Source organism: Glaesserella australis (assembly GCF_003260095.1).
Taxonomy (GTDB): Bacteria; Pseudomonadota; Gammaproteobacteria; order Enterobacterales; family Pasteurellaceae; genus Glaesserella; species Glaesserella australis.
Genome location: NZ_PTPX01000004.1, coordinates 1 through 55490, shown reverse-complemented (window position 1 = coordinate 55490; position 55490 = coordinate 1). Strand labels below are relative to the sequence as shown.

The 55490-nt window shown below is 41.8% G+C and carries 55 protein-coding genes, 5 tRNA genes and 1 rRNA gene; 40 read left to right on the top strand and 21 right to left on the bottom strand.

From position 1 onward, the window contains the following. Positions 1 to 122: 122 nt before the first annotated feature. The 5 genes from rrf (at position 123) to C5N92_RS02450 (ending at position 1761) form a co-directional block, all read left to right on the top strand. Positions 123 to 238 (top strand): 5S ribosomal RNA (rrf, locus tag C5N92_RS02470). An 11-nt stretch (positions 239 to 249) separates the two neighbouring features. Beyond that, positions 250 to 326, top strand: a tRNA-Asp gene (locus C5N92_RS02465). A gap of 52 nt (positions 327 to 378) precedes the next feature. Next, a tRNA-Trp gene (locus tag C5N92_RS02460) sits at positions 379 to 454 on the top strand. A gap of 118 nt (positions 455 to 572) precedes the next feature. Further along, the gene (gene xerD, locus C5N92_RS02455; protein ID WP_111749294.1) at positions 573 to 1466 is read left to right on the top strand and encodes a site-specific tyrosine recombinase XerD; all 894 of its coding nucleotides are present in this window, start codon (positions 573 to 575) and stop codon (positions 1464 to 1466) included. A gap of 1 nt (position 1467) precedes the next feature. Then, positions 1468 to 1761: a DUF5389 family protein gene (locus C5N92_RS02450; RefSeq protein ID WP_111749293.1), complete on the top strand. Its 294-nt coding sequence runs from the start codon at positions 1468 to 1470 to the stop codon at positions 1759 to 1761. Positions 1762 to 1783: 22 nt separating this feature from the next. Here C5N92_RS02450 and tilS read toward each other — a convergent pair whose 3' ends face one another. Genes tilS through C5N92_RS02435 form a run of 3 tightly spaced genes read right to left on the bottom strand, consistent with a single transcriptional unit; the run spans position 1784 to position 4331 of the window. Beyond that, positions 1784 to 3052 carry a tRNA lysidine(34) synthetase TilS gene (gene tilS / locus C5N92_RS02445; RefSeq protein ID WP_111749292.1) on the bottom strand — a complete coding sequence of 423 codons (1269 nt, stop codon included), beginning with the start codon at positions 3050 to 3052 and terminating at the stop codon, positions 1784 to 1786. 2 nt (positions 3053 to 3054) lie between these two features. Further along, positions 3055 to 3489, bottom strand: a complete 435-nt coding sequence (gene dtd, locus C5N92_RS02440) for a D-aminoacyl-tRNA deacylase (RefSeq protein ID WP_111749291.1) — start codon at positions 3487 to 3489, stop codon at positions 3055 to 3057. Next, positions 3486 to 4331, bottom strand: a complete 846-nt coding sequence (locus tag C5N92_RS02435) for a virulence factor BrkB family protein (protein WP_111749290.1) — start codon at positions 4329 to 4331, stop codon at positions 3486 to 3488. The genes dtd and C5N92_RS02435 overlap by 4 nt, the downstream gene beginning before the upstream one ends. A 134-nt stretch (positions 4332 to 4465) precedes the next feature. Here C5N92_RS02435 and vapB point away from each other — a divergent pair, with 134 nt between their 5' ends. Beyond that, positions 4466 to 4696 (top strand): type II toxin-antitoxin system VapB family antitoxin, encoded by a 231-nt coding sequence (gene vapB / locus C5N92_RS02430; RefSeq protein WP_111749289.1) that lies wholly within the window; start codon positions 4466 to 4468, stop codon positions 4694 to 4696. Next, positions 4696 to 5094: a type II toxin-antitoxin system tRNA(fMet)-specific endonuclease VapC gene (vapC, locus tag C5N92_RS02425; RefSeq protein WP_111749288.1), complete on the top strand. Its 399-nt coding sequence runs from the start codon at positions 4696 to 4698 to the stop codon at positions 5092 to 5094. Before vapB ends, vapC begins: the two co-directional genes overlap by 1 nt. 67 nt (positions 5095 to 5161) lie before the next feature. On the opposite strand, the gene C5N92_RS02420 is transcribed toward vapC, so the two are convergent. The 3 genes from C5N92_RS02420 to proA all read right to left on the bottom strand — a co-directional run bounded on the left by C5N92_RS02420 (position 5162) and on the right by proA (position 7422). Next, positions 5162 to 5518: a hypothetical protein gene (locus C5N92_RS02420; protein ID WP_111749287.1), complete on the bottom strand. Its 357-nt coding sequence runs from the start codon at positions 5516 to 5518 to the stop codon at positions 5162 to 5164. 18 nt (positions 5519 to 5536) lie between these two features. After that, on the bottom strand, positions 5537 to 6025 hold the full coding sequence (locus C5N92_RS02415; protein WP_111749286.1) for a tetratricopeptide repeat protein: 489 nt from the start codon (positions 6023 to 6025) through the stop codon (positions 5537 to 5539). A 146-nt stretch (positions 6026 to 6171) separates the two neighbouring features. Next, on the bottom strand, positions 6172 to 7422 hold the full coding sequence (gene proA, locus C5N92_RS02410; RefSeq protein WP_111749285.1) for a glutamate-5-semialdehyde dehydrogenase: 1251 nt from the start codon (positions 7420 to 7422) through the stop codon (positions 6172 to 6174). Between the two features lie 107 nt (positions 7423 to 7529). On the opposite strand from proA, the gene mutL reads away from it, so the two are divergent. The 3 genes from mutL to glnA all read left to right on the top strand — a co-directional run bounded on the left by mutL (position 7530) and on the right by glnA (position 11906). Then, positions 7530 to 9368: a DNA mismatch repair endonuclease MutL gene (gene mutL / locus C5N92_RS02405; RefSeq protein ID WP_111749284.1), complete on the top strand. Its 1839-nt coding sequence runs from the start codon at positions 7530 to 7532 to the stop codon at positions 9366 to 9368. Positions 9369 to 9508: 140 nt separating this feature from the next. After that, the gene (gene cpdA / locus C5N92_RS02400) at positions 9509 to 10336 is read left to right on the top strand and encodes a 3',5'-cyclic-AMP phosphodiesterase (protein ID WP_111749296.1); all 828 of its coding nucleotides are present in this window, start codon (positions 9509 to 9511) and stop codon (positions 10334 to 10336) included. A gap of 142 nt (positions 10337 to 10478) precedes the next feature. Next, on the top strand, positions 10479 to 11906 hold the full coding sequence (gene glnA, locus C5N92_RS02395) for a type I glutamate--ammonia ligase (RefSeq protein ID WP_111749283.1): 1428 nt from the start codon (positions 10479 to 10481) through the stop codon (positions 11904 to 11906). Between the two features lie 39 nt (positions 11907 to 11945). On the opposite strand, the gene C5N92_RS02390 is transcribed toward glnA, so the two are convergent. Next, positions 11946 to 12239, bottom strand: coding sequence for a YfcZ/YiiS family protein (locus tag C5N92_RS02390; protein WP_111749282.1), 294 nt, complete (start codon positions 12237 to 12239; stop codon positions 11946 to 11948). Between the two features lie 77 nt (positions 12240 to 12316). On the opposite strand from C5N92_RS02390, the gene C5N92_RS02385 reads away from it, so the two are divergent. The 8 genes from C5N92_RS02385 (at position 12317) to corA (ending at position 18020) form a co-directional block, all read left to right on the top strand. Continuing rightward, a complete protein-coding gene (locus C5N92_RS02385) occupies positions 12317 to 12976 on the top strand; it encodes an NAD(P)H-dependent oxidoreductase (protein ID WP_111749281.1) in 660 nt (219 codons plus the stop codon). A gap of 39 nt (positions 12977 to 13015) precedes the next feature. Beyond that, entirely contained in the window at positions 13016 to 14599 is a 1584-nt protein-coding gene (gene thiP, locus C5N92_RS02380) for a thiamine/thiamine pyrophosphate ABC transporter permease ThiP (protein WP_111749295.1), read from the top strand. Then, the gene (gene thiQ, locus C5N92_RS02375) at positions 14596 to 15225 is read left to right on the top strand and encodes a thiamine ABC transporter ATP-binding protein (RefSeq protein WP_111749280.1); all 630 of its coding nucleotides are present in this window, start codon (positions 14596 to 14598) and stop codon (positions 15223 to 15225) included. The genes thiP and thiQ overlap by 4 nt, the downstream gene beginning before the upstream one ends. A 65-nt stretch (positions 15226 to 15290) precedes the next feature. After that, positions 15291 to 16145, top strand: a complete 855-nt coding sequence (ftsN, locus tag C5N92_RS02370) for a cell division protein FtsN (RefSeq protein ID WP_111749279.1) — start codon at positions 15291 to 15293, stop codon at positions 16143 to 16145. A gap of 10 nt (positions 16146 to 16155) precedes the next feature. Then, positions 16156 to 16473, top strand: coding sequence for a DUF2322 family protein (locus C5N92_RS02365; RefSeq protein ID WP_111749278.1), 318 nt, complete (start codon positions 16156 to 16158; stop codon positions 16471 to 16473). Positions 16474 to 16578: 105 nt separating this feature from the next. Next, positions 16579 to 16654, top strand: a tRNA-Gly gene (locus C5N92_RS02360). A gap of 17 nt (positions 16655 to 16671) precedes the next feature. Further along, positions 16672 to 16758: transfer RNA gene (locus tag C5N92_RS02355), tRNA-Leu, on the top strand. Positions 16759 to 17054: 296 nt separating this feature from the next. Beyond that, a complete protein-coding gene (gene corA, locus C5N92_RS02350; RefSeq protein WP_111749277.1) occupies positions 17055 to 18020 on the top strand; it encodes a magnesium/cobalt transporter CorA in 966 nt (321 codons plus the stop codon). 37 nt (positions 18021 to 18057) lie between these two features. Here the strand turns inward: corA and ftsX are convergent, their stop codons facing one another. The 3 genes from ftsX to ftsY are packed head-to-tail and all read right to left on the bottom strand — an operon-like array spanning position 18058 to position 21035. Beyond that, complete coding sequence (gene ftsX / locus C5N92_RS02345; protein WP_111749276.1) at positions 18058 to 18984, bottom strand: permease-like cell division protein FtsX; 927 nt, start codon at positions 18982 to 18984, stop codon at positions 18058 to 18060. A 9-nt stretch (positions 18985 to 18993) separates the two neighbouring features. Beyond that, entirely contained in the window at positions 18994 to 19647 is a 654-nt protein-coding gene (ftsE, locus tag C5N92_RS02340) for a cell division ATP-binding protein FtsE (RefSeq protein WP_111749275.1), read from the bottom strand. Then, complete coding sequence (ftsY, locus tag C5N92_RS02335; protein WP_111749274.1) at positions 19647 to 21035, bottom strand: signal recognition particle-docking protein FtsY; 1389 nt, start codon at positions 21033 to 21035, stop codon at positions 19647 to 19649. Before ftsY ends, ftsE begins: the two co-directional genes overlap by 1 nt. A gap of 251 nt (positions 21036 to 21286) precedes the next feature. Here ftsY and rsmD point away from each other — a divergent pair, with 251 nt between their 5' ends. The 8 genes from rsmD to cgtA all read left to right on the top strand — a co-directional run bounded on the left by rsmD (position 21287) and on the right by cgtA (position 28137). Continuing rightward, positions 21287 to 21877 carry a 16S rRNA (guanine(966)-N(2))-methyltransferase RsmD gene (gene rsmD, locus C5N92_RS02330; protein WP_111749273.1) on the top strand — a complete coding sequence of 197 codons (591 nt, stop codon included), beginning with the start codon at positions 21287 to 21289 and terminating at the stop codon, positions 21875 to 21877. Positions 21878 to 22206: 329 nt separating this feature from the next. After that, entirely contained in the window at positions 22207 to 23001 is a 795-nt protein-coding gene (gene nagB, locus C5N92_RS02325) for a glucosamine-6-phosphate deaminase (protein WP_111749272.1), read from the top strand. A gap of 8 nt (positions 23002 to 23009) precedes the next feature. Continuing rightward, positions 23010 to 24161 carry an N-acetylglucosamine-6-phosphate deacetylase gene (gene nagA, locus C5N92_RS02320; protein ID WP_111749271.1) on the top strand — a complete coding sequence of 384 codons (1152 nt, stop codon included), beginning with the start codon at positions 23010 to 23012 and terminating at the stop codon, positions 24159 to 24161. A gap of 212 nt (positions 24162 to 24373) precedes the next feature. Then, on the top strand, positions 24374 to 24685 hold the full coding sequence (gene rplU, locus C5N92_RS02315; RefSeq protein ID WP_005711422.1) for a 50S ribosomal protein L21: 312 nt from the start codon (positions 24374 to 24376) through the stop codon (positions 24683 to 24685). A 20-nt stretch (positions 24686 to 24705) separates the two neighbouring features. Beyond that, a complete protein-coding gene (gene rpmA, locus C5N92_RS02310) occupies positions 24706 to 24963 on the top strand; it encodes a 50S ribosomal protein L27 (RefSeq protein ID WP_111749270.1) in 258 nt (85 codons plus the stop codon). Positions 24964 to 25029: 66 nt separating this feature from the next. Next, positions 25030 to 25962, top strand: a complete 933-nt coding sequence (locus tag C5N92_RS02305; RefSeq protein ID WP_111749269.1) for a DMT family transporter — start codon at positions 25030 to 25032, stop codon at positions 25960 to 25962. 1 nt (position 25963) lies between these two features. Beyond that, on the top strand, positions 25964 to 26881 hold the full coding sequence (locus C5N92_RS02300) for a DMT family transporter (protein ID WP_111749268.1): 918 nt from the start codon (positions 25964 to 25966) through the stop codon (positions 26879 to 26881). An 80-nt stretch (positions 26882 to 26961) separates the two neighbouring features. Further along, on the top strand, positions 26962 to 28137 hold the full coding sequence (gene cgtA, locus C5N92_RS02295) for an Obg family GTPase CgtA (protein ID WP_111749267.1): 1176 nt from the start codon (positions 26962 to 26964) through the stop codon (positions 28135 to 28137). 68 nt (positions 28138 to 28205) lie between these two features. On the opposite strand, the gene gatZ is transcribed toward cgtA, so the two are convergent. Then, entirely contained in the window at positions 28206 to 29468 is a 1263-nt protein-coding gene (gene gatZ / locus C5N92_RS02290) for a tagatose-bisphosphate aldolase subunit GatZ (protein ID WP_111749266.1), read from the bottom strand. A gap of 263 nt (positions 29469 to 29731) precedes the next feature. On the opposite strand from gatZ, the gene ygiD reads away from it, so the two are divergent. Then, positions 29732 to 30517: a 4,5-DOPA-extradiol-dioxygenase gene (ygiD, locus tag C5N92_RS02285; RefSeq protein WP_111749265.1), complete on the top strand. Its 786-nt coding sequence runs from the start codon at positions 29732 to 29734 to the stop codon at positions 30515 to 30517. Between the two features lie 50 nt (positions 30518 to 30567). Here ygiD and mrcB read toward each other — a convergent pair whose 3' ends face one another. Beyond that, positions 30568 to 32967, bottom strand: a complete 2400-nt coding sequence (mrcB, locus tag C5N92_RS02280; protein WP_111749264.1) for a penicillin-binding protein 1B — start codon at positions 32965 to 32967, stop codon at positions 30568 to 30570. 246 nt (positions 32968 to 33213) lie between these two features. On the opposite strand from mrcB, the gene C5N92_RS02275 reads away from it, so the two are divergent. Further along, positions 33214 to 34416, top strand: coding sequence for an acetate kinase (locus tag C5N92_RS02275; protein ID WP_111749263.1), 1203 nt, complete (start codon positions 33214 to 33216; stop codon positions 34414 to 34416). Positions 34417 to 34464: 48 nt separating this feature from the next. Here the strand turns inward: C5N92_RS02275 and menB are convergent, their stop codons facing one another. Further along, positions 34465 to 35322 carry a 1,4-dihydroxy-2-naphthoyl-CoA synthase gene (gene menB, locus C5N92_RS02270; protein ID WP_111749262.1) on the bottom strand — a complete coding sequence of 286 codons (858 nt, stop codon included), beginning with the start codon at positions 35320 to 35322 and terminating at the stop codon, positions 34465 to 34467. A gap of 141 nt (positions 35323 to 35463) precedes the next feature. Between menB and bamJ the strand changes: the two genes are divergently transcribed. Together bamJ and C5N92_RS02260 are read left to right on the top strand one after the other, a co-directional pair. Further along, positions 35464 to 36093, top strand: a complete 630-nt coding sequence (bamJ, locus tag C5N92_RS02265; RefSeq protein ID WP_111749261.1) for a BamJ family beta-barrel-assembly machinery protein — start codon at positions 35464 to 35466, stop codon at positions 36091 to 36093. A gap of 179 nt (positions 36094 to 36272) precedes the next feature. Next, positions 36273 to 38045 (top strand): AMP-dependent synthetase/ligase, encoded by a 1773-nt coding sequence (locus C5N92_RS02260; RefSeq protein WP_111749260.1) that lies wholly within the window; start codon positions 36273 to 36275, stop codon positions 38043 to 38045. A gap of 65 nt (positions 38046 to 38110) precedes the next feature. On the opposite strand, the gene C5N92_RS02255 is transcribed toward C5N92_RS02260, so the two are convergent. Both C5N92_RS02255 and murJ read right to left on the bottom strand, forming a co-directional pair. Continuing rightward, positions 38111 to 39175 carry an MFS transporter gene (locus tag C5N92_RS02255; RefSeq protein WP_111749259.1) on the bottom strand — a complete coding sequence of 355 codons (1065 nt, stop codon included), beginning with the start codon at positions 39173 to 39175 and terminating at the stop codon, positions 38111 to 38113. Positions 39176 to 39236: 61 nt separating this feature from the next. Further along, positions 39237 to 40808, bottom strand: a complete 1572-nt coding sequence (gene murJ, locus C5N92_RS02250) for a murein biosynthesis integral membrane protein MurJ (RefSeq protein ID WP_111749258.1) — start codon at positions 40806 to 40808, stop codon at positions 39237 to 39239. 241 nt (positions 40809 to 41049) lie between these two features. Here murJ and rpsT point away from each other — a divergent pair, with 241 nt between their 5' ends. After that, positions 41050 to 41313, top strand: coding sequence for a 30S ribosomal protein S20 (gene rpsT / locus C5N92_RS02245; protein ID WP_005713402.1), 264 nt, complete (start codon positions 41050 to 41052; stop codon positions 41311 to 41313). 199 nt (positions 41314 to 41512) lie between these two features. Here rpsT and crp read toward each other — a convergent pair whose 3' ends face one another. The 6 genes from crp to coaBC form a co-directional block, all read right to left on the bottom strand. Beyond that, positions 41513 to 42187 carry a cAMP-activated global transcriptional regulator CRP gene (gene crp / locus C5N92_RS02240; protein ID WP_111749257.1) on the bottom strand — a complete coding sequence of 225 codons (675 nt, stop codon included), beginning with the start codon at positions 42185 to 42187 and terminating at the stop codon, positions 41513 to 41515. 67 nt (positions 42188 to 42254) lie between these two features. Next, the gene (locus C5N92_RS02235; RefSeq protein ID WP_111749256.1) at positions 42255 to 42479 is read right to left on the bottom strand and encodes a YheU family protein; all 225 of its coding nucleotides are present in this window, start codon (positions 42477 to 42479) and stop codon (positions 42255 to 42257) included. A gap of 7 nt (positions 42480 to 42486) precedes the next feature. Next, positions 42487 to 43092, bottom strand: a complete 606-nt coding sequence (gene slmA, locus C5N92_RS02230; RefSeq protein WP_111749255.1) for a nucleoid occlusion factor SlmA — start codon at positions 43090 to 43092, stop codon at positions 42487 to 42489. A gap of 8 nt (positions 43093 to 43100) precedes the next feature. Continuing rightward, positions 43101 to 43556 (bottom strand): dUTP diphosphatase, encoded by a 456-nt coding sequence (dut, locus tag C5N92_RS02225; protein WP_111749254.1) that lies wholly within the window; start codon positions 43554 to 43556, stop codon positions 43101 to 43103. Between the two features lie 23 nt (positions 43557 to 43579). Further along, positions 43580 to 44512, bottom strand: a complete 933-nt coding sequence (locus tag C5N92_RS02220; protein ID WP_111749253.1) for a DUF5672 family protein — start codon at positions 44510 to 44512, stop codon at positions 43580 to 43582. A 3-nt stretch (positions 44513 to 44515) separates the two neighbouring features. Beyond that, on the bottom strand, positions 44516 to 45730 hold the full coding sequence (gene coaBC / locus C5N92_RS02215; RefSeq protein WP_111749252.1) for a bifunctional phosphopantothenoylcysteine decarboxylase/phosphopantothenate--cysteine ligase CoaBC: 1215 nt from the start codon (positions 45728 to 45730) through the stop codon (positions 44516 to 44518). Positions 45731 to 45985: 255 nt separating this feature from the next. Here coaBC and radC point away from each other — a divergent pair, with 255 nt between their 5' ends. From radC to C5N92_RS02170, 9 genes are all read left to right on the top strand, one after another. Continuing rightward, entirely contained in the window at positions 45986 to 46702 is a 717-nt protein-coding gene (gene radC, locus C5N92_RS02210) for a RadC family protein (RefSeq protein WP_111749251.1), read from the top strand. A gap of 125 nt (positions 46703 to 46827) precedes the next feature. After that, complete coding sequence (gene rpmB, locus C5N92_RS02205; RefSeq protein ID WP_006251446.1) at positions 46828 to 47064, top strand: 50S ribosomal protein L28; 237 nt, start codon at positions 46828 to 46830, stop codon at positions 47062 to 47064. An 11-nt stretch (positions 47065 to 47075) separates the two neighbouring features. Then, positions 47076 to 47246: a 50S ribosomal protein L33 gene (gene rpmG, locus C5N92_RS02200; RefSeq protein WP_005624479.1), complete on the top strand. Its 171-nt coding sequence runs from the start codon at positions 47076 to 47078 to the stop codon at positions 47244 to 47246. A gap of 329 nt (positions 47247 to 47575) precedes the next feature. Next, complete coding sequence (locus tag C5N92_RS02195) at positions 47576 to 48940, top strand: diaminobutyrate--2-oxoglutarate transaminase (RefSeq protein ID WP_111749250.1); 1365 nt, start codon at positions 47576 to 47578, stop codon at positions 48938 to 48940. Positions 48941 to 49107: 167 nt separating this feature from the next. Further along, a complete protein-coding gene (locus tag C5N92_RS02190) occupies positions 49108 to 50640 on the top strand; it encodes a pyridoxal phosphate-dependent decarboxylase family protein (protein WP_111749249.1) in 1533 nt (510 codons plus the stop codon). Between the two features lie 255 nt (positions 50641 to 50895). Continuing rightward, on the top strand, positions 50896 to 53511 hold the full coding sequence (adhE, locus tag C5N92_RS02185; RefSeq protein ID WP_111749248.1) for a bifunctional acetaldehyde-CoA/alcohol dehydrogenase: 2616 nt from the start codon (positions 50896 to 50898) through the stop codon (positions 53509 to 53511). Positions 53512 to 53665: 154 nt separating this feature from the next. Next, complete coding sequence (locus C5N92_RS02180) at positions 53666 to 53995, top strand: MaoP family protein (RefSeq protein ID WP_111749247.1); 330 nt, start codon at positions 53666 to 53668, stop codon at positions 53993 to 53995. Positions 53996 to 54054: 59 nt separating this feature from the next. Then, a complete protein-coding gene (trmA, locus tag C5N92_RS02175) occupies positions 54055 to 55149 on the top strand; it encodes a tRNA (uridine(54)-C5)-methyltransferase TrmA (RefSeq protein ID WP_111749246.1) in 1095 nt (364 codons plus the stop codon). 90 nt (positions 55150 to 55239) lie between these two features. Continuing rightward, positions 55240 to 55329: transfer RNA gene (locus C5N92_RS02170), tRNA-Ser, on the top strand. Positions 55330 to 55490 lie beyond the last annotated feature (161 nt).

The window sequence follows — 55490 nt, the reverse complement described above, 5'->3', positions numbered from 1 at the left end:
TCAGAAGTGAAACGCAGTAACGCCGATGGTAGTGTGGGGTTTCCCCATGTGAGAGTAGGGCACCATCAGGGTTTTATTAACTTAGCTCATTACTATAGTGGGCTAACTTAATAAAAGAATTTCTTGGCAACCATAGTGCTGTGGTCCCACCTGATTCCATTCCGAACTCAGAAGTGAAACACAGTAACGCCGATGGTAGTGTGGGGTTTCCCCATGTGAGAGTAGGACATTGCCAAGTCCCTTATTCGCGGAGCGGTAGTTCAGCTGGTTAGAATACCTGCCTGTCACGCAGGGGGTCGCGGGTTCGAGTCCCGTCCGTTCCGCCACTTATTTACAAGCGAGTGAAATACTCGCTTTAGCTATATAAAATCATTATATAGGGGCGTAGTTCAATTGGTAGAGCACCGGTCTCCAAAACCGGGTGTTGGGAGTTCGAGCCTCTCCGCCCCTGCCATTAATATCATCGAAACCGATTAGTGCAAGCTAATCGGTTTTTTCGTTTTGATAAGCCAATAATTTTGTTGCCGTTATGTTAGAATTTTGCAAATTTTTATCAGAAACTAACCGCTTATATGAAACCGCTTGATCCTATTATCGAACAATTTCTTGATACACTATGGCAAGAACACGGCTTGTCAGAAAATACCGTTGCGTCTTATCGTTTAGATCTGGAGAGTTTTGTTCAATGGCTGCCTGAACCGAACGCTTTTCTTAAGGTGGATTATGCGGATTTACAAACCTTTCTCGGTGAGCGATTAGCACAAGGCTATAAGGCAACAAGCTCTGCCCGTATGTTGAGCTGTCTGCGGAAATTTTTCCGTTTTCTCTATTTGGAAAATTACCGTGATGATGACCCAACAGCTACGCTCACGTCTCCACGTAAACCTGCTCATTTGCCTAAATCATTAAGTGAAGAGCAAGTGCTGGATTTGCTAAACATTCCGAATACCCACGATCCTTTAGAATTGCGTGATAAAGCAATGTTAGAGCTACTTTACGCTACAGGCTTGCGTGTGACGGAGCTGGTTTCGCTGACGTTGGATAATTTGAGTTTAAGGCAAGGTTTAGTACGGATTATCGGTAAAGGTGATAAAGAGCGTCTTGTGCCTTTAGGGGAAGAAGCAAGTTATTGGATTCAGCAGTTTTTTGAATATGGGCGAAGTGCCTTGCTCAACGGCGTTCAGTCTGATGTCGTTTTTCCAAGTCGATTGGGCAACCAAATGACCCGCCAGACCTTTTGGCATCGCATTAAACACTATGCGTTATTGGCAGGCATTGACAGCGATAAGCTCTCCCCGCACGTTTTACGCCACGCATTTGCCACCCATTTAGTCAATCACGGGGCGGATTTACGTGTGGTGCAGATGTTATTAGGGCATAGCGACCTTTCTACCACACAAATTTATACCCAAGTGGCAAAAGCTCGTTTAAAATCACTTCATCAACAATTTCACCCGCGAGGATAATATGCAACAAGGTTTTTCAAAGTTTAGTTGGGCATTGGCGTTATTTTGTTTGCCAAGTGCATTATGGCCACTGGCGTTATTGGTTTCACCTGCGTTAAGCGAGAACCCAAATTTAACTCCAAGCCAAATCGATCTCTTTTCTACAGCCTTTTGGATTTACCCTTTTGTATTATTAACGCTTTCAGGCATCTTATACAGAATATATCGCTCTAAAAAAGGCATAGCATCAGTGCTATTGGCAATTAGTTTTGCCGCCTTTTATGGATTTTTATGCTATATGTTCAGCACAATATAATAAGAAAGCGGGGTAACCCGCTTTATATTTTTATCATTGTGACCAATGTTTGATTAAAGAAAACTAACGGCACATTCCCCCTTTGCCACACAGGTACTTGATTTTCCTGCCAAATTTTTTTCATATCTTCTCGCTGTGTTTTTCCGTAGCATTGCACCTTACTTGGATAGCGGTTGGTAAGCCGTAGAGGTGTGTCTGCAAGGCTTTCAGGTAAAGGGAAGCGGTAGGATTTGCCTGAAAGTTTGTAAATGATCTCGTTGTGAATCCGTCGCACCGTACCAAGCGGTTCAGGCAAATGAATTTCATCAGTTTGGGAGCAAAGTTCAAGCTCAAAATCAGCGATATCCGTTTGATTTGGAGTGATCCAAAGCTGTTGTTGATAACGGCGAATTGTCTGCTGTTCCAACGTTACTTGTGGATTTTTATCGGCTTTCGCCAAAATAAGATGATGAATAATCTGCTCCAGTTGAGCCACTGTCGGCATCGGCACTTGAGCGGTCGCCAGCCACATACGCACTAGCTGTTGTTGTTTTAAGGGGGAAAAGTGAGCGAAGCCGTGAATGTTGAGCTTGCCGTTTTCAAGACGATTTGCCAGTTCCGTTTGCAACAGTTCTTCAATCAGCTGTTGTTGTTCAGTACAATGTTGGCTTGAACGGGCGACCATTTGGCTGAACTGCGACCAACGTTGATTAAGCTGTGGCAACACGCTTTGACGCAGAAAATTGCGGTCAAAATCGGTATTGAGATTGCTCTCATCTTCAATCCAGTGAAGTTGATGTTGCTCGGCATAGCGAAGAATATCGCCCTTATTGAACGATAAAAGCGGTCGGAAAATCGTAAAATTTTGCCACGAACTCACCGCTTGCATTGCCCCAAGCCCCTTAATACCACTGCCTCGTTTTAACGCAAGGAAGAAAGTTTCGACTTGATCGTCAAGGTGATGAGCTGTTGCGAGCCATTCATTCGGCTGAATATGGGCTTGAATCGCCTGATAACGAGCCTTGCGAGCGTCCGCTTCCAGCCCCTGTTTGCCCTGCACTTGCACACGGCAAACGCTCAAAGGGATCTGCCACTGTTCACACAACTGCTCACAAAACTGTACCCAACTGTTTGCATTTGGGCTTAAACCGTGATGAATATGGATTGCCCGTAACGTCAACGACCGCCGTTGGCGAGTGTGGGCGAAAAGGTGCAACAAGACCACCGAATCAACTCCACCACTCAAACCAATCAAAAAAGCGGTCTGATTTGGGCAATGTTTTGCAAGTTGTTGTTCAAAGAGGGTTTGCATTTTTACACCTGCAACCAAAACGTCACAGGCCCGTCATTTTGCAAACTCACCTGCATATCGGCCGCAAATTTTCCTGTTTGCGTTGGGATTTTCGTTATGGCTTGTTGATGAAAATAGTTGTAAAGCTCTTCCGCTAAAGCAGGGCTTGCCCCACGAGAAAAACTTGGGCGTAAGCCTTTTTGCGTATCAGCGGCAAGGGTGAATTGCGACACCACTAACAAACTGCCGCCCACTTGTTGTACATTTAAATTCATCTTGCCTTGTTCATCGGCAAACACACGATAATTCAGCACTTTTTCCAACAATTTATCCGCTTTGGCTTGATCGTCCCCCTGTTCTACCCCAAGCAAAACCAACAACCCAGTGGCGATTTCCCCTACTGTTTGTTGCTCGACTTCGACCTTCGCCCATTTTACCCGTTGAATTAATCCGATCATTTTTTCTCTCCTAATGGGCTAATCAATTCCCCTATTTTAATCATTTCCATATCCTTTAGTACCGACGCACATTGCCCGCCGAGTAGCACAACTTTCCAGCTTAGATGTATCCACACAATCATAATCGGAATAGTGGCTAAGGCACCGTAAATGGTTTGGTAGGACGGAAAGGTGGTGATGTACCAAACAAAAACCTGTTTGCCGAGTGTGAAAAATCCCCCTGCAAATAAGGCTCCGAGTGCGGCGTGTTTGAATTTGACCTGCGTATTCGGCACGACCAAATAAACCAACGCAAACATCAGCCACGTCAGCAGAAAGGGGACAAATTTCAGCAGATGATGACTAAAGGACAGCAATCCTGTTTCGCTAAACATCTCTAACGAAAAAATGTAAGAGCTGATCGCAATGCTTGCTCCAGCAAAGATCGGGGCAAAAATCAGCACCGCCACATAAATCACAAAGGAAAGCACCACCGACCGTTTTTTCGTGTTATGCCAAATCTCGTTTAGGGCGTTGTCGATACTCGAAATCAGCATCACCGCTACCACCACAAGCCCGACGATACTGATGATCCCCATTTTCTTCGAGTTTTCCACGAACAGCTCAAGGTAGTGTTGCACCATATCACCAGCACTTGGGGCAAAGTTATCGTACACTAATTCCTTTAGTTGTGTGGTCGCCTGTTCAAACATCGGCAATAGGGTAAACACCGAAAATACTACCATAATCAACGGCACGATCGATAGTAGCGTGGTATAAGTCAAATAGCCCGAATAGACCGCAATTTTGTTTTGTTTAATGCGGTGGAGAAAGAGTTTTGAAAAGAAAAGAAGATTTTGCATTTGAGTCTCCTTAAGTGTTAGGGAAGTTTAACATAGCTTGGTAATTTAGGGGTATAGAGTCTTTTATTTGCAAGCTTGAGTTGTTATTTTTATGGGTGTATACTTATACTATATACCAATTAAAAGGAGCCAAAATGGAAGCATCAGTCTTTATTACCAACCGTACTCAAGCGGTGCGATTGCCTTCTGAAATGCGTTTTGCCAACGATGTAAAACGGGTTTCTGTGCGTATCGTGGGAAATGAACGTATTTTAACTCCCCTTAATCAACGTTGGGACAGCTTTTTCTTGAATTCAGATAACGTGAGTGATGATTTTATGGCTGAGAGAGAAGTGAGTATTCAACCTGAACGAGAGGAGTTGTAATGCTTACCTATATGCTTGATACCAACATAGTGATCTATGTGATTAAACGCAGACCCATTGAGATTCTTGAGAAGTTTAACCAAAATGCCAGTCGCCTTTGTGTGAGTAGCATCACCGTTGCCGAGCTGTATTATGGGGCTGAAAAAAGTCAATTTCCCGAAAAAAATCTCGCCGTTATTGAAGATTTTTTATCTCGCCTAACCATTCTCGATTACACTCACAAGGCTGCTGTTCATTTTGGCAATATCAAAGCCCATTTAGTTAAACAGGGTAAAATTATTGGCGAAAACGATATTCACATTGCGGCACACTCAAGAAGTGAGGGGCTGGTTCTCGTAACTAATAACTTGCGTGAATTTGAACGTGTAGAAGGTTTACGTTTAGATAATTGGGTTTAGGTTTAACAAGCGGTCACTTTCTTGCAAACTTCTGCAAGAAAGTGACCGCTTATATTTGGCTGAATGGTTATTCTTCTATCTCATTGTTTTCATAAATATCAACAAGATCTTGTAGTGTAGCGTGATTAGCTTGCAGTTTGTCAAACTGATCTCGCATCAATTCATACTTCTCTTTTTCTTGTTCATATTTTTCAATGTCATCAGCGTTTGGTTCTTGCCCTTCATCTTCTAGTTCATTGAGCTTACTATCACATTCGTCAATACAGCTTTGAATGTCATCAAGCAAGGCTTCAAATTCAGCTAAATCTTCTGCAGTTAAGATAATTTCATTATCATTGCAGTCTTCATCACGGCAATCGTCAAAAAGGATTTCCATTTTAGTGTGGATATCTTCTACTTGTCCTTCAAAGTGATACACTGGCATTGTCTATCTCCTTATTTATTAGCGGAACAGTTCTGACGCTTCTTGACACTTTGGGTGTCCTTCAGAACACATTTTTTCTACATCGCTTTTGCTTAATATTAGGTAACAGTTTCCAAGTTTGGGTTCTTCCTTACAGGCTTTTAATAGAAGATTGCCTGCTTTCATCAAATCTTCTTTTACATACTCTCCGTTCATATACATAGTTCCTAAGATATATCTTGCTTTTGTATCACCTTGTTTCTCTGCTTTGGAAGCCCATTTAAATGCCTGTTTATTATCTTTTTTAATACCTTTACTACCACTCCAATACAGACTCGCTAGAACTGATTGTGCATCTACACGCCCCTTTGTTGCCAATGCTTTTAATAAAGGCAATGCCTTTTTGCCATTTCCTTCTGCTAGATATTGGTTGATTTTATCTATCTTTTGCGAATCAGTTTCAGCATACACATTGCCTACTACAGCTAAAGAGAAAATAGAAAGTAATAACGCTTTTTTAAGTTTCATAAGAACTCCGATGGTTAGGTTGAAAAAACAGCGTTATTGTACAAAAAAAAAACAAAATACAATCAAGATATAAACGATTGCATTTTGTTTTAAAAAGTTTGATTGATGAAAAAGAGCAAATTTGCGAAATTTACTGCTTAAAATGGTTATTTTCGCACCAAATAATCCCCTTCACACACCCATTTATAAGTCGTCAATGCTTCTAACCCCATTGGTCCACGCGCGTGGAGTTTTTGGGTGCTGACGGCGACTTCTGCGCCTAAGCCAAATTGTGCGCCGTCAGTAAAACGAGTGCTGGCGTTGATGTAAACGGCTGCCGCATCGACTTGTTGTACAAACTGGCGAGCAAGGGCGTAGTTGCTAGTTAAAATCGCTTCGGAGTGCTGGCTGCCGTAGGTGCGGATATGTTCAATCGCTTGCTGAATACCGTCCACCACTACAACGCTTAAATCTAACGAAAGCCACTCTTGGTTGAGTTTAGCGTGATCAAGCGGTCGAATTTGTGGATCTTTTTGCAATTCTGCCGAGAAATCATCGCCGTGTAGGGTAACATTTAATTTGCAGAGATGATCGGCAAGTTTCAGCAGAAATTCATCGGCTATCGCTTTATCCACCAACAAGGTTTCAAGGGTGTTGCAGGTGCTTGGACGTTGGGTTTTGGCATTGGCAATCACACCTAAAGCACGATCTAAATCTGCTGTTGCTTCCACATATAAATGGCACACGCCAATACCGCCGACAATCACTGGAATGGTCGAATTTTCTTTGCAGAATTGATGTAAGCCCGCCCCACCACGTGGGATCACCATATCAATATAGTGATCGAGTTTGAGCAGTTCGAGCAACAAGGCACGATCAGGATCGGTAACGGCTTGCACCGCTAGCTTCGGTAATCCAGCTTGAGACAAGGCTTGTTGTACCACTTCGACCAAAATCGCATTGGTGAATTTGGTTTCCTTGCCGCCACGCAAAATTACGGCGTTCCCTGTTTTTAAACAGAGTGAAGCCACATCAATAGTGACATTCGGACGAGCTTCGTAAATAGTTAAAATCACCCCGAGTGGCACACGTTGGCGTTCGATTTTCAATCCGCTATCCAACACACCGCCGTCAATCACCTGCCCAACAGGATCCGCAAGGCTTGCCACGTTTCGTACATCGTTTGCGATACCACGAATACGTTCAGGGGTAAGCAACAAGCGGTCGATTATTGCTTCTGAAATCCCTTGCGACTTGGCATAATCAATATCTTTGGCATTGACCGCCAAAATTTCGTCAGTGCGTTGCTCCAACGCATCGGCTATCGCAAACAGGGCTTGGTTTTTTTGTAGGTTGCCAAATTGAGCCAGTTCAAAACTTGCTTGTTTGGCTTGTTTTGCAATTTCAATCATTGTCATCGTAAATTTCCAATAAAAAATAATGGCGATTGTAGCACAGCTTGAAATTTTTTTAGGCAATGAAATGTGCTAAAGTAAGGCTATTCAACATTTAACGAGTCAATACAATGAGCCAAGTTAAGCCCCTAATCCAAATCCTGCCCCCACAGCTTGCCAACCAAATTGCCGCAGGCGAAGTGGTGGAACGTCCTGCATCTGTGGTGAAAGAGCTGGTGGAAAACAGCTTAGACGCTGGGGCAACCCAAATTCAGATCGATATTGAAAAAGGTGGATCGCAGTTGATCCGTATTCGAGATAACGGCTGTGGGATAGGCAAGCAGGATTTGGCGTTGGCACTGGCTCGCCACGCCACCAGCAAAATTGCGACCCTTGAAGATCTCGAGAGCATTTTGAGTTTGGGCTTTCGGGGCGAAGCGTTGGCAAGTATCAGCTCGGTCTCTCGCCTAACGCTCACGTCTCGCCCTGAATATCAAACAGAAGCGTGGCAAGCCTATGCTCAGGGTCGTGAAATGGCGGTGGAAATCAAGCCTGCATCTCACCCTGTCGGTACAACGATTGAAGTGGCGAACCTGTTTTTTAACACCCCTGCCCGCCGTAAATTTTTGCGAACCGACAAGACCGAATTTGCTCACATTGATGAAGTAGTTCGGCGAATTGCGTTGGCGAAGCCGACCGTTTCCTTTACGCTCACCCATAACGAGAAAAAAATCCGCCACTACAAAGCGGTTTCGGCTCAAAATGTGGAACAACAGCAAAAGCGGGTGGCAAGTATTTGCGGTGAGGAATTTATTCAGCAGTCGGTGCATATCGATTGGCAACACGATGATCTGCACATTCACGGCTGGGTTGGTTCGCCGAGTTTAGCTCGGGTACAGAACGACCTTTGTTACAGCTATGTCAATGGGCGAATGATGCGAGATAAAACGATCAACCACGCCATTCGCCAAGCCTACGGCGAACGCCTACCGAAAGAGCATTACCCTGCCTTTGTGCTGTTTTTGGATCTCGATCCGAGCCACGTTGATGTCAATGTTCACCCTGCGAAACACGAAGTCCGTTTTCATCAGGGCAGACTGGTACACGATTTTATCTATCAAGGGGTGCTAAACGCACTGGAAGGGCAGAAAAGTCTAGCGTTGGTGAGCGATGATGTGGGCGAAGCCGTGCCGAGCTACGTTGCCGACACTAACCGAATGGCATCAGGGCAAAACATTTTTGCTCAACGCTACGCCGAGCCACGCCAAAACACATCGTGGGAACGCCCAAGTTACCCACGTTCAACAGGGGCAACGAAAAGCGAACAGAAGTGGTATGGCGAGCTGTTGGCAACCCCAACAACGCCACTACGCACCGAGTCTGCAGACAAGCGGTCTATTCCAACGGAAAATATGCAAAATAGCGTACAAATCGCACCGCTTACGCCCGTCCCTGAACCGACAACGCAATACGCCCAAGCCTTAGCGGTGGTGAAACAGCAAGCGTTGTTGATGAAACAGGGGGATGAGTTTTACCTACTTTCCCTTACTAAATTAGCACAATGCAAGTTGCACGCCGAATTGAACAAAGGCGAAAATCAAGGCTTGTTGATCCCCCTAAGTTTGACCCTAGATGACGCTCAAACGGCTCACTGGCACAAGGTGCAGACCGCATTGTTCGAGCTAGGCTTTGATATTCAAACAAAACAGTGGCAAGGGCAAACTCGCTTAACTATTCAGAAAGTCCCAAGTTGCTTACGAGAGCAAAATTTGCAACAGTTGCTGTTTGCTCTGCTTAATCAACAAGCAGTCGATTGTGCCGAGTTTTTTGCAAAAAATGCAACCTACCCAACCGCTTGCAGCCTAAGTGAAGCGGTGGCACTTTTGGCGGACGTGGAGCAGATGTCGAAAGGAAAGAATTTATTAGCTGAATTAAAAGTTGTAATTGATTTCGAGCCATACCTGAAATGAGCTTAAAAATCATCAATTAAACGTAAATTTTTGTGAAAAATGTGGGACACCCCGCATTTTTTTATTTTACTTGGTGACAAGGTGTGGGAAATCGGTAGAGTAGCGAGCATCTGAAAAATTTTATGAGAGTGTTTGATATTATGGATGATAGTTACACATTTCCCCTAAATACCCCAATAGTCCGTATTTTGCAGATCACAGATCCGCATTTATTCGCGTCGGATGAGATGGAGCTATTAGGGGTAAATACGACAAAAAGTTTTCAAGCGGTATTGGATGCAATTAAAAAGGATCCTTTCGATTATGATTTTATTCTTGCCACAGGTGATCTCGTTCAAGATCATAATCGAGAGGCGTATCATCGTTTTGCAAAAATGGTGAAACCTTTAGAAAAACCAATCTTTTGGGTAGAAGGTAATCATGATCTTCAGCCTCAGATGGGCAATGCTTTAGCACTCTACTCTCAAATACAGCCAGCAAAACATATTTTAGCAGGGGACTTTTGGCAGATTATTTTATTGGATAGTCATATTGAAGGTCTTCCTCGTGGGGAATTAAGTTCATCACAGTTAGATTTTCTTAGAATGAAACTAGATGCTCACCCAGAGCGTTATAGTTTGATTGTCTTACATCATAATATTTTGCCAACAAATTCAGCATGGCTCGATCAACATAGTTTGTCTAATGCAAACCAATTAGCTGAAGTTCTGAAACATTATCCAAAAGCGAAAGCGATTTTACATGGTCATATTCACCAAGAAATGGATAAGTTATGGCAAGGTTGCCGAGTATTAGCGACACCATCAACGTGTATTCAATTTAAACCAAATTGTCATAATTTTACGCTTGATATTTTGCCACAAGGGTGGCGTGAACTCTGTTTAAATTTAGATGGCTCTATTGATACAAGAGTCAAGCGGTTAGATTGTAATGATTTTTTACCTGATTTTAAATCGCTAGGCTACTAGTTTTGTCTGGAATTTAAACAGTTTCGCAAATTTATGTAAATTAAATCGTTTGCTATTTTTATACTTCCACAAATTTAGTATCTTCTTTCTTTCGCAAAATCCGTTGCGAAACTAGCCCATTTCTCACTCAAGGATTTTCACTATGTCAAATACCAATGCGATTGCGAATGTCGCAAAGCTTATCCGTGATAATGATATTAAATTTGTTCTCTTAAAATTTACCGATATCAAAGGTAAAGAACACGGTGTATCACTGCCTGTTTCTCTTGTTGCAGACGATCTCGAAGACCTTTTTGAAGAAGGTAAAATGTTCGATGGTTCTTCCGTTGAAGGTTGGCGAGCGATTAATAAAGCTGATATGTTATTAATGCCAATTCCTGAAACCGCCGTCGTTGACCCTTTCGCCCGCATCCCAACCCTTACTCTCCGCTGTAGTATCTTCGACCCAAATACCATGCAAAGCTATGATCGTGATCCACGTTCTATTGCGATTCGTGCAGAAAACTATTTGAAATCAACAGGTATTGCAGACAATGTGATGTTTGGTCCAGAGCCTGAATTTTTCTTATTTGATGATGTTCGTTTCAGCACAGAAATGAACAACGTTTCTTATCATATTGATGATATTGAAGCGGCATGGAACACCAACCGTAAATATGAAGATGGTAATAACGCTTATCGTCCACTCAAAAAAGGTGGTTACTGTGCCGTTGCACCAATCGATACAGCCCACGATATTCGTTCTGAAATGTGTCTCATTTTAGAAGAAATGGGTTTGGTGATTGAAGCGCACCATCATGAAGTTGCAACAGCAGGTCAAAATGAAATTGCAACCCGCTTTAACAGCTTAACCTTAAAAGCAGATGAAACCCAAATTTATAAATATGTGGTACAAAACGTCGCACTTGAACATGGTAAAACCGCTTGCTTTATGCCGAAGCCATTTGCAGGAGACAACGGTTCAGGTATGCACTGTAATATGTCATTAAGCAAAGATGGCAAAAACGTCTTTATGGGCGATAAATACGCAGGTTTATCTGAAACGGCGCTTTACTACATTGGCGGTATTATCAAACATGCTAAAGCATTAAATGCGTTTACTAACCCAAGTACCAACTCTTATAAACGTTTAGTACCAGGTTTTGAAGCACCTGTGTTATTAGCCTATTCAGCAAGTAACCGTTCTGCATCTATTCGTATTCCAGCGGTAACAAGCCCGAAAGCAACCCGTGTGGAAGCCCGTTTCCCAGATCCAATGGCGAACCCTTATCTTTGCTTTGCAGCCTTGTTAATGGCAGGCTTAGACGGCGTGATTAATAAAATCCACCCAGGCGATGCAATGGATAAAAACCTTTATGATTTACCGCCAGAAGAGCTTAAAGAGATTCCAGCGGTGGCAAGTTCATTAGGTGAAGCTCTTGATAGCCTTGAAAAAGATTATGAGTTCTTAACCCAAGGCGGCGTATTTACTAAAGAGTTTATTGATGCATTCGTTGCGATAAAACGCAAAGAAGTTGAGCGTTTGAACATGACACCACATCCAGTGGAATTTGAAATGTATTACGCATAATACACAATGGCTTAGAAGTGATTTCTAAGCCATTTTTATTTAACGTAATTTCATCTGAAAAATCACCGCTTCCGCTTGGCAGCTAAACAGGAATTTGGCTTGCAGTAAAAAGCCGTCATCGGTTTGGCTGATTTGACTGGTGATTTCGCACGGATCGCTTTCAACGGCTCTTGCCTTGTCAGTTAAGGCTTGTAGTCCTTGTTCAGCGTCTGCTTGGGTTGGGTAAACGAGGGCAAATTCAATGGTGCTGTCGGCGTTGTCGAACATTGATGTGCTACTTGGCTTGCAGATACCGCCACAGCAATCGGCTTGGTCGCTAAAGGTTTTTGACATATTTACTCCTTGATGTTTTGAAATTATTGCAAAGCGTATCATAATATGCCCAACAATTCATTGAGAGGAAACAAATTATGTCCATTTCTAAACAGGCTATCCTTGACGCTTTTCACTATCGTCACGCTTGCAAACAGTACGATCCTACAAAAAAAATCAGCGAGACGGATTTTCAATTTATCTTAGAAACTGCCCGCTTGTCGCCGAGTTCCTTTGGCTTTGAGCCATGGCGGTTTTTGGTGATTGAAAACCCGGCTATTCGTGAGCTGATCCGTGATAATGCGTGGGGGGCGAAAGATAAAGTAATGGATTGTAGCCATTTTGTCGTGATCCTTGTACGTCAGCCTGAAACGCTCCTTGCGGACGGCGATTATGTGCAACATATTATGCGAGATGTGCATCATATCCCTGATGAACCACGCCGTCTGCGTCAAGGTTTCTACCGTAATTTCAGCGAAAACGATTTTGGCTTAACGCAAGATCCTATAGCGTTTTATCACTGGGCTTGTCGTCAAAGTTATATTGCGTTGGCAAATATGCTGACGGCTTCAGCGATGATTGGCATTGATAGCACCGCCATTGAAGGCTTCCCACTGGAAAAAATGGATAAACTGTTTGTGGAACAAGGTTTGTACGATCCGAGCCAGTTCAAATTAAGCGTAATGGCTGCCTTTGGCTACCGTGCCGTTGAGCCGAAAGCGAAAACCCGTCAAGCAATGGAAGATGTGGTGGAGTGAGTGAGATAATTGCAGTTTTTTAACCTAAACTCACCGCTTGTGTTGCGAAAACTCACTAAATTTTCTGCTTGGGCAAGCTATCTTAGCTTGTTGGGGCTGTATGCCTTTAGTTTGTGGGCGTTGTTTGAACATCGTGCCGATGAAACCTTTTGGTCGTGGCAGGAGACGTGGCAGATTTTAACGCAAAGTAGCGTGCAAGCCACTGCTTCGGCAACACTGTCGTTGCTGTTTGGTTTGCTGTTGGCTCGGAGCTTTTTTTATCTGCAATTTCGGGGCAAAGCCTTGCTCTACAAGCTGATTTCATTTGCGTGGGCGTTGCCTGCGTTGGTGGTGATTTTTGCCTTGATCGGCGTGTGGGGCAATTCGGGTTGGTTCAGCCAGCTTTGGCAAGCGGTCGGATTGTCGTGGGATTTTTCCCTTTATGGTCTGCAAGGCATTGTTTTAGCTCATCTTTTTTTGAACATTCCCCTTGTTGCTAAGTATTGCCTTGAAGGGTTGCAACTGATCCCAAGCCAGAAACATCAACTGGCAAGCCAGCTAAACCTGTCGGCGTGGCACTATTTTCGCATTGTTGAACTGCCGATGTTAAAAGGCATTCTGCCTTACGCTTATGCAACGGTGTTTTTGCTCTGTTTTACTAGCTTCCCAATTGTGTTGATGTTGGGGGGCGGCCCGAAATACAGTACGTTGGAAGTGGCGATTTATCAAGCGGTGACATTTGAGTTTGATTTTGCCAAAGCGGTAATGCTGATTGGGGTGCAAATTTTAGTGGGCATTGGCTTACAACTGCTAATGGATTGGGTTTCTCGATTGAATTTTCAGCAGACAAAAGGCAAGGCGGTGAGCATTGAGCTTTGGACACCAATGCCGAAAGGCGTGCAAAAATGGCTGTTGCAAGCGGTGCTTTTCGGGGCGATTTTTATCATTCTGATCCCGATAGCCAACTTGATTTGGACAGCCTTGAGCGTCTCGCAGTTAGGTGAGCGGTTGGCTTCGCCTTTGCTTTGGCAAGCGGTCGGTTACTCGTTGCTGTTGAGCGTAATTGCCTCTCTGTTTGTGATCGCCCTTGCTTATCTGATTGCCCTTGAAACTCGCCAGCTGGCGTATCGTCAGCAGAAGATAAAACAGAGCATTTTGGCTGGATTGAGTACCTATCCGCTGATTTTGCCGATTTTTATGCTGGCGGTGGGGCTGTTTTTGTTGCTGATGAATGTTGAGCTGAAAACGTGGCAACTGATGCTGCTTGTCGGCGTTTGTAATGGCTTGGTGCTGCTGCCTTATGTGTATCGCTTGCTTTTTTCGGCGATGTGGGAAGCGTTGATTTCTCACGACAAACTGGCTCGTAGTCTCGGGCTAACGGGGCTACGCCGTTGGTGGATTGTGGAAAAAAACTACTTAATCCGACTGCTTGTCAATGCCTTTGCCCTGTCGATGTCGGCAAGTTTGGGGAATTTTTCGGTGATCGCCTTTTTCGGTAATCCCGATTTTAGCACCCTGCCTTATCTACTTTATCAACAGCTGGGCAGTTACCGCACTGAAGATGCGTCTGTGACAGCGTTGATGTTGATGTTATTGACGTTTTTGCCGTTTTTATGGATTGAACAAAAAGAGAACCGCCGATGATTAATGTGAATGTTGAATTTGATTACCCTGAAATGCCAATGCGGTTTGAGCTGAATGTAAAACAAGGCGAACGCATTGCGATTGTGGGCGAGAGCGGAGCAGGCAAAAGCACTTTGCTCAATTTGATTGCAGGCTTTGAGCGGGCAAGTCGTGGCGAAATATGGCTGAACGGCGAAAATCATTTTGTCACTGAGCCTGCTGAACGCCCAGTATCAATGTTGTTTCAAGACAACAACCTTTTTCCCCATTTAACTGTGGAGCAAAATATCGGCTTGGGGTTGGTCTCAAGCCTACGCTTCACCCCAACGCAAACGGCCCAAATCCAAACTATTGCCGAACAAATGGGCATTGCCGCCCTGCTCAATCGCCGAGCAGATCAGCTGTCCGGCGGACAAAAACAGCGAGTGGCATTAGCCCGAACCTTGCTCCGATATAGACCGATTTTGCTACTTGATGAACCTTTCTCCGCCCTTGATCCCCAAAGACGCTTAGAACTACAACAGTTAGTAATGTCGTTGTGCCAACAAAAACAGCTAACGCTGTTAATGGTGACACATCAAGTGGACGAAGTGAAAAATTGGTGTAATAGAGTGGTTGAAGTGAGACAAGGCGTGTTGATTTACTAGTCAAAACCTTATTTTTTCAGTAAGATTAGGGATTATTTTAAACATTTATTTTAATCGAGGTTTTTGTGCCAAATCGTGATTATGCCGCCCGTTCTAGATCAAAGAAAAGCGGAAATAAAGTACTTATTTTAGCGATTATCGTTTTATTACTCATGGGAAGCGGATTAACTTTATGGTTTTTAAAAGAGAGTAGCCCTACTACGTTGCCTACTCAAACTGTACAAACTCAGCAACCGAAAAGTAGCCTACCAACTCCACCAGAAGAAGTATATAGCTATATTCGAGATTTAGAAACACGGGAAGTCCCTGTTGATAAGAATTCGAAACTTGCACAATTAACAAAAGAGCAAGAAAAGGCGATACAAAAGCAAAAAGAAGAGCAGCTACGTTTAGAGCAACAAGCAGCTCAGAAGACAGATGTCAGTACAACGTCACTAGCTGTTGGTAATAGTGAAACAGCGACTAAGGTTGAAACATCTCCAACAGTGGATAGCCAGTCTCAAGTTGTGGCATTAACGCCAGAAGAATTGGCAGAAAAGAAAGCTAAAGAGCAAAAATTAGCAGAAGAAAAACGTAAACAAGCTGAATTGAAGAAACAGCAAGAAGCTGCGAAAAAAGCAGAGCAAGCAACAGTATCTACGGTTAAGCAGGAACCAGCTAAAATTGTTGCAACTGCAAAACCTGCATCAGAAGCACCAAAATCAGCTGGTAAGTTTGGTTTACAATGCGGTGCATTTAAGAATAAAGCACAAGCAGAAAATATGCAGGCTCGTTTAGCCATGGCAGGGTATAATGCGCGCATTAGTAGTAACGGTGAATGGAATCGTGTTTTTGTCGGTCCCGTTGGTGATAGAGCTGCAGCGTCGTCAGCCCAATCAAATGCACGTAGCGTAGCGGAATGTTTAATTATTGGAATGTAGAGAGAATATAATGCAGTTTAAAGATTATTTAGCCACGTTTCCGAGTATTGATCATTTATCAGGCTTGGATGTATTAAATGTGCAAGGGGAAGTTGTCCACCATATTCCTGCAGTAGAGGGCAAACTAGGTTCGCTCAAACTTTATTATGCGTTAGCAACATTATTTAATCAGCAGTTGAATGCTGTTTCTGCAGAACAAGGAATTACATGGTTTGCTGAACATGTTGATGATGCAAAGCAAAATGTAGGGAAACATCCTAATATTGATCTTCTTTTGAATGTTATTGAACAAAAATTAGAATTTATATTAAAACCTATTGAAAAATAGACTGAAATTTAGGCGTATGAAAATAAATTAGCGATTTTCATTTGACACATTCTCTAAATTTATTAGAATACGCCTCATTGAAACACTGTATGACACTGTTTTAGTGCGGGAATAGCTCAGTTGGTAGAGCACGACCTTGCCAAGGTCGGGGTCGCGAGTTCGAGCCTCGTTTCCCGCTCCATTTTTTATAGCGTTTATGCCCGAGTGGCGGAATCGGTAGACGCAAGGGATTTAAAATCCCTCGCCTTTCGGGGCGTGCCAGTTCAAGTCTGGCCTCGGGCACCATTTCAATATCAGTAAGATAGCACCTAAAGGTGCTTTTTTTATTTCTTTTGCCTATATTTCCTAAGCTAGATCATAAAAATTCTTCCTTTTTCTTGACGATTCTTTTTTTAATCTGTACCATTCGCCCGTTTTTTTCACTTGAGGATACGCATTTTGGACAGTCACAGTCGATACTTATCAGTTTTTTAACCTCTCTCGTCCAAATTCTATTTGCCGACGAGTGTCGGTAATTCTTTTCAGTATCTTATTTTGTTCCTTTTTGTTCATCGCCTCATACCATTTGTTAGGAGTATGAAATGATCCGAGCTTTTTCGTTAAATAACGATCGCTTAATCAGTGTTGATGAAACTATTCAAGACCAATTAAATCAAGCTATTTGGATTGACCTTGTTGATCCAACAGATGAAGAACGTAGTGTTCTAGAACATCGTTTAGATCAGACACTCGCAGAAGAACATGAGTTAGAAGATTTAGAAGCTTCAGCACGTTTTTTTGAAGATGAAGATGGTTTACATCTGCACTCTTTTTTCTACTGTTTGGATGATGAGGATTATGCAGATATTGCGACGGTTGGTTTTACCATCCGTGATGGACGCTTATTTACATTACGTGAACGGGATCTACCCGCTTTCCGTCTCTATCGTATGCGCTCTCGCCGTGCAAAATTGATTGATGGTAATGCTTATGAGCTTCTCCTTGATCTTTTTGAAACGAAAATTGAGCAGCTTGCAGATGTTATTGAAAATATTTATGCGGATTTAGAAAAACTAAGTCGAGTTGTACTTAATACTCATGAAGGTGAGGATAAAGGTGAGCATAATTTTGATGATGCATTAGCAGAATTAACAGAGCTTGAAGATGCGAGTTCGAAGGTTCGCCTTTGTTTGATGGATACGCAGCGAGCATTAAGCTTTTTATTACGTAAGACCCGTTTACCAAATAATCAGCTTGAGCAAGCTCGTGATATTATGCGAGATATTGAATCTCTGCAACCACACAATGAGTCTTTATTCCAAAAAGTTAACTTCTTAATGCAAGCCGCAATGGGTTTTATTAATATCGAACAGAACCGTATTATGAAATTCTTCTCTGTGGTATCAGTAATGTTTTTACCTGCAACATTAGTCGCATCGACCTATGGAATGAACTTTGAATTTATGCCAGAACTCGGATTTAAATATGGTTATCCAATGGCTATTGGATTGATGATTTGTGCGGCTGCAACACCTTATATTTATTTTAAAAGAAAAGGTTGGCTATAAAGAAAAGAGGAAGTCTTCAAACTTCCTCTTTTTTTTCTTAATATCGAGATCCTATCTTTTGTATATAGCGATTCGTGGCTATTTTGGCAGAAAGCCAGCCCAAAAAGACGCTTAAAACAATAATAAAAATCCCTTCACTAATATCAAAACCGTGTAGTTCAAATTTTACCGTAAACATATCAGATACATAGCGAACTACGCCTGTAAAATAGCTGATCGTCATAAGACTGAAGAGCATCGCAAGTAAGCTTCCTAATAAACCATAAATCATACCGATATAGAGAAATGGTCTTGAAATAAAGTGGTCCGTGGCGCCTAATAATTGCATGATATCAATAGAAGCTTTACTGTTAGAGACATCAGATCGCACACTATTGCCAATTACAAGGAAGACCGCAATTAACATAAGAACGGTACAAGTCACTGCAATTCGAGCAATAAGTTGGCTTAGTGCTGTCAGTTTTTCTATCCAACCGTTATCTAATCGAACTTCTTGAACACCTTTGATATTTTGTAAGCCATTACGTAGTTCTAACATATTATCTGGAGTACTAAACTCTTTTTTAGGTTTGAGTACGACAACAGCAGGTAAAGGATTATCATCTAAAATATCTAATGCCTCACCAAATCCAGACCAAGTACGAAATTCATCTAAGCTTTGTTGACGGGAAATATAATTTAGCGATTCAATTTTATCGGTATCAAATTGGCGAATGCGTTCTACGACCGCATTTACATCGTGTTCCGCAAGATTCTTATGCAAGTAAACCGTGAGTTCAGGCTCAGGATAAAATTCAGCCGCCGCTTGACTTGTATTCTTCCAAAGTAAGTAGCTGACGGTTGGAATCGTGAGAGAAACTGCGATAACAAGCACCGTTAAGAAGGTACCAAATTTACGTTTAAGTAAGTCCTGCCATACTGAACGCAAAATAAAACGAGTTTGAGCACTAAGTGAGTTAAGCATGATTGATCCTTACTTTAAATGACCTTCTTCCAAGACCAAACAAGGTTTTGGGCGTTGAGCAATAATATTTGTGTCGTGAGTGGCAATCAGCACCGTTGTACCTGCTTTGTTAAACTCTTCAAACAAGCGGAAAATCTCAAAGGAGAGTTTGTCGTCTAAATTTCCTGTAGGTTCATCTGCAAGAAGAAGCTGTGGGCGATGCACAATGGCTCTAGCAATATCAACACGTTGTTGTTCACCGCCTGACAGGTGAAGCGGTCTGAAATTCACTTTATTTTCCAAACCAACACGCGCAAGGGCAAGTCTTGCTTCACGTTCAGCGACAGTTTGGTTCACACCCATAATAATTAATGGTAAAGCAACATTATCAAGAATAGAGCGATCGCTCAGTAGGCTGTAATTTTGGTGAACCATACCAATTTGACGACGTAAGAACGGCAATTCATGCTCTGCAAGGCGAGTGATGTCGTGTCCATTAAAAACGACTTGTCCACCATTTGCACGCTCAATCCCCATAATCAGTTTGAGCAGTGTTGTTTTTCCTGCCCCTGAATGCCCTGTAATATATTTCATTTCGCCTTGAGCTAAATGAAAGCTAATGCCTTGTAGAGCAGGTCGTCCGCCGCCCTTATAGGCTTTGCTCACATTGGTAAATTTGATCATTATTTCTCGTCCTCGTGAGTAAATAAAGCTTCGATAAATTCTTCCGCATTGAATGGGCGCAAGTCATCAATTTTTTCGCCTACGCCAATAAATCGAATTGGAATGTTAAATTGATCAGCAATGGCAAAGATCACACCGCCTTTCGCTGTGCCGTCCAATTTGGTGAGAGTAATCCCCGTTAAACCGACCGCTTCATTAAACAATTTCGCCTGACTGATCGCATTTTGCCCCGTACCAGCGTCAAGGGTGAGCATAATTTCGTGCGGTGCAGTTTCATCATATTTTTTCATCACTCGCACGATTTTTTTCAACTCGTCCATTAGATTATTTTTGTTCTGCAAACGCCCTGCGGTATCGGCAATCAACACATCAATTCCTTTTGCTGCTGCCGACTGCATTGCATCAAAAATCACCGATGCCGAGTCCGCCCCTGTGCTTTGAGCCACCACAGGAATATGGTTGCGTTCGCCCCACACTTGCAACTGCTCCACCGCAGCCGCACGGAAAGTATCCCCAGCCGCCAACATCACTGATTTGCCTTCTACTTGGAACTTGCGAGCCAGTTTACCAATCGTGGTGGTTTTTCCTACGCCGTTTACGCCAACCATTAATATCACATACGGTTTTTTATCCGTTAAAACCAACGGCTGAGCCACAGGGCGTAACACGTCCGCCAGTTCTACTTTGAGCTGTTGATAGAGCAATTCCGCATCACGCAACTGCTGTTTGGTAGCGTGTTCTGTTAAGTTTTTGATGATTTTGGTGGTGGTTGGCATACCCAAATCCGCCACAAGCAACTGTTCTTCAAGCTCTTCAAACAGTTCATCATCAATCTTCTTGCCACTAAAGAAATTACGGAACCCCGAGCCAATACTTTGCTTGGTTTTGATTAAGCCTTTGATTAAACGGCTAAAAAAACCGCCCTCACTGGCAGGTTTTTCTTGATATTCATCAGCTTGAACAGTGTCTTCAAGATGGTTTTCTTCTTCAACGACTTCAGGTTCTTGTTCTATTTCTTGAAGTTCTTCCACTGTTTCATTTTCTACAAGCGGTAGGTTTTGCTCAGAAATTTGCAAATCGTCGTTTTGTTCATTGGCAGTTTCTACAATCTCTTCAATTTGTTCAACGGGCTCAACAATTTGCTCCACTACTTCAGCAGGTGTTTCTACAACGTTTTCGATCTCTTCAATCTGTTCTTCGACAGGAGCTTCATCTTTTGCAAAATCTTGTTCAAAACTGACCGCTTGTTCTGTCGGTTCAGCCACTTGTTCTTCCGCTTTCTCTTCGATATTTTCTTCAACTTTTTCTTCAGTCGTCTCTGTGGCTTCTTCCTTTTTACCAAAGCCTAACCACGACCAAAAACCTTTCTTCTTATTTTCTTCTGCCATTTTTTACTCTCTTAAAATTAAAAAATCCATTTTGGACGAAAATGGAATAAACTTATACATATTGGTTTCGGATTATTAACAAAGTCATTTGTAGGGTGGGTCTTGACCCACCATTTATCATAACGTCTTGATTTTATTGGTGGGTCAAGACCCACCCTACGATGTTTGCCACGTCAAATTAAAATTTGTCAGCAATCTGAAACTGATGTGTATTAGTCTATCATTTTTAAGCAAAATTTTTACGGTTTAGTATGAAAAAAACTCGAAATTCTACACAAAGCAGACCCACAGGCGAAGTCCGTGTCATTGCAGGTTTATGGCGTGGGCGGAAATTGCCCGTGTTAAATGCCGAAGGGCTACGCCCGACAACAGATCGGGTCAAAGAAACTCTGTTTAACTGGTTGATGATGGATATTGCAGGTTCTCGTTGTTTGGATTGCTTTGCAGGCAGTGGCTCACTTGGGATTGAAGCCCTATCTCGCCAAGCACAAGCGGTGACTTTTCTTGAAAAATTTGCAGATGCTGCAAATCAGCTTAAAAAGAATCTAGTGAGCTTAAAAACGGAAAACGGCAAGGTGATCCACACCGACAGCTTGCAGTTTCTTGCCCAACAAAACAGTGCAGAACCTTTTGACATCGTGTTTGTCGATCCCCCTTTTCATCAAGGCTTTGTTCCGCAAGTGCTTGCTTATCTTGCACAAAACGGCTGGTTAGCAGAGAACGCTTTAATCTATGTGGAAACCGAAAAAAATCACCCACCGTTAGACTTGCCTAAACATTGGCAGATCGTCAAAGAAAAAACCGCAGGGCAGGTGGTGAGTAGGTTGGTGAGAGTGGGGTGATTTAGAAAAAGTGTAATTTTTCTCTAAAAATTTTCAGAAAAAATGTAATTTTTCTTTTAAAAAGTTCAGAAAAAGTGTGTTTTCAAAAAGTAATGGCTTGTATTCCCCCCTTCCGCCTTCGGCACCTTCCCCCGTAAACGGGGGAAGGGAATGGAATACTGAGCGATACAATGACCACGCAATAACAAAAATATAAATTATCCACAGACCATAACCTAAATTGTGATCTTGTTCAAATTTTAGATAGATTTTCCACAAATGAAGTAAATTATTCTTTATAATTATAATTAGTGAAGTTTTATTTCAGATTTAATTTTATAGGAGAATTTATGCGTTTAGTGCCTTTGGATACCGCAGAACAGGTGAGCAAATGGGCTGCTCGTTATATTGCGGATAAAATTAATGCGTTTGGGCCAACGGCGGAGAAGCCGTTTGTGTTGGGTTTACCTACGGGAGGGACGCCACTGCAAACTTACAAGGAGTTGATCAAGCTCTATCAAGCGGGGGAAGTGAGTTTTAAAAATGTGGTGACCTTCAATATGGACGAATATGTAGGGCTTCCGCCTGAACATAAGGAGAGCTACCACTATTTTATGTTCCACAATTTCTTCAATCATATTGATATTCCTGTTGAAAATGTGAATATCCTAAATGGTATGGTGGACGATGTGGATGCGGAGTGTGAACGTTATGAGGCGAAAATCCGTTCTTATGGCAAAATTCATCTCTTTATAGGTGGTGTCGGGGTTGATGGGCATATTGCGTTTAATGAGCCAGCATCGTCCTTGAGTTCTCGTACACGCATTAAGACTTTAACGGAAGATACTTTGATCGCTAATTCTCGCTTCTTTGATAATGATGTGAATAAAGTGCCGAAATTTGCCTTGACCGTTGGAGTTGGGACCTTGATGGACGCAGAAGAAGTGTTGGTTTTGGTGACGGGATACAATAAAGCTCTCGCATTGCAAGCTTGTGTCGAAGGTCCAGTAAATCATCTTTGGACAATCAGTGCGTTACAATTACATCGTCGTGCTGTAGTGGTTTGCGATGAACCTGCCACACAGGAATTAAAAGTGAAAACAGTGAAGTATTTCAAACAGCTAGAACAAAATGTAGCACGTTAGGAGGAAAAATGAGTCGATATGCTTTAATGAATGGCGTGATTTATACAGGTAGTGAAGTGTTGTATCAACACGCAGTAATTATTAATAATGAAAAAATTGAGAAAATTGTTCATCAAAAAGATTTAACTGAAGATCTTTTTCAAATTGATTTAGAAGGGGCAAACCTTTCTGCTGGTTTTATTGATTTGCAGCTTAATGGTTGTGGCGGTGTGATGTTTAATGAAGAAACTACCGTTCAAACCCTAGAAATTATGCAAGAAACCAACCTGAAATCAGGTACAACAAGCTATTTGCCAACGTTTATTACTGATTCAGATGAAGGTATGAAAGAAGCAGTGCAAGTAATGCGTGATTATTTGGCGAAGCATAAAAATCAGGCATTGGGTTTACATTTAGAAGGACCTTATTTAAGCGTGGCGAAAAAAGGCGTTCACCGTCCTGAATATATCCGTGAAATTAATCCAGAGATGTTAGATTTTCTGTGCAAAAACGGTGATGTGATCACAAAATTAACCCTTGCAGCAGAAAACCCAACGGCAGATCATATTCAAAAATTTGTGGATGCAGGAATTATTGTCTCTATCGGACACTCAAATGCGACCTTTGCTCAAGCCAAACAGCGCATTCAAGAAGGTATTGGCTTTGCAACTCATCTACACAATGCGATGTCGCCGATTAGCTCGGGGCGTGATGGCGGTGTAGTTGGGGCTGTGTTGGACAGCGATATTTACACGGGTATTATCGTGGACGGCTTGCACGTGGATTGGAGTAATGTTCGGATTGCGAAGAAAGTTAAAGGCGACAAGTTAGTGATTGTTACTGATGCTGTTGCTCCAGCAGGCACAAAAGATATGGAGTACTTTATCTTTGTTGGTAAAAAAGTGCTGTATAAAGATGGCAAATGTGTTGATGAGTTCGGTAGCCTTGGCGGCGCAGCAATTACAATGATCGAATCTATTCGTAATATGATGCAAAACACCGATCTGACGTTAGATGAAGTGATCCGTATGTGTACCCTTTATCCAGCGCGAGCGATCCACGTTGAAGATACTCTAGGATCAATTGAATCTGGTAAGATCGCGAATTTAACCGCATTTAACAATCAGTTTGAAGTGATTGGCACATCGGTAAATGGTCATTGGAAGTGGTCTCAATTATAATTTGAGTGATTGTCTACCAAATTTGAACTAATAAAAGATCGTTTCAAGATCTCATTTTGAACGGTCTTTTTTATTTGTTTTTGAATAATTTCTTATTTTTATCAATTTCTCGCTTGCTCTCATTTGAGTTTTTGCGTAGAATTGTCCACCTATTTTATATGAATTTGAGAGTGCCAAACGCAAAGCGATAGGCACAAATTAGCGGAGTAAATATGTACGCAGTTTTCCAAAGTGGCGGCAAACAACACCGAGTAAGCGAAGGTCAAGTTGTTCGTTTAGAAAAACTTGAAGTAGCAACTGGTGAAAAAGTTGAGTTCGACTCAGTGTTAATGGTCGTTAATGGTGAAGATGTTAAAATCGGTACCCCAGTTGTTGCTGGCGGTAAAGTAGTGGCAGAAGTGGTTGCACACGGTCGTGGCGAAAAAGTTCGCATCGTTAAATTCCGTCGTCGTAAACACAGCCGTAAACAACAAGGTCATCGTCAGTGGTTCACAGAAGTGAAAATCACTGGGATTCAAGCATAATTTCAGAGGAGATCAAGTAGATGGCAACTAAAAAAGCTGGTGGTTCAACTCGTAACGGTCGTGACTCTGAAGCTAAACGCCTTGGTGTTAAACGTTTCGGTGGCGAATCTGTATTAGCAGGTAGCATCATCGTTCGTCAACGTGGTACAAAATTCCACGCAGGTACAAATGTAGGTATGGGTAAAGACCACACTTTATTTGCAACTGCAGACGGTAAAGTAAAATTTGAAGTAAAAGGCGAGAAAAGCCGTAAATATGTCAGCATCGTTGCTGAATAATCTTCAAAAGAAATGATTAAAATGCCCCGCTAATTTTTAGCGGGGTTTTTTATTAAGCGATAAATAATGTCAAAATCACAACCTTTATTGGGCTTTTTCTTTGCATTGACCGCAGTAATGATGTGGGGAATGTTGCCGATAGCGTTACAACAGGTGCTGAAAGTAATGAACGCCGAAACAATCGTTTGGTTTCGTTTTATCAGTGCGATGGCTGGGCTGTTTGTGATTTTGCTTTTTGCAAAAAAATTGCCGAAACTGACCGCTTTAACCCGCCGCCACTACGCTTTACTGCTGTTGGGTGTGTTTGGCTTATCTTGCAATTTTTATCTGTTCAACCTTGCCTTAAACCATATTCCGCCTGCGGCAAGTCAAGTGATTAGCCCGTTTTCTTCCTTGATTATGGCATTTATCGGCGTTTATCTGTTTAAAGAGAGTTTCGGCTTACATCAGAAAATCGGCTTTGTGATTGTCCTAATTGGCTTGGTGCTGTTTTTTAACGACCGTTTTGACGATCTCGCCCAAATGAATGAGTATGCGTGGGGAATGATCTGTGCCGTCAGTGCGAGTTTAATTTGGATCTGTTACAGCATTGCGCAAAAGATGATGTTAGATCGCTTTAATTCGCAACAAGTTCTGCTGTTTATCTATTGTGGTTGTAGCTTAGTGTTTACGCCTTTGGCGGATCTTTCGCAAACAGAAAACCTGTCTGGCTTTGTGTTAGCCTGCTTGATTTTTTGCTGCTTGAACACGGTGGTTGCTTATGGAAGCTATGCGGAAGCGTTAAATCGTTGGGAAGTGACGAAAGTGAGCGTGATGATGCCACTAATCCCGATTTGCACCATTTTATTTTCTCAGTTGGCGTTTTATCTTAGCCCTGAACATTTTAACGAGCCTGATTTCAACCACATCACCCATTTCGGTGCGGTTGTGGTAGTGTGCGGTGCGATGTTATCGGCGGCAGGGCATAAACTGTTTTCTCGACCACATAAAAGGATTTGATATGCAACAACGCCCTTTACTCGGCTTTTCGCTCGCCTTGCTTGCGGCAATGACGTGGGGAGCCTTGCCAATCGCAGCCCAAAAAGTGTTGAGCATTATGAACGCTCAAACGCTAGTTTGGATTCGCTTTGTCGTGGCAGGCATTGGGCTATTGCTGATTTTAGGCTTGACAAAAAAATTGCCAAAACCGACCGCTTTCACCCCACGTTTTCTTTGGCTAATCGGGCTTGGCGTGCTAGGCTTATCGCTGAATTTTTTCTTATTTAGCTACGGCTTAAATTTTATTTCGCCGACCACCAGCCAAGTGTTGTGGCAACTTGCTCCGTTTACGATGATTTTATGTGGCATTGTGATTTTCAAAGAGAAGTTCGGCTTACACCAAAAGATCGGCTTGGGCTTACTCGTAATTGGGTTGATCGCCTTTTTTAATGATCGCTTCGGGGAAATTTTCCAGTTTGGCACTTATGCCTTTGGGATCTTAGTCGGCTCAGGAGCGGCGATTGTTTGGGTCGCTTACGGCATCGCCCAAAAATTGATGCTGGCAAAATTCAGTTCGCAGCAGATTTTATTGATCATCTATATCGGCTGTGCGGTACTGTTAGCCCCCTTTGCCAGCCCAACGGAAATCGGCGAATTTGATGGTTTCTTACTTGGCTGTTTTATCTTTTGTTGCTTAAATACCCTAATTGGCTATGGTGCTTATGCCGAAGCCTTAAACCATTGGGACGCATCGAAAGTGAGCGTAGTCACCATTTTGTTGCCGATTTTTACTATGATTTTTTCAAGTATCGGACATTGGCTGTTCCCTGATACTTTTGCCAGCCCCGATATGAATTTACTCAGTTATATTGGTGCATTAATTGTGGTGTCCGGCACGATTTTATCGGCGGTTGGGCATAAGTTATTTAAAAGAAAATGATGTGTAGGGTGGGCATCTTGCCTACCATTCAAAATTGATACTAAAAAGGTGGGCCAGATGCCCATCCTACAGGAGAATATATGAAATTTATCGATGAAGCTTTGATCCGTGTCGAAGCAGGTGATGGCGGTAACGGCTGTGTGAGCTTCCGCCGTGAAAAATTTATTCCAAAAGGCGGCCCTGACGGGGGAGACGGCGGTGATGGTGGCGATGTGTATTTAATTGCCGATGAAAACTTAAACACACTGATCGACTACCGCTTTGAAAAACGCTTTGCTGCAGGGCGTGGCGAAAACGGACGCAGTGCAGGCTGTACAGGGCATCGTGGTAGTGACATCACCTTGCGAGTGCCAGTCGGAACCCGTGCCATTGACCACGACACCCAAGAAGTGATCGGCGATTTAACCAAACACGGAATGAAAATGTTGGTGGCAAAAGGCGGTTATCACGGATTGGGTAACACCCGCTTCAAATCGTCCGTCAATCGTGCCCCACGCCAAAAAACCAACGGCACACCGGGTGAAAAACGTGATTTACAATTAGAGCTAATGTTGCTTGCCGATGTGGGTATGCTTGGCTTGCCAAATGCAGGCAAATCGACCTTTATTCGTGCCGTGTCAGCGGCAAAACCGAAAGTGGCAGATTATCCGTTTACTACCCTTGTGCCAAGTTTAGGCGTGGCTCGAGTTGGGGCGGATCGTAGCTTTGTGGTGGCAGATATTCCGGGTTTGATCGAAGGGGCAGCAGATGGGGCAGGCTTAGGTATTCGTTTCTTAAAACATTTAGAGCGTTGCCGAGTGCTAATTCACCTTGTGGACATTATGCCGATTGATGAAAGCGACCCAGCCCACAACATTTCCGTGATTGAAAGCGAGTTATATCAATACAGCGAAAAATTGGCGGAAAAACCGCAATGGCTGGTGTTCAACAAAATTGACACCATTGGCGAAGAAGAAGCGAGAGCCAGAGCGGAAGAAATTGTGGAAGAGATCGGCTGGGAAGGCGATTATTACTTGATTTCCGCTGCCACAGGGCAAAACGTGCAGGCTCTCACCCGTGATATTATGGACTTTATCGAAGCCAACCCACGCATTGAGCAAGAAGAAAAAGCCAAAGAAGAAGTGGCATTTAAATGGGACGACTATCACCAACAAGCAATGCAAAACCCGATCACCGAAGACGATTGGGACGATTTGGACGATGACGGTTGGACAGAAGAAGATGATGAAGGTGTAGAGTTTATCTACAAGCCGTAAGTTTACAAGCGGTCGGATTGGAGAAGAAATTTGCAAATTTTTGTCTCAATCCGACCGCTTGTTTTTAGCTAGTTTCCACAGCCATAAGCATAATCGCTTAGTACACTTTGGATTTTATCAATAATCAAGGCTTTTGGTGTGGCTTCGATTTCGTTGGCGAGAACTCGTTTTGACTGCTCTGGTAAGTATTGGCTTAATAAACCAAATGGAATGGAGACATCAGACAGATTTTCTGCCAATTTTTCTACAGCGTGATTAATTCGCTCATTCGGCCAATAGTAGCGAATGCGGTCGGACAGGCTGAAATGCAAATCGACCATCGCTTTAGAATGTTGTGGCGAATAGTATTTTTGCCAATACTTCGGCTCATCTTGCATCACTTGGTCGATCACTTCTAACAAGTAGCTCCGTTTTTCAGGAGAGACCAATTCTTTCTCTATATTGGCAAGAGCAAACAAGGCTTCACGCAAGGCAAAAGTCAATGCAGGCCCGACTTTCAAAATCGCAAAATGGTCTTGGACTAATGCTCGGTAAGAGTCTCTAAGTTGGTAGTCTGTGGAGTGGGCTTCAAAAATATAAGGGGTCGATTCGATAAATTGGGAAAGGGCTTTGGCTTGTTCAGGCTGATATAAAATCACATTAGAATGGTCAAATTCCACCCCGGGCTGAACCACAATGCCAATAATTCGTTTAAATCCTTCGTCTAAACCGCGTTGAGCAAAGGCAACTTGATGTGTCTCAATCGTCTCTTTGGCACTTTCTACCGTTGTCACCACCACCGACTGAATTGCGTGAGCTTCGCCACCCGGCACAGGCACTTCCGTGCCTACAATATAGCTCAGTTGGGCTTTTTCTTCTTCCGTCAGCACTTCTTCAATCGCTTGGCACAATATCGCTGCACGTTCTGCCACCACTTTAGGCGGTAACGGCACAGGATCATCGGCACAAGACATCGACGCATCTAAATGGATCTTGGTAAAACCAGCCTTGGCGTAATCCGCTACTAGCACTTTGGCTTTTTCCATTGCCGTTGTCGCATCTTCATTTTGCCAACAGTTTGGACCTAAATGATCTCCGCCTAAAATAATACGATCTTGTGGAAAGCCAACCTGTTCGGCAATTTGATAAACAAACTGTTTAAAATCAACGGGTGTCATTCCTGTGTAGCCGCCAAATTGATTGACTTGGTTGGACGTTGCTTCAATTAAGACTTTTTTATCCGAATGGAGATCAAAGCGTAATGCAGCTTCAATCACAAGAGGGTGTGCAGAACAAACAGAACAGATCCCAACAGCCTCACCTTCTTTATGTTTTTTGACTAATGTTTTCATCTATTTTCCTCATCTATGGATTTGAAACGGAATACCACTTTACAAATCATTAAGAAACTTTCGTTTCTTTTCAAATATAAGATTAACAGATTATTTTTTAATTAAAACAAAAGCAAACGAAAATTGAGATCTGACTCACAAAATAGTGCAATGAACTCTCTCTTTATCTTACCTAAATTCTCTTTTTACTTTTGCTAAATACCTTCTTGCAATAGAAAGCTCTACAATACACATACTTTTTATTGAAAACAAAGGATAACAAAATGAAACTTCCAGCCCTATTTGTCGGACACGGCAACCCAATGAATGCCCTTGATGATAATAATGTGTTTAACCAAGGTTTTGAGCAGATCACAAAAACCTTTGAGAAACCTAAACTGATTCTCTGTATTTCTGCCCATTGGTATAGCTCAAGTTTGCAGGTATCAAGCGGTGAGAATCCTGAGATGATTTACGATTTTCACGGTTTTCCTGACGAACTAAGTGAGATTGTCTATCCTGCCAAAGGCAGTCCTGAATTTGCGAAGTCGTTACAGAAGTTACTTGAACCTGAAAAAGTCGAACTAAACGCAACACGAGGCTTTGATCACGGTGCTTGGGCAGTATTGAAATATCTCTACCCTGATGCTGATATCCCGGTGGTACAACTGAGCCTTGACCGTACAAAACCTGCCGAGTGGCATTATGCGTTAGCGAAAAAATTACGCCCGTTGCGTGAGCAAGGTGTGCTGATTTTAGGTAGTGGTGATATTGTGCATAATTTAAGAGCGATCAGTTGGGAGCATATGGATCAAATTGGTGCAGGCTATGATTGGGCGTATCAATTTAGAGATGCGATTAATGGTGCGATTGCAGAAAATGATGTCGATACCTTAGTCCATTTTGAGCAGTTAGGCGAGAGCGCCGAGCTTTCTGTGCCAACGCCTGACCACTATTTACCATTGCTTTATGTGATGGCTCAGCGTGATGAAGCAGATCAAATCACCTTGTTTAACGACAAATTAGTGGCAGGGTCGATTAGTATGACATCAGTTTTGGTTAAGTCTTAGTCTGACAAAAGAAAAATGGAAAGAATTTTAGGTTCTTTCCATTTTTGACATTACTCTCTTGGCGCAACTTCTTCTATTGGCGCTTGTTGTGGGTTTTCTGCTTCATCCGCTTTTATAGGCTGAGTGGCGGATTTATCTTTACTTAAAGAGAGAGCATCCCAAACACTTTGCTTCGATTCAACCACTGCGCCACCACCAGTACAATAACGTTGTCCTTTGTCTTTCCACACAGGGATTTGGCGTGAGCTTGAACAATCCCACGAGCCGTAACTATTAATTCCCACCCATTGAATATTCGTGGATGTCGGTAATTTAAAGGCTGATGGTTCTGCTCGTTTTAGGTATTCTTTATAAATCTGCAAGGCTCCACTAGAACCCGTTAAATTGGTATCGCCATTATTATCCTTTCCAAGCCATACTGTTGCGACATTTTCACCATCAATCCCAACAAACCAAGTGTCACGGGCATTATTCGTTGTCCCCGTTTTACCTGCTAATTTAAGGTTTGCAAAATCGGTTTGTAAACTTCTTGCTGTTCCACGTTCCACAACTTGTTGCATTGCATAAAGTGTTTGAATTGATGCTTCTTCAGGCAACACTTGCTTGCCTGTTTTGTTTAAGTCTGGTTGATAAATCATTTCACCACTTGGTGAAATGATGGCTTCAATGGTAGTAAGCGGTGCTTTCAAGCCAGCATTTGCAATGACTTGATACGATTTCGTCACATCATAAGGAGAAATAGAATAAGAACCTAATAATGTTGCAGGATAAGGTGGAATCTCTGCATTGTCCCAGCCCATCTCTTTTTGCTTCGCAATCACATTTTTTAATCCCATCTTCATGCCGATATTGACCGTTGGAATATTCAGTGAGCGAACTAATGCATCCATTAACATTACCGAGCCACTAAATTTACGATCATAATTTCGAGGTGACCAAGGTTGGCTACCTTTTACCGTAATCGTAATAGGTTGATTTTTTATTGGTGTATTTAAACGGAAATTTTGTGGATCAGACAAAGCAATCGCGTAAATCGACGGCTTCACTAATGAACCTATCTGACGTTTTGTTTGAATTGCACGGTTAAAGCCCGCATATTGCGTTTGTACACCACCTACAATCGCCCGTACTTTCCCTGTTTTATATTCAGCGACAACGATAGCAGATTGCAGATCCTTAATTTTCTTATCACTATTTTCAAGCTCTGCCACACCATTAATGACCGCCATTTCGGCTGAGCGCTGTTGTTTACGATCTAAAGTAGTAAAAATTTTAGCCCCGGACAGCAATGCCGATTTACTTTCCCCTAATTCACTTTTAATATCTAAATTCAGCGCATGCATAAAGGCAGGTTGTTGGCGATAAATATGGCCTTTCTCTTTGACTCCAAGCGGTTGTTTACTCAGTAATTCATACAATTCTTCATTAATGACCTTATGCTCAAGTAAAACCCTTAGCACCACATTTCTGCGTTCTAAAGCACCTTCTGGATTTTTCCAAGGATTGTACAAAGACGGGCCTTTCACCATGCCAACAAGTAATGCGATTTGATTTAAACTAATTTCTTGGACAGGACGACCGAAATAAAACTGGCTAGCTAACGCAAAGCCATGTATTTGATAGCTTCCATTTTGACCAAGATAGATTTCATTTAAATAGGTTTCTAAAATACGATTTTTATCGTAACGAAAATCCAAAATCAGCGACATTAACGCTTCATTGGCTTTACGCACAAAAGATTTCTCATTACTTAAAAAAAGATTTTTAACGAGCTGTTGGGTTAAGGTACTTCCCCCTTGGACTGTGCGACCAGCTTGGTAATTCGTTAAAAAGGCACGCGCAATCCCAAGTGGGCTGATACCATCATGTTGGAAGAAACGTTTATCTTCAGTGAGTAATAATGCATCAATTAATAGACGTGGATAGTCTTGTAAACGCAATGCTTGACGCTCTTCATCATTATCCGAATGTAGCATGGCGATTAATTTCGGATCTAAGCGAAATTCATCTACTTCTTTAAACTGCACGAGATCTTCAATACGTGCCAATTTATCGTTAACAAAGCGCAATCTCAGCACACGTTGTGCTTCGGGGGTTTCAGGGAATAAAAACGCACGACGTAATAATACGAGCGAGTCGCCTTCAATTTTAAAATCCCCAGGGGTTGCAATCAAAGAGACTTCCCGATAACCGTTATCTAAAAGTGCAATTTTGACTTGCTCAAGGGTCAAATTATCATCAAGGCGAATACTTTCAATACGACTATAAACTTCTGCAGGTAACTGCCAAACTTGGCCATCCATCTTAGAACGGATTTTTCCATCTAAATAGATACCATATAGCCCAACACAGCAAACACCGAGTAAGGATAATTTTAAACAGGTTGGAATAACATAAGGCTTTTTCTTCGGCTGTTGTTCATCTTGAGCCGTTTCTCGATTGTTCGACATGCTGAGTGACCATAATAATTTTTACAAGCGGTGAGATTTTACAAGAATTTTGCATAAAAGGCATGGCGTTTTAAATATTATGCATGGTTATTGCATAGAATAATCTGTTTTCTCGACATATTTATTGTATTTTTGATTTATCCCTATTTTTGCCCTTGACTCAAAGATATTTAAGGTCAATGATATGGCTATCTCTCCTATTTTGGAGTTCCCTAAAAACAAGAAAATAACAGTAAGGAGTTATTTATGCCACAGCACCATATTCTTGTTATTAACTGCGGAAGTTCATCGCTTAAATTTTCGATTATACAACCACATACAGAAGAAACATTGCTCTCTGGACTGGCGGAATGTTTACATTTACCCGAAGCAAAAATAAGTTGGAAATATCAAGGTGAAAAATACCAAGCTCAACTTGCTGAAAAAGCCAATCATGCCGATGCCCTCAATTTCGTTACCGAAAAAATTCTCTCCGACTATCCTGACCTAAAACAAAGCATTAAAGCCATTGGCCATCGTGTCACACACGGCGGTGAAAAATATTCCCAACCAACCTTAATTACGTCTGAAGTCATTGATAATCTTGCGACACTTTTTGAATTAGCGCCACTACATAATCCTGCGAATGTCATGGGGGTTAAGGCATCTCAAATTGCATTTCCACATCTTAAAGATAAAAATGTAGCTGTCTTTGATACCGGTTTCCATGCCACGCTACCGCCACATGCTTATCTCTATCCTTTGCCTATCGAATTTTATGAAAAATATGGTATTCGTCGCTACGGCTTCCATGGCATTAGCCACTACTATATCGCCTGTAAAACAGCAGAGTATCTAGGTAAACCACGTTCAGAATTGAATATGATCAGCTGTCACTTAGGTAATGGGGCGTCAATTACGGCAATTAAACATGGCGAAAGTATCGACACTTCCATGGGCTTTACCCCTTGTGAAGGGCTTGTGATGGGAACGCGTTGCGGTGATGTTGATCCTGCCTTATTAATTTATTTAAAACAGAAATTAGCACTTTCTACAGAAGAAACGAGCGATCTCATCAATAAAAAATCAGGGCTATTAGGTTTGACAGGCTCAAGCAGTGATTTTCGTTACATCACAGAAAATTATGAGAAAGATGAAAAATGCCGAGTTGCTTTAGAAGTCTATATTCACCGTCTGGTTAAATATATTGGCTCTTATGCCATGTTATTAGATAACAAACTCGATGCAGTTGTATTTACAGGTGGCATTGGCGAAAACTCTGAATTAGTACGCCGTTTGGTATTACAAAAGCTGACTATTTTAGGATTTGAATTAGACCAAGAGAGAAACCTTTCTGCTCGTTTTGGTCAGTATGGTCAAATTACATCAGATCGTTCACAACATTCAGCTTATGTTATCCCGACTAATGAAGAATTAGTGATTGCGAAATATACAGCAGAATTTGTTTAAAATAATAAAGACTGACTTCGAGAGAATCGACGTCAGTCTTTAAATTATTTATGGATTACGCTTAAACTTGCTGAAATCAGGTGCACGTTTTTCGTTAAAGGCATTGCGTCCTTCTTGACCTTCTTCTGTCATATAGAACAACATTGTGGCATTGCCTGCTAACTCTTGAAGACCTGCTTGACCATCACAGTCCGCATTTAATGCCGCTTTTAAGCAACGCAATGCAATCGGGCTGTTGCGTAGCATTTCACGACACCAACGCACGGTCTCTTTCTCTAAGTCTGCATAAGGCACAACAGTATTGACTAAGCCCATTTCTAATGCTTCTTTCGCATCATATTGACGGCATAAGAACCAAATTTCACGGGCTTTTTTCTGCCCCACGATACGAGCCATATAGCTTGCACCCCAACCGCCATCAAATGAACCTACTTTCGGACCAGTTTGACCGAAGATCGCATTTTCTGCCGCAATGGTTAAGTCGCAAAGCATATGTAACACGTGACCGCCACCAATCGCATAACCTGCCACCATTGCCACCACTGGTTTCGGACAGCTACGAATATCACGTTGGAAATCTAATACGTTTAAATGATGTACACCACTCTCATCTTTATAACCGCCGTAGTCGCCACGCACTTTTTGGTCGCCACCTGAACAGAACGCTTTTTCGCCTTGACCTGTTAGCACGATTACGCCGATTTTTTCATCAAAACGAGCATCAGAGAATGCTTGGATCATCTCTTTTACTGTTTGTGGGCGGAAGGCATTACGTACTTCAGGGCGATTAATCGTGATTTTGGCGATACCGTCAGTAGATTTGTGATAAAGAATATCGCTGTAACCTTCACTACAATCCTGCCATTGAACTGGGGCATAAAGCACATCATCTTTTGGGTTTTGCATTTTGTATTCCTTTTAGTTTAAACAAGCGGGCAGATTATACCTGAAATTTGCAAATTTTTGCCAAAATCCGACCGCTTACACTTGTAATTGATAAATTCAGCCTTATATCGTGCAAGTCTTTTTAACAAACAGGAAAACATTATGTCTTTAAATTTAGAACAAGTGAAATTAGAAAGTGTTGAAGCAAAAGGCGGATACGGAATTGGTTTGCAAATCGGTCAGCAATTATTAGGTAGCGGCTTAGATGTTGAGCCAGAAGCGGTGGTGAAAGGGATTTTCGATGTGTTAAATCAAAATCCACCAGCGTTAGATTTAAATGAAGTCACTAAAGCGTTACAAGAATTATCACAACGTGCCGAAGCGGAACAAGCCAAAGCCTTTGAAGCCTTAGCTGCAGAGGGCAAAGCGTTTTTAGAAGAAAACAAAAAACACCCGAGCGTAAAAGAAACCGAAAGCGGTTTACAGTATGAAGTGTTGGTGGAAGGTACAGGCAAAGTACCAGCTAAAACCGACAAAGTGCGTGTTCACTACACGGGTTCATTAATTGACGGCACAGTTTTTGACAGCTCAGTTAAACGTGGTACCCCAGCGGAATTTCCAGTAACTGGCGTGATTGCAGGTTGGGTGGAAGCGTTACAGATGATGCCTGTTGGCTCAAAATGGCGTTTAACCATTCCACATAATTTGGCTTATGGTGAGCGTGGTGCTGGTGCGTCAATTCCGCCGTTTAGTACATTGATTTTTGAAGTAGAACTATTAGATATCGTTTAATCTTCCTTTAACGCCCAACGTCAGTTTGGGCGTTTTCTTTTATGCGCCATCATCATTTGTGATATTTATCACATTTTCTTGTTTTTCGGCTTACAGTTGTTCACTTTTTTATAGATTTTTATGTTTGAACCAAGTATATTTGCGCACAGTTGTTAGCTGAAATAATAGGATATAAATTCATGGCTGAATTAGACTTCCACTTTGTGAATCGTCTTCATTTACAAGCAAAAAATTTTACACATCGCACCGCTATTCGCTTTCTTGAAAACCAACAATGGCAAGAGATCTCATGGCAAACATTTCAACAATATATCGACCAACTCTCTTACGCACTTTTAGCTCAAGGCATTGATGTTCAAGATAAAATTGGCATCTTTGCTAATAATATGCCCCGTTGGACAATCACCGATTTTGCTGCAATGCAAATTCGTGCTGTTGCGGTGCCAATTTATGCGACAAATACCGCCAAGCAAGTAGAATATATTCTTAATGATGCGGATATTAAAATTCTTTTTGTTGGCGATCAGGAGCAGTTTGACCAAGCCACCGAAATAGCGAACAACTGTCCACAATTAACAAAAATTGTGGCAATGAAACCGACGATTCACCTTTATCATTGTCCTATCGCTTGCTATTGGGAAGAGTTTATCCAGGTAGAACCACAAGCGGATAGATTGGCACAACGTGTTGCAGATAAACAACTTTCTGACTTGTTCACACTCATTTATACATCAGGTACGACGGGCGAGCCAAAAGGGGTAATGTTAGATTATGCCAATCTCGCACACCAACTTAAAGCTCACGATCTTGCATTAAATATCGATGATAACGATGTGTCGCTCTCATTTTTACCACTCTCTCATATTTTTGAACGTGCGTGGGTTGCCTATGTTTTCCACCGTGGCGCAACGAATTGCTATTTAGAAGATACCAATCTAGTGCGTGAAGCATTAACGGCGGTTAAGCCGACGGTTATGTGCGCTGTGCCACGCTTTTATGAAAAAATTTATACGGCTGTTTGGGACAAAGTTGAAAAAGCCCCTGTACATCGTAAAGCCTTATTCAAATGGGCGATTAATGTAGGTGAACGTTATTTTCTGGCGCAAGAACCTTCGCTTTGGCTACAACTACAGCACCGTTTGGCAAGTAAATTGGTTTTCTCAAAACTACGTGCGCTATTAGGCGGGAATATTCGCATGATGCCTTGTGGCGGTGCCAAATTAGAACCGACAATCGGCATGTTTTTCCATAGTATCGGCATTAATATCAAATTAGGCTATGGCATGACAGAAACCACCGCAACCGTCTCTTGTTGGGCAGATCACGGCTTTAATCCAAACTCAATCGGTACATTAATGCCAAATGCGGAAGTGAAAATTGGCGAAGAGAATGAAATTCTCGTCCGTGGCGGCATGGTGATGCGTGGCTATTATAAAAAACCTGAAGAAACCGCTAAAGCTTTTACTGAAGATGGCTTCTTAAAAACAGGCGATGCAGGGGAAATGGATGCCCAAGGCAATTTATTTATCACGGATCGCATTAAAGAGCTGATGAAAACATCCAATGGCAAATATATTGCGCCACAATACATTGAAGGCAAAATTGGCAAAGATAAATTTATTGAACAGATTGCCGTGATTGCAGATGCCAGAAAATATGTGTCCGCATTAATTGTGCCATGCTTTGATAGCTTAGAAGAGTATGCCAAACAGCTTAATATTAAATATCATGACAGAATGGAGTTAATCAAGCATTCCGAGATCATTCAAATGTTTGAAAAACGCATCCAAGAACTACAAAAAGAGTTAGCGAGTTTTGAGCAAATTAAAAAGTTCACTCTGCTCCCACAAGCTTTTAGCACGAAAATGGAAGAAATTACCCCGACGCTAAAATTGCGTCGGAAAGTGATTTTACAGCGTTATAAAGATCTAATTGATAAAATGTATCACTAGTTAAGCTAAATAACAATCCGCCCGTTTTACGGGCGGATTGTTATTTAAGCATACTTAAATGAAACCTAAACTAAAAATAATACAGGAATTAAATTCATCACCATCATCGTCAAAATTGACTGGATCAAGCGGGACGATCCGAAGATAAATCCGCGATTTTTGCCGTTATCAAATTTTACCAATAAATTCGCCATTGCGGTCAGGGCATAGACTTCTAGCAAGGTGAAAATCACCAAGTAAATATAGGCTGAAACAATTGAAGCGTAATGCAAGGTGATAAACCAAGGCACAACCATTCCTACCGCTAAAATTGGGCTAACGATCATCAACTGTTTGCGAGTGAGATTAATGTGTTTAGAAAAATAAGATTGCAGGGCAACCGTCATTAACCCATTGATAAATAAGACAATCGGAATTTGTTCTGGGGCGTGGAGTTTATTGTCGAACAGATAAGGGAAAATCACAAAAAACGACATCGCTACACTTAACGGCACAAACAGCATTAAATGCACAAAAATAAACTCTTTAGTGATAATTTCTCGAATTTGCCCCCAACGGAATTTAACCAAATGATTGACGCTTTCCATTTGGTAAAAAGGTTTTGCCATAAACAGAAACAGTACCGCTTCCAATAAAAAACAGCACCAAATCAATGCGTTAATCTGTTCATACTTAATAAACGGAATGGCGAGCAGTGGCGCTGCCATTGACGACATACTGGTTACCCGCAAAAACTTGCCTTGTAAGCGGGTCTTTGCCGAATATTCGTCACCAGCCAAGGCAAGCAAACAGGCTCTGGCGTTGGTGGCGAATAGGCAACTTCCCATACCAAAGCACATTGTCGCAAGCAGTAACACCGTGTAGCTTTCGGCGGACAGAAAGAAAATATACGCCACCACATCAAGCAAACAGCCGACTAACATCATTTTTGCCAAGCCGTAGCGGTCGCCTAAAATCCCTGCAAAAATAGCAAGTGCTTGGCTACAAAAGAACAGCACCGACAGCGAAAAGGCAATCTGTGCGTTGGATAAGCCTTTTTGTTGTAGGTAGATAAAAAAGACCGTTTGCATGGAGAAATACGCAAGGGTCGAAATAAAACGGCGTGTGAGTAGAAGTTTTTCTAAAGACATTTGAATATCCAAACAAGCGGTCGGATTGGCAATTTTTTTGCAAATCTGACCGCTTGCGAAATTATGCAGTACGAAGATCTTTCGGGCGAACACCTAGGACAATTAAACTTGCAAAATAACTAACAGCAGCTAATACAATTAACCACGCAAGCCAATGCACTTTTGCCCAAAAATGTAGGCTTACCCAAGTGTTGAGATCCGGTGAAAAATAGGAAACTAACGCCCCCATAATACAGGCTGAAATCAGCAATTTTAGGGTAAAAACAGCGGTTTTCATCGTGACTTTGTAAATCTTGTTTTGGACTAAACCACGATAAAGCAAACTTGCATTCACCGCTGCCGATAACGCAGATGCCATTGCCAATCCGATGAAGCCAAAAGGAATAGCAAGCAAGCCAAAACAGATGTTGCTCACGGCGGCGATAATCCCAATTTTTACGGGCGTTTTAGTGTTTTGATTCGCATAAAAACCGTTGGCAAGGATACTAATCAGCATATAGCTAATTAAGCCAAAACACATAACAGACAACGCTTTTGATGATGCAATAACGTCGTTTAATTGGAATTTACCATGCATAAACATCGTCATTATCAAGGGTTGAGCAAGGGTTAAAATACCAATCATCGCAGGAATACCGAGTAGCAACACCATTCGTACGCCCCAATCCATCGTTTGTTCAAAGTTAAACTTACGCTGTTCTTCGTTTAAATCTTTCTGTTTTGCAATGCGAGAAAGGCTCGGCAATACCACCGTCGAAATAGCGATACCAAATAGCCCAAGCGGAAATTCGATTAAACGATCGGCGTAATAAAGCCAACTAATTGAGCCTGTAACAAGGAATGATGCAATCACTTGGTTGATTAATAAGTTTAACTGCGTTACGGATACACCAAAAAGAGCGGGAATCATTAAATTACGAACCTTTTTCACCCCTTCATCATGCCAAGCCCATTTAGGTTTCACCAATAAACCTTCTTTTTTCATAAAAGGAATTTGGAATAGGAACTGCAGTAAGCCACCTAAAAATACACCCCATGCCACCGCAGTATCGGGTGAATCAAAATAAGGCGCACCATAAATAGACACAGCAATAATGCCGACATTTAATAAAACAGGAGAAAATGCCATTACCCCAAATTTGCCTATGGTATTAAGCACCGCGCCAGATAAGGCAACAAAGGTGATAAACCATAAGTAAGGAAAGGTGATTTTGAGCAAGAAAGACGCTTGTGTGAATTTTTCTGCATCAGGACCATCATTGAGCCAATCTAAAAACCACCCCGTACCAAATAGGGCAGCAATCACAGGTGAAGCGATAACACCAATAAGCGTCACGATAGTAACTAAGCCGCCAAGTGTGCCTGACACTTTCGCAATAAATTCACGGGTTTTGTCAGGATCGTTATCGGCGTTGTATTCTGCTAATACAGGGACAAAGGCTTTAGAAAATGCCCCTTCAGCAAATAAACGACGTAAAAAGTTTGGAATACGGTTGGCAAATAAGAATATATCTGCAGCTATTCCCGCCCCTAATAAATTGGCGACCACGACATCTCGAATTAAACCGAGTATGCGGGAAATGAGTGTCATACTACTGACAATCATGCCTGATCTTAGTAATTTCTTACTCACAATCTTCTCTCTTATTCTTCTTTAAAAATTGATCGGAATTTTAGCAGTTTGTTATAGGAAAATCAGAAAAAAACTGCTAAAATCCGCCCCTATCTTTTACTCAAGAACATTTCTTGTGTGAAACGATGTTATTTTCAAGCCCGTGTCTCGTTGAAAATGAATTTAAACTATCGATAGCACTGCATAAAAAAATTGTTTTTTATGTTCTTATTTTTACACAGATATTTTTAGGAGTTTGACCTTGGCTAATATCAAGTCAGCACAAAAACGTGCGGTTCAATCAGAAAAACGCCGCCAACATAACGCAAGCCAACGCTCAATGATGCGTACTTTCATCAAAAAAGTATATGCAGCAGTAGCAACTGGTGATAAAGCAGCTTCAGAAGCCGCTTTCGTTGAAATGCAAAAAGTTGTGGATCGTATGGCATCTAAAGGCTTAATCCACGCTAACAAAGCAGCTAACCACAAATCTAAATTAGCAGCTCAAATTAAAAAATTAGCGTAATTGCTTTCTAATAATCCAGTTAATTTTTAGCTGGATTATTTTTTATACATTACTTTTCCTTTATCGACTTTATAATAGATTTTAGGATTAGACATAAAAATGCCAATTAGTTTTGCTAATTGGCATTTTGATTTTGTTTGATTGCAGTTGGTAAATTGCAGAGCAATATCACGCAAACGATATTTTTGTCGATGTAAAGTTAGCGAGTACCAAAGACAACTATCGTTTTACCATGAGCAGAGATTAATCCATCATCCTCTAACATTTTTAAAATTCTACCAACCGTTTCACGTGAACATCCTACCATTTGTCCAATCTCTTGACGGGTAATTTTGATTTGCATACCTTGTGGATGTGTCATCGCATCAGGCATTTTTGCTAAATTCATGAGTGTTTGTGCAATACGACCTGTTACATCTAAGAATGCTAGATTACTGACTTGACGTGAAGTCATACGTAAACGACGAGCCATTTGTGCCGATAAATACATTAAAATGTCAGGATTGAGATGAACTAATTGCTTAAATTTTTTATAAGAAATTTCTGCAATTTCACAATTCCCTTTAGTTCTTACCCAAGCGGTTCGAGGCTGTGTTTTTTCTTCAAACAGGCTGATTTCACCTACAAATTCACCCTGACCTAAATTGGTTAATAACATCTCTTTGCCTTCATCATCCTTAATAAAGACAGAAACAGCACCACTAACAATATAAAACAACGATTCAGCATCTTCACCCGCATGAATGAGCGTATATTTGGCGGGATAACGATGAATATGGCAGTGAGTGAGAAACCACTCAACAGCAGGATCGTGAATTGAAGGTGGCGGGCTAACGCCTTCAAGTTGTGCTGTAGAGATAGAAACATCTTGCATAAAAAACCTCTATAAATCATTTATAGTTGATATAGTTTAATACTACGTAAAGAAGTGTAGCACAAATTTACAAATTCCCTAAGAAAGATTTTTTGTCCTTGATATCAATGCTTTCATGTAATTCAGACCAAACAATGACAATTTTATCTGCTTTAAGTTGTGCCAACAATTGTTCACGTTTTTCTTCAAGAGAATATTCACGAACACCGTAATCAGTACCTTCACGCAAAATATAAGAGTCAAGGACGTTGTGTAATGTATTTTCTTCGAGTTCTTGCCAAGGGATGATCATCTTTTTCCTAGTAGAATAATGGTTTGATAAATTGCCACTGTTTTTCAAAATGTTGGTGCTGATTAAAACTAAAGTTTGAGCGAACAAGACGTAGAAATTGTCCTTCACAAAAATTAACGAGATAACCTGCTAATGCTCTTTCATCAGAGAATGCTTTGTTTTCTCGTAATTTACTCATTTGTAGAATATTCACAAACTGTAGCTCTAATCCATCAAAAAATTTAGACACACGGGGTTTTAAGAGATCTTCTTCAAACATTAGCGCATGTCCTGTCAAGATTCGTGTAACCCCAGGGTTTTTTTGAGCAAACTCTAAGATTGTTTGTAAGATTGCTTTTACGGCTAATTCAGTATTAGCTTGGCGTTTACTCACATTGATATAGCTGTTTAGGGTGATCTCGATACGTTCAATCAAGGCTTCAAACATTTTAGTTTTACTTGGAAAGTATCGATATAAAGCACCTTCTGATACACCAACAGCTTTTGATAGGCGCTCAGTAGTAATTCGCTGCATTCCTTCTTCGGAATTGAGTAAACTAATTAAAACTTCAAGGACTTGTTGTTGTCTCTCTTTTACTGATTTTTTAGGCATTTTGATTACAGGTTCGATCATTGCTAGTCCTATTGCTTTCCTGAATGCCCAAAGCCACCTTCGCCGCGATCTGTTGCAGTAAACTCTTCAACAATATTAAATTGTGCTTGTACCACTGGCACAAACACCAGTTGAGCAATACGATCTCCTACTTCAATAGTAAATGGCTTATCGCTACGATTCCAAAGAGAAACCATGAGTGGACCTTGATAGTCGCTGTCAATTAAACCAACTAGGTTGCCTAACACAATACCGTTTTTATGTCCTAGCCCTGAGCGCGGTAAAATTACTGCTGCTAAGTTTGGATCAGCGATATAAATTGAAATCCCAGTTGGAATTAACACGGTCTGTCCTGCTTCGACGGTCAATGGCTGTTCAATTAATGCACGTAAATCCAAACCAGCTGAACCTGTTGTAGCATAAGTTGGTAAGGGAAATTCGTTTCCGATACGTTTATCTAAAATTTTTAAATCGATCTGTTTCATCATTGTCCTCTATGAATTTCTGCTTAATTTTGTTTATCTTCTAAAAATTTTTGGGGTACATCAATACTCATATTGGCATTAAAGAACCATGCACACCATGAATTTGTTGCCACATTGTTTTCAATAAAATTAACTTTTTTCTTCATAAAAACTTTGTTCTTATCAGTCAAAATTAAGTATCCAAATGTATGACAACCTAATACATCTTCTAATGGAATATTACGTTTTGCATGAACTATTGTGGATTCGCTTGCAAAATAACAAGCAATAATAGGAGGTGCAAATTTAATCCCGTGTTCAATGAGTAGTTGTCTGATATACATGGTTAATACAACATCTTCATTGTGAATCTTATTAGATGTATATTCCAACCTAATATCTTGTTTAGCTAAAATAGTATCAGGTATTGGAAATGGTATCTTAATATCAAGCTCCCTAGGTAGCTTTAATAGTTTTTTGCTCCTTAATGAAAAGCCACCATTTTGACCTTCAAAAAAATTTGATGGCATATTTTCATAGAAAGGATCACACTGTTCATTATTGTATTCTTTAAAACTCCCATCGTTGAGACGTTCATACATACAGCGAAGCGGTGCACCAATAAAATCATAATCGAAAAATTCATTTCTCCAATTATGACCATCAACTACAAAGCCATCATTTTGTACGACCAAAGCAAAGTCTGTATCAATAATATCGCCTAAAGAATATAGCAAAAAAAGGTTGTATTCTAAATAACTGAACGGCTGACAAGAAATATGTTCTACATATTCTTCCAAATGTGCGGGACGTTCAGGAGAAACAAGTAAACATTTTAGGTTTTCTTTAGGGAGCTTTTTTTGTAACTCTTCATAGCTTCGTTCTATTGCATAGGCAGAACCTTGAGCATATTCTTGATGACCTGTTACGCTAACGATAGTTATCGTGTTAGATCTATTTTCTGAAAACTGATGCATTTATTAACTCTTATTAAATGGTTGGCGATAAGATCTTACAATTTCATCTATTAGCATTTCAGCTAATTTATTTTTATTCGCAAGCGGTAAGATCTTTTCGTTGTTTTGCCAAAAGAGATGCAAAGCGTTTTGATCCTGCCCAAACACTTGTCCGCCAGAAACATCATTCGCACAAATTAAATCTAACTTTTTGCGTTGTAGCTTGCTTTTGGCATATTCAGCAACATTTTCTGTCTCCGCTGCAAAGCCAACCACAAAGGGTCGATTTTCAGTAAGATGAGCGACGTTCGCGATAATATCAGGGTTTTTCACTAATTTTAGCGTCAATTCATCGCTATCATCTGTTTTCTTGATTTTCTGCTCGGCGACCTGTTCAACACGATAATCCGCCACCGCCGCACAGCCGATAAAAATTGCATTTTGTTGTGCCAAACTTACCGCTTGTTCTGCCATTTCTTGTGCCGAAATCACATCAACACGGCAGACTTTTGGCGGTGTCACTAAATTTACGGGACCTGCAATTAAGGTGACTTTCGCACCACGTTTCGCAAAGGCTTCGGCAATCGCAAAGCCCATTTTGCCTGAGCTGTGATTGCTGATATAACGTACAGGATCGATCGCTTCTCGAGTCGGACCTGCGGTAATGACAACACTTAAATCGGCAAGATCCTGCGACTGTTTAAAATGATCTTCAATCGCAGCAAAGATCTCACTCGGCTCGGACATTCTACCTTTACCTATATCGCCACAGGCTTGAAAACCAGCGTTTGGACCGATAAGAGAAACACCCTGCTCCACCAAACTTTGCAAATTTTCTTGCACAATTGACCGCTTGTACATCTGCTGGTTCATCGCTGGAGCAAGTAAAATCGGGGCAGCGCTCGCAAGGCAAATGGTTGAAAGTAAATCGTTGCCCATACCAATGCGAAGACGGGCGATAAAATCAGCGGTCGCAGGGGCAATCACCACCAAATCTGCCCATTTCGCCAGTTCAATATGTCCCATTGCCAGCTCTGCCTGTGGGTCGAGCAACGATGTTGAAACGGCATTGCCTGAAATGGCTTGTAGCGTTAATGGTGTGACAAAGGCTTCAGCGGCAGGGGTCATTGCCACACGCACTTCAGCCCCAGCGGTTTTTAGTAAGCGGATCAGTTCAATGGTTTTGTAGGCAGCGATACCGCCAGTAATACCGATCAGGATTTTTTTGGTTGTGAGCATTTTATATTACCTAAGTATCACTCGTAGGGGCGGGGTTTATCCCCGCCCGTCATAAAATTTATATGTTTTTGGGCGGAGATAAACTCCGCCCCTACGAATAAGAGAAGGAAAATTTTCTATTATTCTACGCAAATAGGTACTCACTCACAATGCCCGATTTTTGCGATCTCTGTCGAAAAAATCTGAAAAGCCTTTTGAATCAAGCGAGAAAGATTCTTATGCTTTTGCTACTTTTTATTTGATTGAGCAAAAAATATGAAATCTAGTTCAACAGAACTCATGCCAAGAGAAAAATTACTCCAATTTGGTGTTGAAGCATTAAGTGATTCAGAATTACTTGCTATTTTTTTACGGACAGGAATTAAAGGTACACCCGTGATGGAATTGTCTGAAAGTGTATTAGAAGCCTTCGGATCGCTAAGGGGATTACTTTCAGCGAAGCTAGAAGATTTTTGTCAAATCAAAGGATTGGGACAAGCGCAGTATGTACAGCTTCAAGCAACGAAAGAGATGACTAAGCGTTACCTTTCCCAACAGATGCAAGTCAATGAAATGGTCAGTAGCCCTTATTTAGCGGTGATGTATTTTCAATCAGAGTTAGAATCTTGGGAAAGAGAAGTATTTATGGTGATCTTTTTGGATAATCAGAATCGCCTGATCAAAACAGAAAAAATGTTTTACGGCACGATTAACCAGGCTTCCGTTCACCCCCGTGAAATTATCAAAGAAGCCTTAAAATGCAATGCGGCAGCGATTTTGGTTGCACACAATCACCCTTCAGGAAATTGTATCCCAAGTGAAGCGGATCGTTATCTTACTCGCAAAATTGAGATGGCGTGTGATTTAGTGGATATTCGTTTTGTGGATCACATTATTGTGGGTAAAGGCGATTATTTTTCATTCGAAGAAGAGAAGTTTGAACAGGAAAATTGCGAAATTTCCCCTTGTTTAGATGAATTAAAGCAAGTATAATCCACAGCCTTTAAAATAGTCTGTGGGTCGGGTGTTTGTACCTGACGAGGTCGTCAGATTGAGTTGAGCCTTTCTGATCGCCCGAACCATTTAGCTTAAGCTTAAGTAATATCGGAGAATTGAAAATGTCTAGAGTCTGTCAAGTAACAGGCAAGCGTCCAGCAGTTGGTAACAACCGCTCACACGCAATGAATGCGACTAAACGTCGTTTTCTTCCAAACCTTCACACTCACCGTTTCTGGGTTGAGAGCGAAAACCGTTTCGTAACTTTACGCTTAACAGCGAAAGGTATGCGTATTATTGATAAAAAAGGCATCGATGCAGTATTAGCTGAAATCCGTGCTCGTGGCGAAAAAATCTAAGGAGCTAACAAATGGCAGCTAAAGGTAATCGCGAGAAGATCAAATTAGTTTCTACTGCTGAAACTGGTCACTTCTACACAACAACAAAAAACAAACGTAATATGCCAGAAAAAATGGAAATCAAAAAATTTGATCCAGTTGTGCGTAAACACGTTGTTTATAAAGAAGCAAAAATCAAATAATTTGCTTTATCTCTTTAAGAACCCAGCGAAAGCTGGGTTTTTTATTTTTAACATACTCATTTTTGATGATTGATGTAAAAAAGGCTTTTCTTTATCAAAAAAAGGGGTACTATGTGCCGTTCTCAAATACAACCCATGTTTGAGACGATGTTTCCAACCTATCCCGTTCTGGGAACTGATAGGGTAAAAACAAAAAAGCTGAAACGCTTTTTTAATAAGTAGCGAGTCAAATGCCCCATGGCATCTTATCTCTCAGGATAAGAAAGCTTAGGCTTCCCGCAAGGCACCCGACTTATTTTTTTAACCTCTTATAGAAGGTCTATTTTCAAATGACAACAACTCCTGTAAATCCAATCCAACAAGCAACCAATGAATACTACTTAACTCGCCAAAACGAAATGGAATCGAATGTACGTAGTTATCCTCGCAAGTTACCGCTTGCGATTGCCAAAGCACAAGGCTGTTGGGTAACTGATGTCGAAGGCAACGAGTATTTAGATTGTTTGGCTGGTGCAGGGACTTTAGCACTCGGACACAATCACCCTGCCGTAATTCAGGCAATTCAAGATGTATTAGCAAGCGGTTTACCGCTGCACACCCTTGATTTAACCACGCCACTCAAAGACGCATTCACTGAAGAATTGCTCTCTTTCTTCCCGAAAGGCGAATACCTCTTACAATTCTGTGGTCCTTCAGGTGCGGACGGCACGGAAGCCGCGATTAAATTAGCTAAAACCTACACAGGTCGTGGCAATGTGATTGCATTCTCGGGCGGTTATCACGGTATGACGCACGGCTCACTTTCAATGACGGGCAACTTAAATGCGAAAAATGCGGTGCAAAACTTAATGGCTGGCGTGCAGTTTATGCCATATCCACACGAATATCGTTGTCCGTTAGGTATTGGCGGCGAAGCAGGGGTTGATGCTTTAACCTATTACTTCGAGAACTTTATCGAAGATGTAGAAAGCGGTGTGGTAAAACCTGCAGCGGTTATCCTTGAAGCAATTCAAGGGGAAGGCGGCGTGGTAACAGCACCTGTGAAATGGTTACAAAAAATCCGTGAAGTGACCAAAAAACACGGTATCGTGTTGATTTTAGACGAAGTTCAAGCGGGTTTCTGCCGTTCAGGTAAGATGTTCGCCTTTGAACACGCAGGAATTGAGCCAGATGTTGTTGTGATGTCGAAAGCTGTTGGTGGTAGCTTACCGCTTGCGGTGTTAGCGATTAAGAAAGAGTTCGATGCGTGGCAACCTGCAGGACACACAGGCACATTCCGTGGCAACCAGTTAGCAATGGCAACAGGTTATGCGTCTCTTAAAATTATGCGTGAGCAAAACTTAGCGAAAAATGCTCAAGAGCGTGGTGATTTCTTAAAAGCCGAGTTGCAAAAATTAGCTCAAACTTACCCTTGTATCGGCAACGTACGTGGTAAAGGGTTGATGATGGGGATCGAAATTGTGGACGAACGTCAGCCACAAGATCGTATCGGTTCATACCCAGCAGACGGCGGATTAGCCGCAGAAATCCAAAAAGCGTGCTTTAAAAATAAATTGTTGTTAGAGCGTGGCGGTCGTGGCGGTAACGTTGTGCGTATCCTTTGCCCATTAATCATCACCCAAGCAGAATGTGAAGAAATGATCAAACGTTTCAGCAAGTCTGTGGCGGATGCGTTGAAAGTGGTGCGTGGGTAATTAAACATTTTCCCCTTTATTTATGTATCGATAAAGACATTTCCCCCTTTGAAAAAGGGGGATTAAGGGGGATTTTAAAATGTTAATTTTCATACAAAACGATTAAAAATCCCCCCTAGCCCCCCTTTTTCAAAGGGGGGAATTTATAAATGGATAGGATAAACAAAATGACAACTCTCGCTCAACACAAACAAGCCCTTTTCTGCAACGATGCACAATCCATTGCAGATTACCAAAAATCAATGCAAACCGCCGTGCAAGCGGTAAGCAACTGGCTACAAAATGAAAAAATGTACACGGGCGGTAGCATTAAACAGCTCCGTTCAGAAATTGCTTTCAATCCGTCAAAAGACGGCTTAGGCGTGGAAAAATCCTTAGATCGTTTAATCGAACTGTTCTTAAACAAAAGCCTGAAAGTACATCACCCACACTCACTGGCTCACTTACATTGTCCGACAATGGTCGCCAGCCAAATTGCCGAAGTGTTAATCAACGCCACCAATCAATCAATGGACTCGTGGGATCAAAGCCCAGCAGGTTCATTAATGGAAGTGCAACTGATCGAATGGTTGCGTGAAAAAGTTGGCTACGGCAAAGGACAAGCGGGTGTTTTCACTTCAGGCGGTACACAATCAAACTTAATGGGCGTATTGCTTGCCCGTGATGCGTGCATTGCGAAGCACTGGAAAAACGCTGACGGCACAGAATGGTCGGTGCAACGTGATGGTATTCCGCCTGAAGCAATGCACAAAGTGAAAGTGGTTTGTTCAGAAAATGCTCACTTCTCGGTGCAAAAAAATATGGCGATGATGGGAATGGGCTTCCAATCTGTTGTAACCGTGCCTTGTAATGAAAATGCTCAAATGGATCCAAATGCACTCGAAGCTACCTTAGCCAAGCTCTATTTGGAAGACAAAATCGTGGCTTGTGTCGTGGCAACAGCAGGTACAACAGATGCAGGGGCAATCGATCCGCTGAAAGCGATCCGTGCGATCACCAACAAATTCGGCGTATGGCTACACGTCGATGCCGCGTGGGGCGGTGCATTGTTACTCTCTAACGAATACCGCCACTTGCTTGACGGCATTGAATTAACCGACTCTATCACCCTCGACTTCCACAAACACTTTTTCCAAAGTATCTCTTGTGGGGCGTTCTTGTTGAAAGACGAAAAAGAGTACCGCTACATTGACTACAAAGCGGACTATCTCAATTCCGAATATGACGAAGAACACGGCGTGCCGAATTTGGTCTCAAAATCATTACAAACCACCCGCCGTTTTGACGCATTAAAATTGTGGTTTACCGTTGAAGCACTAGGCGAAAACCTATACGGCTCAATGATCGATCATGGCGTTAAACTCACCCGTGATGTTGCCGACTACATCAAAGCGACTGACGGCTTAGAATTGTTGGTTGAACCGCAATTTGCCTCTGTCTTATTCCGAGTTGTACCAAAGGGCTATCCAACGGAATTTGTCGATACGCTCAACCAAAACGTGGCAGATGAACTCTTTGCCCGTGGTGAAGCCAATATCGGCGTGACTAAAGTCAATAACGTTCAATCGTTAAAAATGACCACCCTAAGCCCAATCGCCACCCTTGAAAACGTCAAAGCCTTGTTAGACCAAGTGTTAAACGAAGCAGAACGTATTAAAGATGCGATTGCCAAAGGGGAATATACTCCGGCGATTGATTAATTGTTTTAAAATGTAAGCGGTCAGATTTTGGAAATTTTTGTTCCAAACTGACCGCTTGTATTTTCGGCAGAAAGTTTGCTAATTTGTTACAGATGAGTAATCAAAAAATTAGCAAAAAATGATGTTTTTGCAATCAGATTTCTCGTATTTGATCTAGGTCATATCTCTCTCAAAGTCTTTTAAAATCTTCAAGCGTTCTTACTCCAAATGAGCAATAATTTCCCTAGTTAAAATTAATCTTAAGAGGAAGCTATTATGGCTCAACACACACAAACAGCGCCAGTCTATGATGCGCAAAAAGAAGTAAATGAACTTGTTGAAAAAGGCTTGAAAGCGTTAGATGAATTTCGCTTACTAGATCAAGAACAAGTGGACTATATTGTCGCAAAAGCATCCGTTGCTGCTCTCAATAAACACGGTGTTCTAGCATTACACGCTGTAGAGGAAACAGGGCGTGGAGTGTTTGAAGATAAAGCCACGAAAAATCTGTTTGCCTGTGAATATGTCGTGAATAATATGCGGCATTTGAAAACTGCAGGGGTGATTAGTGAAGACGATGTAACTGGCATCACCGAAATAGCTGATCCAGTCGGAGTCGTCTGCGGCATTACACCAACCACCAACCCAACTTCAACCACCATCTTCAAAGCATTAATTGCTCTTAAAACCCGTAATCCTATTGTCTTTGCCTTCCACCCTTCTGCCCAACAATGCTCGGCTCATGCTGCTCAGATCGTTTATGATGCAGCTGTGGCTGCAGGAGCACCTGAAAATTGTATTCAATGGATCAAAACGCCTTCAATGGATGGCACTTCACTCCTTATGAAGCATAAAGGTATTGCAACCATTCTTGCCACAGGCGGAAACGCAATGGTCGAAGCGGCGTATTCTTGCGGTAAACCAGCGTTAGGCGTAGGAGCGGGGAATGTGCCAGCCTATGTAGAGAAAACGGCAAAATTGAAACAAGCGGTTTATGACATTGTGATGTCAAAATCTTTTGATAACGGTATGATTTGTGCTTCTGAACAAGCGGCGATTGTCGACAAAGAAATTTACGATGATTTCATCAAGGAGATGCAATCTTACGGCGTTTATTTGGTGAATAAAAAAGAGAAAGCCTTGCTTGAAAAATACATTTTTGGGGTCGATAAAGCCGATAAAATGAGCTGTTCAGGCGCAAAATTAAATTCAGCGGTGGTAGGTAAACCAGCCGCTTGGATTGCAGAACAAGCGGGCTTTTCTGTACCACAAAATACCAATATCTTGCTTGCCGAATGTAAAGAAGTGGGTGAAATTGAACCGCTTACCCGTGAGAAACTTTCTCCTGTGCTTGCGTTACTAAAATCAGATTCAACCGAACACGGTTTAGCGTTGTCAGAAGCGATGGTCAATTTCCATGGTTTAGGACACTCGGCAGCCATTCATACTCAAAATAAAGAATTAGCCAAAACCTTCGGTGAGCGTGTTAAAGCAATTCGTGTGATTTGGAATTCACCATCGACTTTTGGCGGTATCGGCGATGTGTATAACTCTTTCTTGCCTTCATTGACCTTAGGTTGTGGCTCTTACGGTAAAAACTCCGTGAGCAACAACGTCAGTGCATTTAATCTATTAAATATCAAACGTGTGGGCAGACGGAGAAACAATATGCAGTGGTTTAAAGTACCATCAAAAATCTATTTTGAGCGTGATTCCATTCAATATCTCAAATCAATGGTCGGGGCAGAAAAAGTGATGATCGTAACCGACAGATCAATGGTTGATCTTGGCTTTGTGGATCGCATTACCGAACAACTTCGCCTACGCCGTAATAAAGTAACTTATCAACTCTTTGCAGATGTTGAGCCAAACCCAAGTTTAGACACAGTAAAACGTGGTACAGAACTCATGCGTAGCTTCCAGCCTGACACCATTATTGCGTTAGGCGGCGGTTCACCAATGGACGCAGCGAAAATTATGTGGTTATTCTATGAACAGCCTGAAGTCGATTTCCGTGATTTAGTGCAGAAGTTTATGGACATTCGTAAACGTGCCTTTAAATTCCCACAATTAGGACGCAAAGCGAAATTTGTCGGTATTCCAACCACATCAGGTACAGGCTCAGAAGTAACACCGTTTGCGGTGATTACTGACGGCGATATTAAATATCCGCTTGCGGACTATTCATTAACTCCAACCGTGGCGATTGTCGATCCTGCGTTAGTGATGTCTGTGCCTTCACACGTTGCTGCCGATACAGGTTTAGACGTTTTAACCCACGCTACAGAAGCCTATGTTTCTATTCTTGCTAACGACTATACGGACGGTTTAGCTTTACAGGCAATCAAATTAGTGTTTGAAAACTTAGAGAAATCGGTGAAACAGTTTGATGAAGTCGCTCGTGAGAAAATGCACAATGCATCAACCATGGCGGGTATGGCGTTTGCCAATGCATTCTTAGGTATTTGCCACTCAATGGCACACAAAATCGGCGGTAAATTCCACACCGTTCATGGACGCACTAACGCCATTTTACTGCCGCACGTCATTCGCTATAACGGTACTCGCCCAACCAAAGTAGCAACGTGGCCAAAATACACGGATTATGTCGCTGATGTGCGCTATCAAGATATTGCGAAAATGTTGGGCTTACCCGCTTCCACACCAGCGGAAGGGGTAGAGTCTTACGCCAAAGCAGTACACGATCTGGCAGTACGTTGTGGGGTGAAAATGTCGCTGAAAGATCAAGGGGTAGATGAAAAAGCCTTCCTTGATGCTCGCCGTGAGTTAGCTCTCAATGCGTTTGAAGATCAATGTACACCAGCTAACCCACGTTTAGCGATGGTGGCGGATATGGAAGAGATAATGACAAAAGCGTATTACGGTCAGTAATTTTTTGTCAGATTTAATCAGCAAGCGGTCAGATTCGTAAAAAATTTTGCAAATCTGCCCGCTTTTTGTATTAAAGCATTGATCTTTTCTTGAGTTTTGGCTTTAATGCTTGCCCGATTTTGATTTTCCTAATTTTGAATAGATAGAGGCAATTATGGCAGAAAGTTTTAGCGTAACACGTCGTTTTTTCGACGATAAAAATTATCCACGAGGTTTCTCTCGTCATGGTGATTACACTATTCGTGAATCTCAAACCTTAGAGCAGTTTGGCCAAGCATGTTTAGCCTTAGAAAATGGTGAGCGTAAACCTACAACCGAGGAAGAAAAGCAATTTGTTGCTGTCGTCAAAGGTGAGCGTGAAGCAGAAACTTTCCTTGAGAAAGTATGGCTAAAATATCGTAGCTTAACCAGTCAAACTAAGCGTATTTATACGCTGTCTGGTGATGTGAGTGGCGATATTGGTAGCGACGATTCTGCAGAATAATAGGTGTTGGGAAGGCTTGAAAAAGCCTTTTCTTTTTTCTCTTTTTTAATGATATTCCAATGACGTTACCAATTCATCAATATCCTGAACTATTAGTAAAAAAGAAAGCGAATCTGACCGCTTTACTTTCCCCTTTTAATGCCCCCGAGCTTGAAGTGTTTGCTTCCGACACTAGCCATTTCCGTCTGCGAGCAGAGTTTCGTGTTTGGCACGAGAACGGCGATCTCTATCACATTATGTTTGATCCTACGACAAAACAGCGTTATCGGGTCGATCAATTTCCTATCGCCAGCCAGCTTATCAATCGAATGATGACGGTGCTAATTGCCGAAATTAAGGGTAATGATTGGCTTACTCACAAACTATTCCAAATTGATTATTTAAGCACATTAAGCGGGCAGATTGCGGTTTCTATGCTTTATCATAAACTGCTGACGGAAGAATGGGTTGAACAAGCAAAACTTCTCAAACAGCGTTTAACGGGCTATGGCTTTGATGTACAACTTATCGGGCGAGCTACCAAGCAGAAAATTGCGTTGGATTGTGATTATGTGGAAGAAGCCTTGAGTGTGGACGGCAAAACCTATCGCTATCGCCAAGTGGAAAACAGTTTTACCCAACCAAATGGTAAGATGAATATCAAGATGTTGGAATGGGCGAGAGCTTGTACCGCCAATAGTCAGGGGGATTTGTTGGAGCTGTATTGCGGTAATGGCAATTTCTCTATTGCATTGGCAAGCCAGTTCCGTAAGGTGTTGGCGACCGAGATTTCCAAATCATCAGTGGAGTCGGCGCAATATAACATTGAGATAAACGGCGTTGAGAATCTGCAGATTATCCGAATGTCTGCAGAAGAGTTTACCCAAGCGATGAACGGCGTGCGTGAGTTTTACCGCTTGCGTGGCGTGGATTTGAAACAGTACGATTGCAATACGATTTTTGTTGATCCGCCACGGGCTGGGTTGGATCAAGCCACATTGGATATGGTGCAAGGTTACGAGCGGATTCTCTATATTTCTTGTAATCCACATACTTTAGCGGAGAATTTACAACAATTAAGCCAAACGCATCGCATTGAACGTTGTGCTTTATTCGACCAATTCCCTTATACCGAACATATAGAAAGTGGTGTTTGGTTGATTAGAAAAGCATAATCAGGTGAAAAATAGAACATTTAACCGTTTTGAATGATTTTGTGCTTGACCGACAAGGCGGTTATCTATATCATTTCGCCTGTTTTCAGCGGAGGAATGGCAGAGCGGTTGAATGCACCGGTCTTGAAAACCGGCGAGGGTTAACGCCCTCCGTGAGTTCGAATCTCACTTCCTCCGCCACTGAATATACAACCTGTTGATAAGTTATTATCAGCAGGTTTTCACTCTCAAGAGTAAATGAAATATAAAAATAGCTTTCAACCTGGAGGAATGGCAGAGCGGTTGAATGCACCGGTCTTGAAAACCGGCGAGGGTTAACGCCCTCCGTGAGTTCGAATCTC

Bases quoted from the DNA above. Each gene is read 5' to 3' on its own strand.
- xerD (WP_111749294.1), top strand. From the start codon at position 573: ATGAAACCGCTTGATCCTATTATCGAACAATTTCTTGATACACTATGG.
- C5N92_RS02450 (WP_111749293.1), top strand. From the start codon at position 1,468: ATGCAACAAGGTTTTTCAAAGTTTAGTTGGGCATTGGCGTTATTTTGT.
- tilS (WP_111749292.1), bottom strand. From the start codon at position 3,052: ATGCAAACCCTCTTTGAACAACAACTTGCAAAACATTGCCCAAATCAG.
- dtd (WP_111749291.1), bottom strand. From the start codon at position 3,489: ATGATCGGATTAATTCAACGGGTAAAATGGGCGAAGGTCGAAGTCGAG.
- C5N92_RS02435 (WP_111749290.1), bottom strand. From the start codon at position 4,331: ATGCAAAATCTTCTTTTCTTTTCAAAACTCTTTCTCCACCGCATTAAA.
- vapB (WP_111749289.1), top strand. From the start codon at position 4,466: ATGGAAGCATCAGTCTTTATTACCAACCGTACTCAAGCGGTGCGATTG.
- vapC (WP_111749288.1), top strand. From the start codon at position 4,696: ATGCTTACCTATATGCTTGATACCAACATAGTGATCTATGTGATTAAA.
- C5N92_RS02420 (WP_111749287.1), bottom strand. From the start codon at position 5,518: ATGCCAGTGTATCACTTTGAAGGACAAGTAGAAGATATCCACACTAAA.
- C5N92_RS02415 (WP_111749286.1), bottom strand. From the start codon at position 6,025: ATGAAACTTAAAAAAGCGTTATTACTTTCTATTTTCTCTTTAGCTGTA.
- proA (WP_111749285.1), bottom strand. From the start codon at position 7,422: ATGACAATGATTGAAATTGCAAAACAAGCCAAACAAGCAAGTTTTGAA.
- mutL (WP_111749284.1), top strand. From the start codon at position 7,530: ATGAGCCAAGTTAAGCCCCTAATCCAAATCCTGCCCCCACAGCTTGCC.
- cpdA (WP_111749296.1), top strand. From the start codon at position 9,509: ATGGATGATAGTTACACATTTCCCCTAAATACCCCAATAGTCCGTATT.
- glnA (WP_111749283.1), top strand. From the start codon at position 10,479: ATGTCAAATACCAATGCGATTGCGAATGTCGCAAAGCTTATCCGTGAT.
- C5N92_RS02390 (WP_111749282.1), bottom strand. From the start codon at position 12,239: ATGTCAAAAACCTTTAGCGACCAAGCCGATTGCTGTGGCGGTATCTGC.
- C5N92_RS02385 (WP_111749281.1), top strand. From the start codon at position 12,317: ATGTCCATTTCTAAACAGGCTATCCTTGACGCTTTTCACTATCGTCAC.
- thiQ (WP_111749280.1), top strand. From the start codon at position 14,596: ATGATTAATGTGAATGTTGAATTTGATTACCCTGAAATGCCAATGCGG.
- C5N92_RS02365 (WP_111749278.1), top strand. From the start codon at position 16,156: ATGCAGTTTAAAGATTATTTAGCCACGTTTCCGAGTATTGATCATTTA.
- corA (WP_111749277.1), top strand. From the start codon at position 17,055: ATGATCCGAGCTTTTTCGTTAAATAACGATCGCTTAATCAGTGTTGAT.
- ftsX (WP_111749276.1), bottom strand. From the start codon at position 18,984: ATGCTTAACTCACTTAGTGCTCAAACTCGTTTTATTTTGCGTTCAGTA.
- ftsE (WP_111749275.1), bottom strand. From the start codon at position 19,647: ATGATCAAATTTACCAATGTGAGCAAAGCCTATAAGGGCGGCGGACGA.
- ftsY (WP_111749274.1), bottom strand. From the start codon at position 21,035: ATGGCAGAAGAAAATAAGAAGAAAGGTTTTTGGTCGTGGTTAGGCTTT.
- rsmD (WP_111749273.1), top strand. From the start codon at position 21,287: ATGAAAAAAACTCGAAATTCTACACAAAGCAGACCCACAGGCGAAGTC.
- nagB (WP_111749272.1), top strand. From the start codon at position 22,207: ATGCGTTTAGTGCCTTTGGATACCGCAGAACAGGTGAGCAAATGGGCT.
- nagA (WP_111749271.1), top strand. From the start codon at position 23,010: ATGAGTCGATATGCTTTAATGAATGGCGTGATTTATACAGGTAGTGAA.
- rplU (WP_005711422.1), top strand. From the start codon at position 24,374: ATGTACGCAGTTTTCCAAAGTGGCGGCAAACAACACCGAGTAAGCGAA.
- rpmA (WP_111749270.1), top strand. From the start codon at position 24,706: ATGGCAACTAAAAAAGCTGGTGGTTCAACTCGTAACGGTCGTGACTCT.
- C5N92_RS02305 (WP_111749269.1), top strand. From the start codon at position 25,030: ATGTCAAAATCACAACCTTTATTGGGCTTTTTCTTTGCATTGACCGCA.
- C5N92_RS02300 (WP_111749268.1), top strand. From the start codon at position 25,964: ATGCAACAACGCCCTTTACTCGGCTTTTCGCTCGCCTTGCTTGCGGCA.
- cgtA (WP_111749267.1), top strand. From the start codon at position 26,962: ATGAAATTTATCGATGAAGCTTTGATCCGTGTCGAAGCAGGTGATGGC.
- gatZ (WP_111749266.1), bottom strand. From the start codon at position 29,468: ATGAAAACATTAGTCAAAAAACATAAAGAAGGTGAGGCTGTTGGGATC.
- ygiD (WP_111749265.1), top strand. From the start codon at position 29,732: ATGAAACTTCCAGCCCTATTTGTCGGACACGGCAACCCAATGAATGCC.
- mrcB (WP_111749264.1), bottom strand. From the start codon at position 32,967: ATGTCGAACAATCGAGAAACGGCTCAAGATGAACAACAGCCGAAGAAA.
- C5N92_RS02275 (WP_111749263.1), top strand. From the start codon at position 33,214: ATGCCACAGCACCATATTCTTGTTATTAACTGCGGAAGTTCATCGCTT.
- menB (WP_111749262.1), bottom strand. From the start codon at position 35,322: ATGCAAAACCCAAAAGATGATGTGCTTTATGCCCCAGTTCAATGGCAG.
- bamJ (WP_111749261.1), top strand. From the start codon at position 35,464: ATGTCTTTAAATTTAGAACAAGTGAAATTAGAAAGTGTTGAAGCAAAA.
- C5N92_RS02260 (WP_111749260.1), top strand. From the start codon at position 36,273: ATGGCTGAATTAGACTTCCACTTTGTGAATCGTCTTCATTTACAAGCA.
- C5N92_RS02255 (WP_111749259.1), bottom strand. From the start codon at position 39,175: ATGTCTTTAGAAAAACTTCTACTCACACGCCGTTTTATTTCGACCCTT.
- crp (WP_111749257.1), bottom strand. From the start codon at position 42,187: ATGCAAGATGTTTCTATCTCTACAGCACAACTTGAAGGCGTTAGCCCG.
- C5N92_RS02235 (WP_111749256.1), bottom strand. From the start codon at position 42,479: ATGATCATCCCTTGGCAAGAACTCGAAGAAAATACATTACACAACGTC.
- slmA (WP_111749255.1), bottom strand. From the start codon at position 43,092: ATGATCGAACCTGTAATCAAAATGCCTAAAAAATCAGTAAAAGAGAGA.
- dut (WP_111749254.1), bottom strand. From the start codon at position 43,556: ATGAAACAGATCGATTTAAAAATTTTAGATAAACGTATCGGAAACGAA.
- C5N92_RS02220 (WP_111749253.1), bottom strand. From the start codon at position 44,512: ATGCATCAGTTTTCAGAAAATAGATCTAACACGATAACTATCGTTAGC.
- coaBC (WP_111749252.1), bottom strand. From the start codon at position 45,730: ATGCTCACAACCAAAAAAATCCTGATCGGTATTACTGGCGGTATCGCT.
- radC (WP_111749251.1), top strand. From the start codon at position 45,986: ATGAAATCTAGTTCAACAGAACTCATGCCAAGAGAAAAATTACTCCAA.
- rpmB (WP_006251446.1), top strand. From the start codon at position 46,828: ATGTCTAGAGTCTGTCAAGTAACAGGCAAGCGTCCAGCAGTTGGTAAC.
- rpmG (WP_005624479.1), top strand. From the start codon at position 47,076: ATGGCAGCTAAAGGTAATCGCGAGAAGATCAAATTAGTTTCTACTGCT.
- C5N92_RS02195 (WP_111749250.1), top strand. From the start codon at position 47,576: ATGACAACAACTCCTGTAAATCCAATCCAACAAGCAACCAATGAATAC.
- C5N92_RS02190 (WP_111749249.1), top strand. From the start codon at position 49,108: ATGACAACTCTCGCTCAACACAAACAAGCCCTTTTCTGCAACGATGCA.
- adhE (WP_111749248.1), top strand. From the start codon at position 50,896: ATGGCTCAACACACACAAACAGCGCCAGTCTATGATGCGCAAAAAGAA.
- C5N92_RS02180 (WP_111749247.1), top strand. From the start codon at position 53,666: ATGGCAGAAAGTTTTAGCGTAACACGTCGTTTTTTCGACGATAAAAAT.
- trmA (WP_111749246.1), top strand. From the start codon at position 54,055: ATGACGTTACCAATTCATCAATATCCTGAACTATTAGTAAAAAAGAAA.